Below are 56,685 nucleotides of genomic sequence, written 5' to 3'. Positions count from 1 at the left end.
CCCGGGCGGTGCTGGTGCTGCCGGCCATGCTCTGGGTGCCGGGGCGGAGCCTGGTGGCCGGCTTCGGACTGGCCCGCAGCGCCGGGCGGTTCACCGCGCCGCTCTGCGTGCTGCTCAGCATCGTCGCGCTGATCGCCGGCGGGCTGCTGAGCAACCTGGCGCTCGGGCGGGTGCCGCTGGCCGTGCTGCCGATCGCGGTGAGCACCGTGCTGCTGCCGCTCACGCTGCTGGAGCGAGGCGCCGACGCACCGGCCCTGTCCGAGCTGCTGACGGCCGGGCGGCGCGGCGCGGTGTACGGCGCGAGCGTGCTGGCGGCGGCGGGGCTGCTCTGGGCGGTCACCGCCCAGCTGCCGACCACCCCGCAGCAGCCGTTCCTCTCGTTCTCGCTCGGCGGGCAGTACACCCAGCTCCAGGGCGTCCAGCCGGCCACCCCGGGGCAGCGGTTGAGCATCCCGGTGGTCGCCGACGCGACCCGGCCGACCGACCTGGCCGGGCTCCAGGTGACGGTCTCGGTGAACGGCGCCGCCGCCACCGACCCGGGCCTGCCGCTCACCCCGGGCACCGCGGACACCCAGGCCACCGCGCAGGTCTCGGCGACCGTGCCGACGACCGGCTGCCTGCACCGGGTCACGGTCTGGCTGAACCGCGGCACCCAGCAACTGCGCAGCGTGGACGTCTACCTGCGCACCGGGAAGGGGACGGCCTGTGGCGACGGCTGAGGCACCGCAGCCGACTGCCGCGGTACCTCAGACCGTTGAGGCAGCGCAGCCGACCGCTCAGGCAGCGCAGCCGTCCGGCGCACCGGCCGGCGCCCAGGCCGGCCGCCCCTCGCGCGGCCGGCTGGACGGGGCGATGCGCTCGCTGGCCGTCAACAGCCTGGGCATCATGGCCACCACCGTGGTCAACGCGCTGCTCGGCTACGGCTACTGGACGCTGGCCGCGCGGCTGATGCCCAGCACGCAGGTCGGCCTCGGCTCGGCGGCCACCTCCGCGCTGGTGATCATCTCGCTGATGGTGCACCTGGGCGCGGGCGTCGGCCTGATCGCCCGGCTGCCGCAGCGCGGGACGGCCGAGCAGTGGCGGCTCACCGTGGTCGCCACGCTGGCCGCCACCGTCGGCGGCACGCTGCTGGCCGCCGCGGTCGCCGTCTACCCGCTCGGCCTGCTGGTCGCCCCGCTGAGCGGGCTGACCCACAACCCGTGGTTCGCGCTCTGGTTCGTGCTCGGCGCGGCCGGCTGGACCGGCTCGGGCGTGCTCGACTACCTCTTCATCGCCGAGCGGCGCAGCCAGCTGATGCTGGTCCGCAACGCCGCCACCGCCGTCGCCAAGCTCGGCGGCCTGCTGGTGGTGGCGGTGCTGGACCGCGGCGCCGGTGCGATGGGGCTGGTGGTGACCTGGTCGCTCAGCGGCCTGCTGGGCACCGGCGTCGGGCTGGTGCTCTGCCACCGCCGGGTGCGGCCGCTCGGCCGGGTGCCGGTGCGCGAGGCCGGGCGCGAGCTGGTCACGCTGGCCCGGCCCTCGCTCGGCCACCACGCGGTGAGCGTGGCCGGGCTGGTGCCCACCTACCTGCTGCCGGTCGCGGTGACCGCGCGGCTGGGGGCCAGGGCGAACGCGGCGTTCTTCGTCACCTGGATGATCGGCAGCGCGATCTTCATGATCAGCCCGGCGGTCTCCTCGGCGCTCTTCGCCGAGGGGAGCAACCGCCGCGGCGGCCTGCGCCGGATCGCGCTGCGCTCGGGGCTGGTCACGGTCGGCGCGATCACCGTGCCGGCCGCGGTGCTCTGCGCGATCGGCGAGCCGGTGCTCGGGCTGTTCGGCGCGGGCTACCGGCAGGGGTACGCGCTGCTGGTGGTCCTGGTGCTGTCGGCCTTCCCCGACACGGTGAGCAACGTCGCGGTCGCCACGCTGCGGGTGCGCGGGCTGCTGAACCGGGCGGCGACGCTGAACGCCGTGATCGCGTTCACCGCGGTGGTCGGCACCTGGTTCGCCGCCCCGCGGTTCGGCATCCTGGGCGCCGGGCTGTCCTGGCTGGGCGCCCAACTGCTCGGTGCGCTGGCCGTCCTGCTGCTGCCCGGCCGGCTGCTGCCACCCCCCGACCAGCCCTGACCCGGCAGCCCCGGCCGGCCCTGCCCGAAAGGTCCCACCACCATGCGCATCCTCCAGCTCACCGACTTCTACCGGCCCACCATCGGCGGTCTGGAACGCCACGTCGAGTCGCTCTCCACCGAGTTCGTCCGGCTCGGCCACGACGTCACCGTGCTGACCCTGCAGATCGGCGACAGACCCGCGGTCGAGGAGGTGGACGGCGTGCGGATCGAACGGATCAAGAGCTGGACCGGCCGCCTCTCCGGCTTGTACGCCGACACCTCCCGCCCGTTCCACCCGACCGCCCCCGACCCGGGCGCGCTCGTGGCGCTGCGCGCGGCCGTCCGCCGCAACCGCCCCGACATCGTGCACAGCCACAGCTGGCTGCAGTACTCGTACTTCCCGCTGCACCGCGCCGCCCCCACCGGGCCCGGCCACGTCGTCACCCTGCACGACTACGGCCTGAGCTGCGCCAAGAAGACCAACCGGCACACCTCGGGCCCGTGTTCGGGCCCCTCGCTGGCCAAGTGCCTGCCCTGCGCGACGGCCGACTACGGCACGGTCAAGGGCGCCGCGCTGACCTGCGGCCTGCGCGCCTCGCGGCCGCTGCACAGCCGGGCCGACGCGTACGTCGCGATCAGCAACGCGGTCGCGCGGGCGAGCCGGCCGGCGCTGGCCGCCGACACCGACCTGCGGGTGATCCCGAGCATGGTGCCGCGCGGCATCGCCGACCTGGCCCGGACCACGCCGCGCCCGGACTTCCTGCCCGCGCAGGACGGCTACCTGCTCTTCGTCGGTGCGCTCGGCCCGCACAAGGGCGTGGACGTGCTGCTGGAGGCGCACCGGCGGCTGCGGCACACCGTCCCGCTGGTGCTGATCGGCACGCCGCGCGCCGACACGCCGCCGATCGACGACCCGGCGGTCACCGTGGTCCGGGACGTGCCGTCCGCGCAGGTGATGGCCGCCTGGCAGCGGGCCTCGGTCGCAGTGGTGCCCTCGGTCTGGGAGGAGCCGCTCGGGCAGGTCGCGGTCGAGGCGATGCTGGCCGGCCGGCCGGTGGTCGCCTCCGACGTCGGCGGTCTGCGTGACGTGGTCGAGGAGGGCGTCACCGGCCTGCGGGTGCCGCCGAGCGATCCGGGCGCGCTGGCGGCCGCGATCGACCGGCTGCTCGCCGACCCGCAGTTGCGTGAGCGGATGGGGGAGCAGGGCCGGGCCCGGGCCGGCGCCTACACGGTGGAGACCGTCGGACCGCAGGTGCTGGACCTCTTCGACGAGGTGCTGAAGCGCCGCGCCGACGCCGCCCACCGCCCGAGCAGACCGCGCTGACGCACCCCAGTGCCCCTCCAACCATTCCCCTGAAGAAGCCCCAACCGAAAGGCACCGCAGCAATGAGGATGACCGTCGTCGGAACCGGCTATCTCGGCGCCACCCACGCGGCCTGCATGGCCGAGCTCGGCCACCAGGTGGTCGGCCTGGACACCGACCAGGCGAAGATCGACCGGCTCGCCGCCGGTGAGGTGCCGTTCTACGAACCCGGTCTGGCCGACCTGTTGAAGCGCCAGATAGCCGCGGGGCGGCTGGAGTTCACCACCGACCCGGCCCGCGCCGCAGCCGGCTCGCAGGCCTTCTTCCTCTGCGTCGGCACCCCGCAGCGGCACGGCGAGTACGCCGCCGACCTGGCCCAGCTGGAGAGCGCCGCGGACACCCTGGCGCCGCTGCTCACCGAACCCTGCCTGGTGGTGGGCAAGTCCACCGTCCCGGTCGGCACCGCCGCCGCGCTCGCCGCCCGGATCCAGGCGCTGGCCCCGGCCGGCGACCAGGCCGAGCTGGTCTGGAACCCCGAGTTCCTGCGCGAGGGCCACGCGGTGGACGACACGCTGCGGCCCGACCGGATCGTCATCGGCGCCCGGAGCGCGCAGGCGGAGAAGACCATGCGGGAGATCTACGCCCCGCTGCTGGACGCCGGAGTGCCGCTGCTGGTCACCGACTTCGCCACCGCCGAGCTGGTGAAGACGGCGGCGAACGCCTTCCTCGCCACCAAGATCTCCTTCATCAACGCGATGGCCGAGGTCTGCGAGGCGGCCGGCGCCGACGTCTCCCAGCTGTCCGCCGCGCTCGCCTTCGACCCGCGGATCGGCGGCCGGTTCCTGAACGCCGGGCTCGGCTTCGGCGGTGGCTGCCTGCCCAAGGACATCAGGGCCTTCATGGCCCGGGCCGGTGAGCTCGGCGCCGACCAGGCGCTGACCTTCCTGCGCGAGGTCGACGAGATCAACATGCGCCGCCGGGTGCGCACCGTCGATCTGGCCCGCGAGCAGGCCGGCGGCTCGCTGCTCGGCCGCCGGGTGGCGGTGCTCGGCGCGGCCTTCAAGCCGGAGTCGGACGACGTCCGCGACTCGCCCGCGCTGCACGTGGCCGCCGCCGCCCAACTCGCCGGCGCACACGTGCGGGTGTACGACCCGCAGGCCACCGCGAACGCGCTGCGCACCTTCCCCGGGCTGAGCTACTCCTCCTCCGCGCGCGAGGCGGTCGAGGGCGCGCACGTGGTGCTGCTGCTCACCGAGTGGCAGGAGTTCCTCGACCTCGATCCGGCCGAGCTCGGTGAACTGGTCGCCGAGCGCCGGGTGGTGGACGGCCGCAACTGCCTGGACGTCGAGCGCTGGCGGGCCGCCGGCTGGACGTACCGCGCGCTGGGCCGCCCGCGGGTCTGATGCGGCGTCAGAAAGTGAACGGTCGCAGGCCCGCACTGCTGCTGGTGGCGGTGCTCCTGCTGGTGGCGGCGCTGCTCGTCGCGGTCGCCGTCCATCTGCTCGGCACCGGCGGCGCCGCCGGGCCGGCGAAGGGCGCCGCACCGGCGCCGGCCGCCTGCGTGCCGTGGTCCGTCCCGGCGCCCGGCCAGGGCGCGAACGAACGGCAGAGCGCCGCCCGTTCGCGCCTGGCCGGCCTGCGGCTGCTCAACTACTACCCGGCGAAGGCCCCGTGGACCGCGATGTGGAGCAACTGGCACCCGGCCCAGCTCGACACGGACTTCGCCCGGATCAGCGGCCTGGGCGGGAACGCGGTGCGCGTGACGGTCCAGCCCGACGCGTTCGGCTTCCCCACCCCCGACCCGGCCCGGCTCGACCAGCTCCGTCAGACGGTCCGAATCGCCGCCGAGCACGGCCTGACGGTCCAGCTCACCCTGTTCGACTGGTGGAGCCACTTCGGCGACACCGCCGGCAGCGACCAGTGGGCCAGGGCCGTGCTGGCGCCGTACCGGGACGATCCGCGGATCGCCTTCGTCGAGCTGAAGAACGAGGTCGACCCCGCCAACCAGACGGTGGTCCACTGGCTGCGCCATGAACTGCCGGTGCTGCGGCAGGCGGTCGGCTCCGTCCCGCTGACCGCCTCGGTGACCGGAAACGATCCGGTGGCCCAGCTGACGACCCTGAAGACCGCCCTGGCCGCCGATCCACCCGACTTCTACGACCTGCACTACTACGGGGACGCCGGCCTGGCACGGCCCACCTTCGAGGCGGCTCAGCTCGCGGTCGCGCCGGCGGCCGTGTACGTCGGCGAGACCGGCACCGCGACCGTTCCCGGCGGCGGCCCGGACCAGGACGAGGCGGCCCAGGACCTCTACCTGCGCACCGTCGAGCAGGCCGCCGCCTCGGCCGGCCTGCCCCCGGCCGCCCCGTGGATCCTCCAGGACATCGCCGCCCGCGACGTCCCCTCCGGCGCCCCCCGCGCGCCCTCCGACCTCGCCTTCGGCCTGCTGCGCGCCGACGGCAGCGAGAAGCCGGCCGCCGCCTCGATCCGCGCCGCCTTCCTCGGCCACGGCATCAGCCCCGACTTCAACGGCGACCTCACCAACGGCACCGACGGCACCGACGCCGCCCCCGAGGACTGGACCGCGCACAACGCCTCGCCCACCCAGGCCTTCTGGGACCCCGAGGACGGCCACCACGCCCCGGGCGCCGCCGTCCTCAGCGCCACCCCCGACCGCGCCAAGGACACCCCCGACTTCACCGTGGACCCGGTCCAGCAGCCCACCGCCGCCGGCCAGCAGGCCCACCTCGCCGCCTGGGTCCGCGGCGTCAACGCCACCGGGCACAACACCATCGCCATCACCTGGTTCGACCGCACCGGCCACTACCTCGGCGAGGACGACTCCGCGCAGCTCCCCCCCGGCAACACCCCCTGGCACCACCTCACCGTCGACTCCACCGCCCCACCCTGCGCCGCCGCCGCGGTCCTCGCCCTCAAGTCCCGCGGAAACACCGGCCAGGCCCGCTTCGACGACGTCACCTTCACCCTCTCCCCACCCCCGACCACCACCACGCCCACGCCGGCCGGCCCGACCGAGCTGGGCTGAGCATCGCCGGGGTGCCTCGCCCGGGTGCCCTCAGCGGAAGCAGTACGAGTCCGAGGAGGCGTCGCCGCCGGACAGGTGGGTCTGGTGCACCCGCAGGCCGTGGAACTCGGCGCCGTGCGGGAAGAAGCGGGGGTCGACGGTGAGGCCGCCGGTGGTGGTGTCGGCGTCGAGCTTGATGATCCAGGGGTCGATGCCGGCGGGGTAGAACTGGTCGTCCCAGGAGCCGTAGAGGGAGTTGGTGAGGTAGAGGCGCTTGCCGTCGCGGCTCAGCTCGACCATCTGCGGGCCGCCGGTGAGCGGGGTGTCCGGGGCCGTCGGGTGCGGGGCGCGGCCGGTGATGCCGCCGAGGCGGATCGAGGAGGCCAGGCGGGGGTGGAAGGGGTCGGCGACGTCGTACTGGAAGAGCTCGCCGGTGCCCCAGGCGGAGACGTAGAGCCAGCGGTCGTCGACCGAGAGGTTGATGTCGGTGACCAGCGGCGGTACCGCGCCGAAGGGTTGCAGGGCCGGCGGCAGGTCCTCGGTCTTCGCGGGTTCGGCCGGGATCTCGATCACCTTGCGGACGGCGAAGCGGTCGCCGTCGCGGTACCAGAGCCAGACCGAGGCGGCGAGGTCCAGCACGTTGGTCACCACGCCGACGAAGCCCCACTGCTGCTCGGGGTCGTGCGCCGGGCGCAGCTCCAGCACCATCTGCTGCTCGTCGCCGAGATCGACCCGCTGCAGGTGGCGGCCGGAGTCGAGCTCCCAGAAGTGCAGCGCGTGTCCGTAGCGGCGCCCGAGCAGCAGGTCCGGCACGACGCCGTCCTCGACCATCGAGGGCGTGCCCCACTCGCTGGTGATGCCGACGTTGGCGCCGAGGTGCCACCAGACGTCGTAGGCGAGGTGCTGCGGCCCCCGGTCGGTCTCCCAGGCGCGCAGCACCTCGAAGGTGGTGTGGTCGAGGAGTGCGACGCCGCCTGGGCCGTCGGCGCCGTTCGCGCCGCCGAGGCAGGAGAGGAAGACGCCGTCGGGGCCGCAGTGCAGCGTGTGCGGGCGCGAGTAGCCGGCCTTCGTGGCGAGCTCCTCGGCGCTGACGGTCTTGATCAGCCGGGGACGGACGGGGTCGGGTCGGGTGTCCATCACGTGCAGCCGGGAGGAGCGCAGGCCGGGCAGCAGCAGGTAGCGCCGCTCGGGGTTCTCGTGGCAGGCGTGGGCCAGCGCGCTGGAGCAGGCGTTCCAGCCGAAGTGGTGCAGCTCGTCGCCGAGGCCCGGGAGTTCGGCGAGGTTGAGGACGCGGCCGTAGCTCGGCGACTCGGGGTCGGTGTCGATGGTGATCAGCGCGTCCGGGCGGCGGGCGGTGCGGTCGAAGCCGGCGACGTAGGCGAGCTTCTCCGGCGGCGCGGCGATCGCGTCCGCGGGCGTGCGGTAGAGGGACGGGTCGGTGTGGGCCTCGGGCAACGGGACTCCTCCACAACGGGGCTCGACTGCAACACCGGGCTGGGCCGGCGACGGAGACGCAGCCTCGCACGGCTGCCCCGGCGCACAGCAGGCGTACGGATCGGCGCGCAAGGTGCGCGGCGCCGGCGCCGGCGCCCGAGCCGGACGCGGAGCCGGAAACGCCCGAATGTGACGCGTACCACGCCGCATTGGTCACCCGGTGCGTCTTGACGCCTCCGTAGCGCATCCCTGGCAGGTATCTGACGCCGCCCTAACGCCCCTTTAACGCGTTGCCGTGCCCCCGTCCACCTTCACCCCGGCCACCGCGCGTTAGTCTCTGGCACGCTCGCTCATCACTTCGCGGTGGAGGGTGCGCCGCTGACTCGCCCACCAGGTTGGGGGCGGGTCGTCCCGATGTAGACGAACCGCTAGGAGTTCACGGTGGTCCCCTCCGCCAGCCCAGGCACTGCGCCCGCAGTGTCGGACCGTCTTCGAGACTGGTTGCTCGAAGACATAGACCGGGCCAAACAGACGCCCGACACCGCGCCTGCCCACCCGGAGGAGGAGAGGCAGGTCTGGTGGCGGACCATGTGCCTGACCGGCCTCGACTACTTCTCCACGCTGGGCTACCAGCCGGGCATCGCGGCGCTCGCGGCCGGTCTGCTGTCGCCGATCGCCACCATCGTGCTGGTGATCGTCACGCTGCTCGGCGCGCTGCCCGTCTACCGCCGGGTGGCGGAGGAGAGCTCGCAGGGCGCCGGCTCGATCGCGATGCTGGAGCGACTGCTGCCGTCCTGGAAGGGCAAGCTCTTCGTGCTGGCCCTGCTGGGCTTCGCGGCCACCGACTTCCTGATCACGATCACGCTCTCGGCCGCCGACGGTGCCGCGCACCTGGCGGAGAACCCGATCTTCAGTGGGTTCCTCGGCGGCCACCAGATGATCATCACGCTGTTCCTGATAGCCCTGCTCGGGGCGATCTTCCTGAAGGGCTTCTCCGAGGCCATCGGCCTCGCGGTCGTCCTGGTCGGCGTCTACCTCGCGCTGAACGTGGTCGTCGTGGCCGTCGGTCTGTGGAAGCTGATCGAGGCCCCGCACCTGACGGTGGACTGGACGCACGCGCTGACCCAGCAGCACGGCAACCCGATCGTGATGGTCGGCGTCGCGCTGATCGTCTTCCCGAAGCTCGCGCTCGGCATGTCCGGCTTCGAGACCGGCGTGGCCGTCATGCCGCACATCAAGGGCGACCCGGGCGACGACCCGGCCAAGCCCGCCGGCACGATCCGCGGCACCAAGAAGCTGCTGACCACGGCCGCCGTGATCATGAGCGGCTTCCTGATCACCACCAGCCTGATCACCACCGTGCTGATCCCGCAGTCGGCGTTCAAGGACGGCGGCCCGGCCAACGGCCGCGCGCTCGCCTACCTGGCGCACCAGGACCTGGGCTCGGTCTTCGGCACCGCCTACGACTTCTCCACCATCGCGATCCTCTGGTTCGCCGGCGCCTCGGCGATGGCCGGCCTGCTGAACCTGATGCCCAAGTACCTGCCGCGCTACGGCATGGCGCCGCACTGGGCCCGCGCGATGCGGCCGATGGTGATCGTCTTCATCCTGCTCTCCTTCCTGGTCACCTGGATCTTCGACGCCAACGTGGACGCGCAGTCCGGCGCGTACGCCACCGGCGTCCTGGTGCTGATGACCTCCGCCGCGATCGCGGTCACCATCTCCTCGCGGCGCAAGGGCCAGCGCAACTGGTCGGTGATCTTCGGCGTCATCTCGGTGGTCTTCATCTACACCACCGTGGCCAACATGCTGGAGCGGCCCGACGGTCTGAAGATCGGCGCCTGCTTCATCGCCGGCATCATCCTGGTCTCGATCCTGTCCCGGGTGGTCCGCGCCTTCGAGCTGCGCGTCACCAGCGTGGTGCTGGACGACGTCGCCGCCGGCTTCGTGCGTGAGCTGGCCCGCCGCAAGGTGCAGTTCATCGCGATGAAGCCGCAGCACAACGACATCGCGTCGTACCGCGACAAGCTGCAGATGATCCGCTCCGACCACGGCCTGCCGACTGCGGACGACTTCGTCTTCGTCGAGGTCAGCGTCGGCGACCCGTCCGACTTCGAGTCCGAGCTGACCGTGCGCGGCGAGGTCCGGCACGGCCGCTACCGGGTGCTGACGCTGCAGAGCTCGACCATCCCGAACGCGCTGGCCGCCCTGCTGCTGCACGTGCGCGACGAGACCGGCGGGCGTCCGCACATCTACTTCGACTGGACCGAGGGCAACCCGATCTCCCAGCTGCTGCGCTTCCTGCTGCTCGGCCAGGGCGAGGTCGCCCCGCTGACCCGCGAGGTGCTGCGCGAGGCGGAGCCGGACCGCAACTGCCGGCCCAAGGTGCACGTGGGCTGACGCTCGCAGAGCGGTGAACGAGGAGGGGAGGGCCGCGGCCCTCCCCTCCTCGTCGTCATACCGGCAGCACCCGGGCCACGATCTCGCCGAGCTGCCGGGCGTTGCGGCAGGCGTGCATCTCGACCAGCTCCGCGTAGCGCAGCGCCGCCGAGTCCCCGGTGCCCCAGAGCTCCGCCCGCTCCGGGTTGAGCCAGTACACCCGCCGGGCCCGCCGGCCGATCTGCCGCAGCGCGGCCAGGTTCGGATCCCACCCGTTCGTCCGGGCGTCCCCGAGCACCAGCACGCAGCTGCGCGGCCCGACCGCGTCCAGATGCCGTTCGACGAACTCGCCGAGCGCCGCGCCGTAGTCACTGCTGCCGTGGTAGCCGGCCACCTTGGCCTGCGTCATGATCCGCTGCCCGAGCGCCTCCGGAGCGGACGAGCCGCCCGAGCCGGCCGTGATCAGCCCGGTCACCTCGGCCGTGCGGTTGACGAACGCGAACACCCGGACCTTGCTGAACTGGTCGCGCAGCGCCTGCACCAGCAGCATGGTGAAGCTCGCGAAGCCCGCCACCGAACCCGAGACGTCGCAGAGCAGTACCAGCTCCGGGCGCCCGGGCCGGCGCCGCCGGTAGGCCGGGCGCAGCGGCACCCCGCCGGTGGAGAGCGAGCGCCTCAGCGTGCGGCGCAGGTCGATCCGGCCGTGCGCGGCCTGCCGGCGGCGCGCGGCCAGCCGGGTGGCGAGCTTGCGGGCCAGCGGCTGGACGGTGCGCCGCAGCTCGATCAGCTGCTCGCGGCCCGCGAGCAGGAAGTCGATCCGGTCGGCGCTGGGCGCGATCGCGCGCTGCGCGATCTCCTCGGTGCCGCGCAGCTCCGCGACCCGCCGCCGGGCCTCGGTCGCGACCAGGCCGCGGAACAGCTCGATCCGGCGGCGGATCTCGTCCGCGGTCAGCCGGTCGGTGAACGCCGGGTCGCCGGCGTCCGGCCCGGCGCCGGCCCGCAGGCCGGCCAGCACCCGGGCGAGCAGCGTCTGCGGCCGCAGCCGGTCCAGCGTCTGGTGCGCGGACCAGCCGTCCGAGCCGGGCGTCGCGCCGTAGCCACCGAGCGCCTGGACGGCCTCGGCGGCCAGCCGGGCGAGCATCGCCCGGTCGTCGGCCGCGAGCGCCTGGGCCAGCCGCTCGCGCAGGTCCTCGTCCGACACCTCCGGGGCCCCGACCGAGAGCGGGAAGAAGAGGTCGAAGGTCGCGTCGAAGACCGCCCGATGCCCGTCGGTCCGCAGCAGCGCCGCGGCCAGCCCGGCCCGGACCTGCTCCCGGTCGGCCAGCCCGAGCACGGCGAGCACCTGCGCGGCGTCCACCGTCTCGCTCGGGCCGATCCGCAGGCCGTGCCCGCGCAGCGCGTGCACGAAGCCGGTCAGCCGCTCGGGCAGCGCGCGCGGCGCCGCCGCGGTCACGACAGCGCCAGCTTCTCGACGGCCGTGAGCACGTCTTCCTGGTGCTTGAGGATCACGCCGAGGCTCTCGCGGATCACGCTCTCGTGCAGCGAGTCGGCGCCGAGCGCGAGCAGCGTGCGGGCCCAGTCGATGCTCTCGGCGACCGACGGCGCCTTGCGCAGCTCCATCGCCCGCAGCGCGCCGACCACCTGCACCAGCGAGTCGGCCAGCACCTCGTCCAGCCCCGGCACCTTCAGCCGGACGATCCGCCGCTCCAGCTCGGCTTCGGGGAAGTCCAGGTGCAGGAACAGGCAGCGGCGGCGCAGCGCCTCGGAGAGCTCCCGGGTCGCGTTCGAGGTGAGCACCACGAACGGCCGCCGGGTCGCGGCGATGGTGCCGAGCTCGGGCACGGTCACCTGGAAGTCGCTCAGCACCTCCAGCAGCAGGCCCTCCACCTCGACGTCGGCCTTGTCGGTCTCGTCGATCAGCAGCACCGTCGGCTGGTCGCCGCGGATCGCGGTGAGCAGCGGGCGGGGGAGCAGGAACTCCTCGCTGAAGATGTCGGTGCGGGCGTCGTCCCAGCTCTCGCCCTGCCCGGCGGTGATCCGCAGCAGCTGCTTGGCGTGGTTCCACTCGTAGAGCGCGCGGGCCTCGTCCAGGCCCTCGTAGCACTGGAGGCGGACCAGCCGGGCGCCGGCCACCGCGGCGACGGCCTTGGCCAGCTCGGTCTTGCCGACCCCGGCCGGCCCCTCGATCAGCAGCGGCTTGCCGAGCCGGTCGGCCAGGAAGACGGTGGTGGCCACCGCCGTGGAGGCCAGGTAGCCCGCCTCGGCGAGCCGTTGGGCCACCTCGTCCACCGAGCTGAAGAACCCCGTTGTGACCTGCTCGCCCATCCGGTCAACTCCCCGTCCCGTGCCTGCGATTACCTCTGGGTAACGTACCGCACCACGCGCCGGGGGAGTCAGGGCCGCCCGTTCACGGCGTCCGTTCACGGCGTCCGCTTGCGCCGCCCGCTCACGGCGTCCGTTCGAGCGTGCTCTCGCGGGCCACCCGGCCGTCCGCGAACTCGATCAGCCGGCTGGCGCACCGGGTGGCGAGCGTGCGGTCGTGCGTCACCATCAGCAGCGTCTGGCCGATCTGGTTGAGGTCCAGCAGCAGGTCCATCACCTGCTCGCCCGAGCGGCTGTCCAGCGCGCCGGTCGGCTCGTCCGCCAGCAGCAGCGCCGGGCGGTTCATCAGCGCCCGGGCCACCGCGACCCGCTGGCGCTCGCCGCCGCTCAGCGCGGCCGGGTAGACGTTGCGCCGGTCCGCGATGCCCAGCTCGTCCAGCAGCTCCAGCGCCCGCTTGCGGGCCTGCGAGGCGGACGCGCCGGTCAGCTGCGCGGCCAGGGCCACGTTGTCCAGCGCCGGCAGGTCGTCGATCAGGTTGAAGAACTGGAAGACCATCCCGATCCGGCGGCGCCGGAACAGCGCCAGCCCGGTCTCGTTCAGCGTGCCGAGGTCGTCCCCGTCCACCACGACCGACCCGGCGGTCGGGCGGTCCAGCCCGGCGACCATGTTCAGCAGCGTGGACTTGCCGCAGCCCGAGGGACCCATCACCGCGACCGCCTCGCCGGCCCGGATCTCCAGTGACACACCGTCCAGTGCCACCGAGTCGCCGTACTCCTTGCGCACGCCGTCCAGCCGGACGACGACGCGACCCGTGTTCTCGTCAGTACTCATGACACCAGAAGGTATCCGCGCCGCCCGGGCCGGGAATCAGCCCGCGGGCCTATCCCGGCGCCCGGGTCATCCTGGGGATGTACCGGCCCGGCTCCGATCTCTGGACCCGGGGGTGGATGCGCGCCACCCGGCCGACCTGGGAAGCTGTGCGGGTGGGGAGTACTGGGACGGGGTTGTTGATCGCCGCGCTGGCCGCGGCCTGCGCGCTCGCCGGCTGGCTGGCGGTGGCGATGGTCCGCGCTCGGCGCCGGCACCGGCAGAGCGTGGAGGAGCGCGGCTGGCTGCTGGAGCGCGAGCGGGAGAGCGCCGCGCGCACCGCGGTGGGCGCCGAACGGGCGCGGATCGCGCGCGAGTTGCACGACATCGTGAGTCACAACGTGAGCGTCATGGTGGTCCAGGCAGGCGCCGCCCGCGAGGTGCTGGCCAGCGTGCCGGACGCGGCCGCGGCGGCCCTGCTGGCGGTTGAGGGCGCCGGGCGGGACGCGATGAAGGAGCTTCGGCACCTGCTCGGCCTGCTCGCGCCCTCGCCGGACGGGGACGAGAGCGAGGAGCCCGATCTCGCGCCGCAGCCGAGCCTGAGCAGGCTCAGCGCGCTGGTCGACCGCTTCGCCTTCGCCGGCCTGCCGGTCGAGGTGCGGATCTCCGGCGAGCACCGGGAGCTGCCGGTCGGTGTCGATGTGACGGCATATCGGATCGTGCAGGAGGCGCTGACCAATGCGCTGCGGCACGGCGACGGGGGGAAGGCCGAAGTGACGGTGCGTTACGCGGATCTCTATCTGCGGGTGGAGGTGCTGAACAGCGGGCCGAGCGTGCTGGCGGGCGGCGGTGCGTCGCGTGCCGACCGGCAGTCGCCGCGCTCGGCCGACGGCGCCGGGCGCGGACTGCTCGGACTGCGCGAGCGGGTCGCGGTCTACGGCGGGGACCTGGACGCGCGCCGCCGGCTCGGCGGCGGCTACCGGGTGCGCGCGCGGATACCGCTGGACCGGGCATGAGCGACACCGCCGGCGGCATCGCCGGAAACACCGCAGGTGACGTCACCGCTGTCGAGGCCGTGCCGCGGGTGCTGATCGTCGATGACCAGGCACTCGTCCGGACCGGTTTCCGGATGATCCTGACCGCCCGCGGCCTCGACGTGGTCGGCGAGGCGGCCGACGGCGTCGAGGCGGTCGCGGCCGCCCGCACGCTGCGGCCGGACGTGGTGCTGATGGACATCCGGATGCCGAACATGGACGGCCTGGAGGCGGCCCGCCGGATCCTCGCCCAGGACCCGGCCTGCAAGGTGATCATGCTGACCACCTTCGACCTGGACCGCTTCGTCTACTCCGCGCTGGCGGTCGGCGCGAGCGGGTTCCTGCTCAAGGACGTCACCGCCGAGCACCTGGCGGCGGCCGTCCGCCTGGTCGGCACCGGGGACGCGCTGCTCGCGCCGTCGATCACCCGGCGGCTGGTGGAGCGGTTCGCGGGGGAGGGGACCGGGGCGCCGGGGCCGGCGGCCGGGACCGGAGCCGGGAGTGACACTGCGGCTCCCGCGCCGGCCGTTCCCGCCGTGCACCGCAACCTGGCGGTGCTGACGCCCCGTGAGCTGGAGGTGCTGACGCTGATGGGGCGCGGCCTCTCCAACGCCGAACTGGCGGCCCGGCTCGTGCTCAGCGAGGCGACGGTGAAGACCCACGTGGCCCGGATCTTCGCCAAGCTGACGCTGCGCGACCGGGCGCAGGCGGTGGTCCTCGCGTACGAGACCGGACTGGTCGCGCCGGGGGAGACCGACTAGATCTGCCGTCCGGCGGATCTCGCCGGGCGGCCCCGATCGCGTCAACCCCGTTCGCCGCACTACTCGTTCGGAGGAGATCGATCCCTTCGGCGCACAGTGCGGCCGCTGCCGGGCATGCTGACAGCACGTGGGCGGCACGGCGTGCAGGGAGGCAGCGGTCTGATGAACGAGGCGGATACGGTTCCCGGATACCGGACCATCCGGGTCACCGCGCCGCTGGATCCGGCTGCGGAGCAGGCCGATCTGGAGGCGTGGCAGGCGCGCGAGAAGTACCCCACCATGGCGGGCGCCGGCCCGGCGCTCTTCGGGATCGGCCGGGAGCGGGACGAGGGCGGCTGGCTGGTGGTGTCCTCGTTCACCACCTCGGATCCGCAGAGCGCCCGGGACGACATGTCCTCCGTCTTCCGGAGGCTGGCCCAGGAGGCCGAGCAGGCGGGCGACGAGGCGGGGCGGGCCGAGGCACAGGCAGCAGCCGAGCGGATGGACTGGGAGGCGATCGACGAGCTGACGGTGCTCGGCTCCCGCTACCGGGTGCTGCGCGCCGAGCCGTTCATCCGCACCGGGCCGAGCGGACCGGAGCCACCGCGCCCCGGCGACCCGGATCCGGCCGAGGTCGGCGAGGGGCTGCGGGCGGACGATCCGACCAAGGGCTTCGTGATCGACCCGATCACGAAGACCGGCATGTCCGAGGGGATCCTGAAACTCGAACTGATCGGGCTGGCCCACAAGGAGGGCACGGTCCCGCCGGACGTCCACCGGGACAGCGTGCGGGCGCTGCGGCGCCACCCCGGCGGGGCGCTGCTGCCGGCCGCGTTCCTGGTGGCGGAGCAGGAGAACGGGCGCTGGAAACCGATCTCCCCCAGCATCATGACCACCCCGCAGGCCGCGCGGGACTGGATCGCCGCGGAACTGCGCGTGATGGCACCCGTGATGCTCGGGCTCAGCCCGGCGAAGCGCGCGGTGTACGCGCGCGCCGCCGATCGGCTGGACCGGACCCGCGCGGACGAGCTGACCGTGGCCGGCCGTCGCCTCCGGGTGGTCCGGGCCGACCGCCTGATCCGGATCGGCCCGGACGGCCCGGAGGGCCCGCGGCGCTCGGACCGCAGCGACCAACTGCCGGTGATGGTCCAGGAACAGCAGCTGATCGCCGCCGGCAACTACCCGCCGGACGAGAACGAGCCGCTGGAACTGAGCGAGGGCACCCGTGAGTTGATGGCGCTCTGGGAGAAGGAACGGGAACGCCGCCGAGCCGACCGGGCCGAGCGGGATGCGCGGGCCGAGCACGGGCAGCAGCCGGAACAGGAGGAGCGTGAGGGGAACTAACCGCCCTGGAGTTCGGCAGGCACTCCCACCGTCCTGACGGGACCGGTCGGAAGCGGGTCGGAAGCGGTGGCGCCTGGCTGCGGAAGCGGACGGGGTGCTGGAGTGGGTCACGGCGGGGTCGGGACGACCGCGGGCCCGGCGCGACCGACGGCGCACCGCAAGGGGGCGTGGCGATGCTGGGGAGGCTGTCGATCGGCCGGTGGGCCGCGGGTCCCGGCCTTGCCGGCGGCGGGCCGCGGCGGCCCGTGCCGTCACTGCTGCAGCAGGTCCAACTCCTGCAGGACCTTCTCGAGTGGCGACAGGTCGGTCCTGACCAGGTCCTCGGGGCGGATCACGATCCGCAACTCCGGTGCGACGGGCAGGCGGGTCAGGCAGCTGCGGACGAAGGTCTCGGCGATCAGCGCCGCCAGCCGGCCCCGGTCCAGCTCGATGACCCGGGCCAGGCCCGAGCCGAGCAACGGCACCGCGATCGGCTGGTACTGCCCCTGGCGTGCCACGGCCACCCAGAGCTTGTCCAGGCTCAGCCGCAGATCCGCCGGGTCCGAGCGGGCGATCAGGTCGTTGCCCAGCTGAGAGTAGGCCGTCGCGAAGACCCGACGGCCGTCGACCGGGACGGCCACCGTCGTGCCGATCGGATAGCGGATGCGCCGGCCGCGTGGCTTGTCCTGCGCGCTCTCCCGGCCGACCGCGGGGACCGACCGCAGACCCTGGCGCAGCCGCTCGTCCAGCAGCTTGCGATGCCCGTCGAAGAGCCGGTCGACCAGCTGACCCTGGACGCTCCTGCGGCTGATCACGAGGTCATGGTCGGTGGAGGTGTCGAACGTGTCGGTGAACCCGACCACGAGGTTTGCGTCCGCCTGGTCGAACAGGTCGCCGCGCACCACGACGACCTCGACCGATCGGCCCGGCACCCGGTGGCGCAGCAGCTCCCCGTGCAGCCGCTCGCGCATCCGGGCCCGCAGCAGGTCGAGCGTGGACGCCCACGCGGGATCGTCCGGCCGCTCCCGCGCCATCGCCTCGGCGACCGGCAGGGCCAGTTCGAAGCGGCCCAGTTCGATCTGGCAGCGGACCAGTTCGCTCCGGGCGCTGTCCTGGAGTTTGGTCAGCCGGCGGACCAGCGGCTCGGCGAAGCGCTCGCCGTTCACCTCGGCGAGCAACTGGCCCCGGACCGTCAGCAGCGCCTCCCGGAGCCGGTGCGCGGCTGTCGCCGGCGGGGCGTGGAAGGCACTGTTGATCAGCTCGGTGAAGTGCGCGCTGTCCAGCTCCTGCGGGCCCAGCACCAGTCGGTAGGCCGTCTGCGCCCCGCGTGCGGTCGGCAGTTGCTCGGTGCGCAGGGTGCGGGCGGCCGCGCCGTCCGACCCGGGGTCCAGCGCACGCCGAAGCTCCAGGACCCGCTTCTGCACCTCGTTGCGGCTTCGCTGTGCCTGGTGTGGCAGGTCGGCGTCCAGACCCCATACGTCGCGGCGCAGTTGCTGAACCGGCACCGCCTCGCCTTCAGCCGCCACCAGCCGCGCCAGCAGTCGGGTCGTCAGCGGCGTCAGTCGTTTGGGCACGCCGTCGGCCTCGAGTCTGACCGGCCCCAGAACGCTCACTCGGATGCGCGCCATCGGATCCCCACCCACCTCAACTCGCCACGCCGGATCGCCCCGGGAGCGTGCTGCGAGACTACCAACGCGTTGTGGAGGAGTAGTGCTGGTAAGGGATTTCGGTCGGCACGGATCGGTCCGCCTGCGCCGGCGCTTCGACCGCTCTCAGCGCGCACGGCAGGCGTTCGTCGCCAGCACCATGACGGCGTTCGGGGGCGTGACCGCGGTGGACCAGCTCGCCGGGCAGCTCTTCCCGCACGGCCTGCCCGCGTCGGGCGCGGTGACGGCGGTTTCGGTGGGACTCTGCCTGGCCTGGGGCGCGGCGCGGGCGCGTCCCACGTCACGGGTGCGCCAGGAGTTCCGCAGCCCGGACATGGTGGTCGTCGTCGAGGAGGGTGACCTCTTCGATCAGCGGGCGCACCTGGTGGTCGGCTTCTGCGACACCTTCGACACCGCGTCGGCCGACGGCTCCCTGATCAACGGCTCAAGCGTGCAGGGGCAGTTGCTGCGGCGGCGGTACGCGGGCGATGTGCAGCGACTGGACGCGGAACTGCGTGCCGCCCTGGCCCGGCAGGTGCCCGTCCTGCGGGAGGCGCGGGCGGACAAGGCGCTCGGCAAGCTCGATCGCTACCCGATCGGGACCGTCGCGGTACTGGGCGACCGCAGGCAACTGGTCTTCGCGTCGGCCTACAGTCACATCGGCAACGACTACGTGGCCGCGTCGAGCGTGCAGGAACTCTGGCACAGCCTCAACCGGCTGTGGGACGCCGTCCGCCGGCGGGCGCAGCTGGAGTGCGTGGCGATGCCGCTGGTCGGCTCGGGGCTCTCCCGGATGGACTACCTCGATCAGGAGAGCCTGCTGCGGCTGATACTGCTCTCCTTCGTCGCCCGATCCCGGGAGGGCGTGATCTGCCGGGAGTTGCGCGTCGTGGTCCGGCCCGCCGACCTGCGCAGGATCAACATGCCCGAGGTGGCGGCGTTCCTGCGGACGCTGGCGGCCGGTTTCGACCACCGCTGAGGGGCGGACGGCAGCGTCCGCCCCTCAGGTGCTCAGGCCAGACGCCGGTAGGCGGCGAGGTGCCGGAACGGCTCGGTCTCCCGGCCCTCGGGGCTGTTGTCGTTGACCGGGCAGCCCGCCTGCTTCAGGCGCACGACGATCTTCCCGAGCGCGCCCGCCGAGCCGTCGAAGCGGATGACGTTGAGTCCGGCGATGTCGGAGGCGTGCCGCAGCCTGCCGACCTCCACGATGATGGTTCGCTCGGGGTAGGCCATCAGCACCATCCCGAGCTCGATCAGCACGTTCTGTCGCGGCTGGCCGGTCAGTTGGGTCTCGTCGTCGGTCTCGTAGTCGCCGAGCAGGTGCGGGTGCAGCTTGGCGACATCGTCGGGGGTGAGCAGGATCATCGCCGCCTGTGCCTGCGAGGGGGCGTTGGCGACCACCTCGCCGAGGTACGGCAGGGTCTTTCCGGTCGCCCTGACGAGGTCCTCCCACTCCAGCGGGTGCAGGTCGAGCGCGCGCAGCAGGGAGAACATCGCGCGCCGCACCTCTTCGTCCCGCCCGTGCACGACGAAGACGTTGCGGGAGCGGTCCGGTCCTTGCACCTGTCCGTGCACCTGACCCTGCCCCTGTCCCTGCTGCTCGGTCCGCCGTTCCCAAGCCGGCGTGCCGATGGGCGAGTTGGGCCCGGTGGTCTTGTTCATGGTGCCGTGGTTGATGTCCCCGCCACCGGAGTCGTTGTTGTCGCCGATCTGCCAGTGATTGGCCATATCCCTCATGTCTCCTAATTGATGGGCGAGTTGGGCCCGGTGGTCTTGTTCATGGTGCCGTGGTTGATGTCCCCGCCACCGGAGTGGTTGTTGTCGCCGATGTGCTGCTGGAGGATGTTCGTCTGCTGCTGCTGGTGGTCGGCGAGGTCGACGTGGTGCTCCGCCAGGAAGGTGCCGATGATGTGCAGCAGTCGCCTCTCGACCAGGCGTGTGTACTTGGCGGCGTCCGACTGCTGGAAGTACAGGTGGTAGGTGTCGCTCGCCGCCGTCTCCCGGATGCTGACGATCGCACCGCAGTTCACGGCGTCCGTCGTGTAGCGGGCCAGGCCGAACTCGCTGGTGTCGGCCGCCGCCACCGTCTGCGCCCGGAGCCTTCGCCGCCAGGCGCGGACCGCAAGCAGCCACAGCGGGTTGAGCAGGAGCAGCGCACGCCACAGCAGCCGCATGAGCATCCGGGGTGCGGACTTGACCATGTCCCAGGCCACCCGCAGCATCAGGCGGCTGTCGAGCCGTCCGGGGAGCCGGTCGACCAGGTGGAAGCCCGTGACGATCGGCCCGAGCACGTAGCCGTGGAACTCCGTGTGAAGGGTGTTGCCCTTGATGTCGAAGCCGACGAAGAGGGAGGTGACGAGTTCCTCGTCCCACGATCCGATCCGCGCGCACAGGTACTCGCGCGCCGAGTTGTAGTCCTCCCGCCAGTGGCCGTCCGGTTGGTCGTCCAGCTGCTGGAGCCGGGACCAACCCCCGCCGGTCGTACGGTCGTTCGTGCGGGTCGCGGTGGCGAATCGGCGGCGTTCCACGGTCAGTGTCGGGATCCGTTCGGCCTCCCGCGCGTCGTCGCGCAGATCCGAGGCCAGCTGTCGGGTGACGTACTCGGTCAACTCGGCGGTGCTGAAAGGGATGACGGCCTTGCGGCGCACGACGCCCGGTTCGGACTGCCCGGGCTCCTCCTCGACCGCCGCCTCGTCCGCCTCCCGCTCGGCGCCGATGCCCTGCGCCGGCACTCCGTGCTTGGCCCAGGCCGCGGCGGCCTCGAACCCGCCGACGGGGGCGCCGAGCAGGAGCTGCGCGTTCGACCAGTCGTGGACCGGCACCCCGGCGCCGACGAACGGCCGGTAGCCGCCGTAGAAGACGATTCCGTTGTCGGAGGACTGTTCCCGGCTGATCTTCCGGACCAGTTGCTCGGTGAGCTTGCCGGTCACCGGATAGCTGCCGTCGAACTCGCCCTCCCGCGTGCCCTCCCGCGTGCCCTCCCGTGTGCCCTTCAGGCTGGTCATCAGGGTGTTCAGAGTGGCGATCCGGCGCAGGTAGTTGGCCGCCCACAGCAGCCAGACGAACAGCAGATCGCCGAAGACGGGGTTCAGTGCACCGCTGACCGACAGGACCAGGATGGCAGCGGTGCCGACCAGGATCAGCCACAGACGCTGGCGCCGCAGTCGCTCGGCGGCGAGGGCGTGCGCGAGAACCGGGACGGCGTCGTAGCCGAACGACGGTGCCACCACCCGGTGGCGGTCCGTCAGCAGCTCCTTGATCACCGTCTTGCGGAAGAAAGGATCGAGATAGGCGCCCGCGGCCAGCAGCCGGGTCGCCTTGCTCGTCGCGTGCCGCGACGGCCTATGCGTAGGTGAGGTGTGCGGGGGTGAGGTGTGCAGGGGTGGCGGGGAACTCTGGGTGTCCGGGTGGAACGCTTCACTGGTCATGATCTGTCGGAGCTCCGCTCATGGGTCGGCCGGCCTCGCAATGCCCGGAGGTGACGGATCGTCAGCTGGTCTGTTGCACGTCGGCGTGGGTGATGACGGCGTCGATGACCGTGTACGTGCCGCGGTACGTGCGCTGGGTGCCGTCGCGCTCCACGGCGTCGAGGTTCGCCGCGACGAAGTCGCCCTGGACGGACACGATGGTGACCGTGACCTGTGAGGTGTTGCTGTAGCCCGCCACGTAGGCGTCGTAGCTCTCGCCGAGGTTCTCGCCGCCCAGGTTCCACGCGGTCGCGTAGTCGCGGCTGTTGATCGCGGCGAAGTAGTTGCGGACCACGTCGTCCGGTTGCGTGGAGCCGGTGGCCGTCGGGCTCGTGGACGGCTGGGACGTCGTCGGCTGGGACGTCACCGTCGCCGCAGGCGTGCCGGTCTGGTCGAGCCCGCCCGCTGTTCCGTCGCCGGTCGCTGTTCCGCCGCCGGTCGCGCCGGTCGCGCCGGACGACGGGATCGCCGGCTGGGTGTACACCGGTGCCAGCGCGGTGTAGGGCGGCGCACCGGCGCCCGCGCCGCCGGAGAGGCCGTTCGGCTCCCCGGTCGGCGCCTTCGTACTGGACCCCCCGCCGATCACGGCCGCCAGCAGGCCCAGAAGCAGCACCGGCACGCCGATGATCAGCAGCGCCCGGACCCGCACGGGCCCGGCCGGTGGGAGCAGGTCGGGCGGGCGACGGGATGGCAGGGAATCGCGCGAAGCCCAGCTGGGCGGCCTGGCCGACTGCGGGGGCACGGATGACGGGCTCGGGTCGTTCATGGGGCTCTCCAGCGTTCACGGAACGGTCGCCGGCTCGTTGATCCCGCCTTGCTGCACGCTGGTCCTGGCGCCGGCGCAACCGTCGGCGGATGCGCCATCACATGGCAGCAGTACCGGAGTTGGCCGAATCACGGCCCTCCGGCCGGTGCCCCTTGGTGCAGTCGCGGGTGGAGCGGCATGCTCACGAGGTGATCTGACCAGTTCCGCCGCTTCTGCGGCTAGCTGCCTCCGCTTCCGACCCGCTTCCGATCCGCTGGGACTGACGGCACACGTCGGTTTCTCGACAAGTTGCCCATGGTGTCGGCCGTCCGCTCGGCAGGCAGAGGCGCGGTCGGTGCCCCGGGTCCGGGTTCGGGGGCCCATACCTCCGTGCCGGACCCAGGGGCCGCTTTCGACCGTGCAGTGCCTGCTGCTCCCTCTCCGCTGGTCGGCCGCGCGGGAACGAGGCCGGTGGGCGGGCGGCTGAACTCATCCCCCGGGGGCGGCGGATGAGCACTCTCAACCGGTGCGCGGTGCGCGTTCGTAGCCAGAGGAGCCTTGCACGGCGCGACGGCCAAATCAACCAACGCTCATGTGATCGACTGTGTCATTCATGTGAGTACACGCGGGAGTTGCCGGGCACCGCCGTGCCCGGGCCCTCGCGCGGTCACGGGCGCGCTCAGCGCCTGTCCAGGACGGGGCGCGGACACCGCTAGCGTTGTCGGTACCGCCGCGGCCACGGCCGTGGAACGCCGAGTACCGAGGAGCCGTCGCCGATGTCGCTGGGACTGGACCCCAAGCGCCTTGCCCAGTCCGTCTGGCGCTACATCAGCAGCGCGCCGGGCACCTTCATCTGGCTCGCCATCCTCTTCATCACCACGATGATCATCCGGCACGTCTCGCCGCACTTCGCGCACCACATCCTGGAGCGGCAGTCGACCAACATCGAGTACCTGCACAAGTCACCCGTTCGGGTGCTGATCACCAGCGCGTTGTGGATCTCGGGCAGCGGCTGGTTCGGCTACTTCCTGCTCTACAACATCTTCCACGTCCCGGCCGAACGCTGGCTCGGTACCGGCCGCTGGCTCGGCGTGGTGCTGATCTCCCACATCGGCGCCACCTACCTCAGCGAGGGCGTGCTGCTCTGGGCGATCAACCACGGCCGTGCCCCGGAGCACGCCCGCCACACGCTCGACTACGGCGTCAGCTACGCGCTGGCCGGCGTGCAGGCCGTCCTCACCTACCTGATCGCCCCGCCGTGGCGGTACCTCTACGTGGTGATCCTGCTCGGCTTCTACGGCTCGGCGCTGATCGAGGGGCGCACCTTCACCGACGTCGGCCACTTCACAGCGGTGCTCTTCGGCCTGGCCTGCTACCCCATCACGGTCACCCGCCCGGTGAGCGCGGTCGGCGGCCTGTTCGACCCGGTCGCGACCGTCCGCAAGCTGTGGCAACGCCGACCGGGCCGACGGCCGGGCAGCCGCCCGGCCTGAGACCCACCACCCCGCTCCCGCCACCCCGGCCGTTCCCGCCACGGCGGCAGCTCCAGCAGCCAGCAGCCCGCCGACGCCTGCGGCGAAGAACGTGCCGCGCGCCCCGGCCTCGCGCAGCAGCACACCCCCGAGCAGGTACGAGAGCCCTGCCGCCAGCCCCAGCGAACCGTAGAAGTTCGCGAACACCCGCCCCTGCAACTCCTCCGGCACGGCTCGTTGGATCAGCGTGGCGGCGGCCGTGTCCTGCGCCGCCAGCCCGGCGCCCCGCACCGCCTGCATCACCAGCACCGCCGTCACCGACCAGGCGGCGCCGGTCAGCAGGTTGCCGAGACTGCTCACCGCGTAGCCGAGGAGCAACAGCGCGAGCGGTGCCACCCGCCGCCCCCAGCGGCCGACCGCCGCGAACCCGATGAGCAGCCCGGCGGCCGCCCCCGCGAAGAGCAGGCCGACCGCGCTGTCGCGGGCGTGCAGCGGGCCCCGGCCGAGGAAGAGCAGCGCCAGATCGTCCATCCCGTTGCACGCGACCACGGCGAAGAAGCTGACGAAGACCAGCCGGACACCCCTGGTCCGCCACAGGAAGCGCAGGCCCGTGGCGGCATGGCGCAGGAACGATTCCTCGGACCCGAGCCCCGCCCCCGCCCCTGCCCCCGCGTCGGCGCCGGTGCCGCTCGCGCCGCGCGCGAGCCCCGACCGCCGCAGCAGCCGGAGCCGCAACGGCAGCCGGAGCCGCAACAGCAGAGCGCCCGAGCAGAGGAACGACAGCGCGTCCGCCACCAGCAGCCCCCGGGCGCCCGCGACCGTCACCAGCGCGGCGGCCAGCACCGGCCCGACTACCGGCAGGCCGTACTCCCCGAAGCCGAGTGCCGCGTTCGCCGCCGGCAGCTCGGCGTCCGCGACCACGCCGGGCAGCGCGGCCCGGGAGGCGGACTGGAAGAGCAGGCCGAACACCGCCCGGAGCAGGAACACCCCCAGCAGCAGCGGCAGTCCGCCGGGCCGCAGCAGCGCAGGCAGCCAGCCGGCGAGCGCAGCGGTCGCGGCGGCCTGGCCGAGCTCCAGCAGGACCATCAGCCGCCCGCGCTCGACCCGGTCGGCCAGTACGCCGGTCAGCGGTGCGAGCAGGCCGGGCAGCAGGTCGCCGACCAGCATCAGCAGCATCGCCGCAAGCAGTGCCCCGGCCGAGTGCGCCACCGCCAGCAGCAGCCCCACCTGGCCGACCGCGCTCCCGGTGAGTGAGATCGTCCGGGCCGTCCAGAGCACGCGGAAGGCGGCGTTGCGGCGCAGCAGCCCGTCACCGGGCAGTCGGGATCCCATTGGGGCCACGCTGCCATGGCAGCTGATCAATACTCACCTGCTTTTCCCGCCACCCGCGTGCCAGGATGCCGCCATGACCGCCACACCTGCCAAGCCAGCCGGAACCCTCGTGACCGTCAGCCTCGGGGACGGGTACGAGCTCTCCACCGACACCGAGCGCCTCGATCTCGACCGGGTGCAGCACTGGCTCTCCACCGACTCGTACTGGGCTGTCGGCCGCAGCCGGCAGGCCGTCGAGCTCTCGATCGCCGGCTCGATCCCGTTCGGCGTCTTCGCCCCCGACGGCACCCAGGTCGCGTTCGCCCGGGTGATCACCGATCTGGTCAGCTTCGGCTGGCTCGGCGACGTCTACGTGGACCGCGCCCACCGCGGCAAGGGCATCGGCACCCGGATGGTCGCCGCGATCCGCGACCACCTCGCGCCGTACCGGTTGAAGAGGCTGCTGCTCAGCACGGCCGACGCCCACGGGGTCTACGCGAAGGTCGGGTTCACCCCGTTCCCGGATCCGCAGAACCTGATGTCCCTGGTGCCGGCCGCCGACCCGATGGGAGACTGACCGCACGGGGGGATGATGCGAACGACTCGGCCGCCAGCGCCAGCACAGCAGCCTGCTCGGCAACCGGTGCTACCGGCACCACCGGCACCACCGGCGCGCAAGCCGAAGGCCGTGCTGCGGGTGGCCGAGCAGCTCGACACCGCCGCTCGCGCGCTGCTGACCGAGCACCGGCGCGCTGCCGGCCAGGTCCGCGAGGCGCTCGACGTACTGCGCCGCGAGCTGACGCACCGCCAGCTCGACGAGATCCCGATCGACCGGCTCGCCGAGGTCAGCCACGGCGCGCTGCGCACCGAGGCGCTGGCCGCCGCCGGCTACCGCTCGGTGCGCCAGGTGCTGGATGCCGACCCGTATCTGCTCCGGCTGCTGCCGGGCATCTCCGAGCAGACCGCCGGCCAACTGCGCGCGGCGGCCGGTCAGCTCGCCGAGGCGGCCGGGCAGACCGTCGCGGTGATGATCGACATCGAGCGGCAGGACGCCGAGACCACCGCGCTGCTGCTCGCGTTGCACCCACTGGTGAACGCCGGCCCGGACCCGGGCTCTGTCGGCCGCGCCCTGGACGCCGCGCAGCGGATCGCGGCCGAACTCGCCGAGCTCCTCCCGGCCGCCCGCCCGGCCGCGAGCCCGCTGCGCTTCGCCGCCGGTCGCGCGCGCCGGGCCGAGGCCCGCGCCGCGCTCGGCCGCCTCGACGCCGCGCTCGCCGCCCACGAGCAGCCAGGGCCTCTCTTATCGATCTCGCCGGGCGCGCGACGCCGGGCATCCCGCCTGGACGCACCGGCGAATCATCCAAGTACGACCCAGTACGAGGACGATCCGCCGGCACGCCCAGCCGGGCGCCACCCGGCCGGAGGCTGGGTGTTGGGGGCACCTCCCGGCCGAAGGCTGGGGGAGCCGCGCGCTGATCCGGCAAGATCCATAAGAGAGGCCCTTGGCACCCCGCTGCTGCTCGCCCAGGCCACGGCCGACCTGCTGCGACCGGCCGGCAGCCCGGCCGAGGTGTGGATCGACTTCGAGCTGCGCTCGGCCGAGTTCTACGCCGTGCTCGGCTCGCTCGCCGAGTCCACCGCGCTGGAGCGCACCGCCGCGCAGGGCTTCCTGCCGCAGAGCCTCGCCGACAAGGTCCGCGCCGAACCGCTGGACGACGCCCACAGCCGGGTCTCGCTGCGCGGCTACCAGTCCTTCGGCGCCCGCTTCGCGCTCGCCCAGCGCCGGGTGGTCCTCGGCGACGAGATGGGCCTGGGCAAGACGGTGCAGGCCATCGCCGTCCTCGCCCACCTGCGGGCGGCCGGTGCCACGCACTTCCTGGTGGTCTGCCCGGCCGGCGTCCTGGTCAACTGGCTGCGCGAGATCGAGACCCGCAGCACGCTGCGCGCCTGCCGCCTGCACGGCCCCGACCGCGTCGCCGCCCGGCGCGACTGGCTGGCCACCGGCGGCGTCGCCGTCCTCACCTACGACGGCCTGCGGCACCTGGAGCTGCCGCCCGGCTTCACGCCCGAGCAGCTGGTGGTGGACGAGGCGCACTTCGTCAAGAACCCGGCCGCCCAGCGCTCGCAGGCCGTCGCGGCGCTCGCCGCCCGCACCGACCGGGTCCTCTTCCTCACCGGCACCCCGATGGAGAACCGGGTCGAGGAGTTCCGCACGCTGATCGGCTACCTGCGGCCCGACCTGCTGCCCCCGCTCGACGCCGCCACCACGGCCAGTGCGTTCCGGCACGCCGTCGCCCCCGCCTACCTGCGCCGCAACCAGCGCGACGTGCTCACCGAACTCCCCGCCGTCGTCCACACGGACGAGTGGGAGGAGTTCACTCCGGCCGACCTCGCCGCCTACCGAGCCGCCGTCGCGGCCGGCAACTTCGCCGCCATGCGCCGCGCTGCCTACGCCGACCCGGCCCGCTCCGCGAAGCTGGCCCGGCTGCGCGAACTCGTCGCCGAGGCCGCCGCCGAGGGGCTGAAGGTGGTCGTCTTCTCCGCCTTCCACGAAGTCCTCGCCGCCGTCGCGGCCGCTCTCCCCGCTCCGCCGTTCGGCCCGCTCGACGGCCGCACCGACCCGACCGCGCGCCAGCAGCTGATCGACACCTTCACCGCCGCCCCGGGTCACGCCGTCCTGCTCAGTCAGATCCAGTCGGGCGGCACCGGTCTCAACATCCAGGCCGCCTCCGTCGTCATCCTCTGCGAACCGCAGGTCAAACCGACCCTGGAGACCCAGGCCGTGGCTCGCACCCACCGGATGGGCCAGGTCCGCCGCGTCCGGGTGCACCGGCTGCTCACCCCGCACAGCGTCGACCAGCGCCTGCTCGACCTGCTCGCCACCAAGACCGGTCTCTTCGACGCCTACGCCCGCCGCAGCACCCTCGCCGAGTCCACCCCGGAGGCCCGGGACGTCGCCGAGCCCGCCCTGGCCCTGCGCATCGTCGAGGACGAGCAACTGCGCCTGGCTGAGCGGACGGCGGCTCCGGTGGACAGGCTCGGCGGCTGAGTGGTGACCGCAGCAGTGACCGGAGCGGTGACCGGCGGCTGACATCATGGTCCCTTCGGGTCTGGGGAGGGCTGATGACCGAGGTGCGACGCGCACTGCTGATCGGGGTGGGGCGTGCGGACGACGCGGTCCAGGAGTTCGAGCCGATCGAGGCAGCGGTCCAGGCGGACCTGACCGCGATGCGGGCGGTGCTCGAAGAGTCCGGCTACGAGGTGGCGGTGCTCTCCGGAGCGATCGGCACGAAGATCCGCAAGCGCATCCAGGAGGAGTCGCGCGCGGTGCCGGCCGGCGGCACCTTCCTGCTGTACTTCACCGGTCACGGCATCCGCCTCGACGGCGTCGACCACCTGGTGCCCGCCGACGCCTGCGCCCCGACGGACGGCCGGTGGAGCCAGGCGGACCTGGAGTCGCTGCTGCCGGCCGACATCAGTCCCTACCTGGGCGACTGCCGGGCCGGCACGGTCCTGTGGCTGATCGACGCCTGCCGCAACAGCGTGCCCGGCGACGAGGCGGGCTTCGGCACCCGGATCGTGCGCGGCCAGCCCCAGGGGCAGTTCGTCCTGATGGTGGGCTGCCGCCCGGGCGAGCAGTGTGGGTACTCCGAGGAGGGCAGCTTCTTCACCCAGGGCCTGGTCGGCGCGCTCTCGCCGGCCACTGCGTCGAAGACCGTCCAGGACGTCCACGCGGCCGCCTCCGCGCACACCACCCGGCTGGCCCGGCAGGCAGGCCTCACCCAGCAGCCGGAGGTCCGCTACGGCAGTGACCGCGAGGAGGCCACCCGCACGACCGAGATCTGCCGTGGCCGGCACCTGCGGGAGGACTGGCGCGGCGCGGTCACGGACCCGCGCCTGTGGAAGCGGGCCGGCGCCGAGCAGGAGGTGTCCCGCCTCCAGGACTGCCTGCTGAAGCTGGCGGACGACTGCGCGCTCCGGGTCCAGCGAGCCCAGGAGGGCCGGCCGGACCCCTGGACGGACGACAGCTTCGTGCCACGGTTGCTCACCCGTGAGCTGCCCCAGCTGCTGCCCGTGGACGCGGAGTTGACCCCGATCGAGGTGACGGCGCTGATCGCGGCGGTGTTCCTGCGCGAGGCCGCCTGGGCGCAGCGGTGGAGCCAGGCGATGCTGGCCCGGCAGGACGCGGAGTCGAGCGAGCACCGGCGCCACCTGGAGCAGGTCCACGAGCAGCACGCGCACATCGCCCGCAGGTTGGTCGAGCACGCGGGCGGCGGCGCCGAGCAGGCGGAGCAGCGGCGCGCGGTCGAACTCTGGCTGGTGCACCGCTGGATCGCCGAGCGGACCGAGACGGACGACGCCCCCGTGTCGGCCGAGCTCGCCACCGGCTTCGCGGCCGACGTGCTCGGTGAGGCGACGGGCGCGGGCGCCTCGGGCCGAGCCGAGGAGCTCGCGAGCGCGCTGACCGTCCTGGCCGCCGCGATCGGGCGCGACGGTCCCCTGGAGCACGCCGCCGAGGAGGCGCCGCGCAAGGTCCTCCTCCCCGAGGGCTACCAACTGCTGCGCCCCCGCCCGCTGGCCACCCTGCTCCGTCTCGCGGCGGTGCTCGCGGTCGACGTCCGCACCCTCCCGGAGGTGATCGCCGAGCACCTCGCCGTCTCGGACGCCGTGCGCCCGTCCCAGGTCGTCCACATGGTCGCCACCGGCCTGCACTGGGAGCCCGACGAGGCACTGCTGCACCTGGACGTCTCCTGCCCGCACCAGGCGGTCCACGCGGCCCTGGCCGAGGTGGTGGACCGGGCCGACCGTCTCAGCGCACAGGCCCGGCGGCAGGCCGGTGAGTTGCCGTCGCGCGAGGCGGAGCTGCTGGCCGCACTGCCCGAGCGGGTCACCGACCGTAAGCTGCGGCCCCAGCAGAGCAGCGGCCGCGCGGCGTACGAAGTCCCGCTGCTGCAGTTCAGCTTGGCGCAGACCGAGGTCCGTCATCTGCTGATGGGCCGTCAGATGTACGGCGACAATCCGGCACTGGCGATCCGCGAGCTCTACCAGAACGCGATGGACGCCTGCCGGTACCGCGCGATGCGCTGGCAGTACCTGGAGCAGACCGACCGGCGACCGGCCGAGTGGACCGGGCAGATCACCATGGTCCAGGGCGAGGACGAGCGCGGCCGGTACCTCGAATGCCGGGACAACGGCGTCGGCATGGGGATGGAGCAGCTCACCAACACCTTCACCCGGGCGGGCAGCCGGTTCGAGCGCTCCCGGACCTTCCGGCAGGAACAGGCGAAGTGGCTGCGCCACGACCAGTCGCTCCGGCTCTACCCCAACAGCCGCTTCGGCATCGGCGTCTTCAGCTACTTCATGCTGGCCGAGGAGATGACGGTCACCACCCGCCAGGTCGGCCAGGACGGCATCCCGGCCCAGGAGTTGCTGCGGGTCGAGATCCCCAGCAGCGGCAGCCTGTTCCGGATCCAGCGGCACGACGGATCGGGTGACGCGCTGACCAACGGCGGCACGATCGTGCGGCTGTACTTGCGGGACGATGCGGAGTTGGCGGAGCTGTCGTGTGTCGCGACACTGCGGTCGCTGGTGGGGGTGAGTGAGTTCCAGCTGACCGCGCAGGATGCCACTGGGGCTGCCGACTGGCCGCCGGGGGAGTTGTATCCGGGGCGGCTGTGGCGCGGGGTCGCTTCCGTGGAGGCGGTTCCTGGGGTGCTGTGGTGGGTCGATGGGGAGGGCGCGATCCTCTGTGACGGCATCGCGACGGATCAGACGCCGTTCGGGTACGTGCTGAACCTGACCGGTGCTCGGGCGGGCACGCTCAGCGTCAATCGGAACGAGCTCCAGTCCTATGACGAGAAGTGGGAGTTGAAGAACTGGCGGCTGGGCCTGCCCGCACTGCGGGAGTGGCCGGGGCTGACGATGCAGTGGCTCTGGAAGATGGAGGAGAAGAGCCTGCGGGTGGCGAAGGGACTCGGGGGAGAGCTGCGGGGGAGTGGCACCAGCATTTCGCTGCACGGTGGCGGTGCCACCCGCGATATCGATGCCATCGGGTGGTGGCACCGTGACAAGGGACTGCTGGAGCAACGGGGTAGCAGCTATTCCCATGTCGAGCAGCTACGAGACACCGAACCGTGGCGGACAGCCGTCCTTGGGCAGACAGGCCATCGCGCATCCCCATTGGCTCCACAGTCGCTTGTTGGTTATCCGATCGCTGAGCCGGGGGAGGCGGATCTCTGCGCGAGTCTGGCGCGGAAGTGGGTGGGAGCTGTGATGGCGGCCCAGGCCCAGGGCATGACGGTGGCGAGCGTCGTTCGAACGCTGCGAAGAATGCGCATTATGTCTCCTGGATGGGCGGCGCCGCCGACCCGGGACGGTGATCTCGACTGGTACCCCGGGCCGCTGGAAAAGGAGATCGCCGGGGAAGTGGCCGGCAACGGTCTTCAAGGACTGGTCAAGATCTCACAGCGGACGGGCACTCGCCTCGGTCGGCTGGTCGAGCTCAGCGCTCGCCTTGAGCCACTGGGGATGACTCCGGTGCCCGAGGTCCCGGCGCGTCACCAGGACTACCGGTGCACGGCAGACGATGTCGACCGGCTCTTCGTCGAGGAGGGTGACGGGCCCACTGCACGGCGCAGGCCTGTCACGTCGCCGGGGGACGTGCGGCGTGCGGCGGAGGATGAGGGAGTGGACACCGGCGAGGTGCTGGAATGGCTCAGCCGGTTCACGTGGTTGGGCTGGTCAGCGCCACCGGCCGACGAGGTGCGACTGTGGTGTGAGCCGCCCCCCGCCGTCTTCTCGGTTCTGCACCGGTTCGTGGGTGCCGAGCCGGTACTGGATTGGGCTGCGACAGTCGTCCTCGCCGCCGAGGATGGCATCAGCCTGCTGGAAGCGGAGGGAGAACTGGCGCGGTGGGCAGCCCGCATCGGCGTGGACTTCGCCTGTCGCATCGACGAGCAGGGCTATGACGGTGACTTCGTTCCCTCCGGGGAGGTTGCCGAACTGGTCGAGAACGCCCATGCGTTCGGGTTCTCGATCTGGCGTGGTCTGAGCCTCGAAGAGCTGATGCGCAGTTTCGTTCACGGGATGGGCGGGGCCGTCGAAATCATCGATGAACTCCGGTGCATTGGAGTCGATCTGCCACCCGGCGTTGACATCATCGGCGAATGGGAGGGACTGCCGCTCCGTGACCGTTACGTTTTCGCGGGAGACGATCCCAACAACGAGGAGGTGAGCTTCCCTGGTGACTTGACCAGCAGCTTGCTCTTCTCGGCTGCTGCGAATCTCATGGAGCCGCTGTCGAACGTCTGGGCGCTGGCTCAGGAAGCGGCTCAACGTTTCGGGATGGACGTTCCAGAGCTACCGGATTTCCTTGCAAGCCATCGGCCGACGCTCCAGGAGTGCTGGGCTGTACAGGATACGGACGGTGACTTCCGATACGGGAGCTACCGCAAGCCGTTCTGGGTTCCGCCGACCCCCAAGGCGCTGGCTCGGTATGCCCATCACAGGCACACCAATGCCGCAGCCGCGTACGAAGAACTCGCGGCCCTGCGTTCGCTCGGAGCGCTGGTTCCCGAACTCGACGCCACGGCCCTCGACGCGCTGCGGGAGGCGGTGCCGGATAAATACGACCTGATCGCCCTGGGGACCCTGCACCGCGTCACCGAGGAGGAAGAGCCCCTGGTGGCCATCGATCTGGTCAGCCTCGCCGGCCGGATCGGCGAGGAGATCAGCCGTACCTGGGAGCGGATCCGCCCCTACCTCCCGCTCGGGCCCGCGCCGGCGGTGGCGCACTTCCCGGAGGTCATCCCCCGCTGGCAGGACTTCGCGATCCTGACGGAATACCTGAACGGCAAGCTTCCCGCCCTCACCGGCCGCGTCGAACCTCGGCATGTCGCCTTCGTGGCGCGGGAGATCGGTGAATCCGAGGCCTGGGTCTGGGGTCGCCTGCGGCTCTATGCCGAGATGTTCGCGCTGGATCTCACTGACATGCCCGATGAAGGAGGCACCGCATGACGCCCCGGCGACGCCCCGCCGCACCCGCAGGCCACGACTTCGCCGTGCGGTACGTCGATCGTGACCTCGGCGAGCTGCCGGTCCCGTTCACCCAGCACGCCGAAGCCGACGGCCGCTCCGTCGTCGTGGCGGGAGAGTGCCCGGGGTGCCACGGGCAGACCAGCACTCGCTACTCGCGTGGCATACCCGGCGGCGGCACCAAGGGGCTACGTTCGCTGCTGACCCGCACCAGCACCAGTACCGCCGCCGCCGAACAGCCGGACGTGCTCGGCACCGAGACCCTCTACTGCGAGTGCGGTTACGTGCACGAGAACCAGCCGGCGAACACCGTCTTCGTGGGCTGCGGGGCAAGCTGGCGGGTCGCCGCGCAGCCGCAGCCGCCGGGTTCCCCGTGAGCGCGGCTTCCGACCGCCGCTGGGCGGAGCTGGCGCGGGAGTTGGAGTTCGGCCAGCTCGCCGAGCTGCGTCGGCACGCCGAAGGCTGGCGCAACGGACTCACGGGGCTCACCGGGCTGCTGGCGGTGCTGGCCGTGCTCAAGGGCCGGGACAGCCTCGCCGATCTGCCCTCCTCGGCGCGCGACCTCGCCGCCGGGCTGACGGCGCTGGCGTTCCTCCTCCTGGTCACGGGCTCGATGCTGGCCGTCCGCGCTTGCTACGGCCGGCCGGGCGCGGAGATCACGCTGGCCGGGCAGGCGCTGCGGCGCTGGACCGAGCAGGAGGTCGTCCGGGTCAGCCGCTCGCTCCGCCGGGCCGCCTGCTGCTGCCTGGCGGGCATCGTGCTGGTCGCCGGCGCGGTGGGCGTCGCCTGGCTGACGACCAGTGACCCACCCGCGAACCTGGTGCAGGTGCGGACCCCGGCGGCGACGGTCTGCGGTGAACTGGTCAGCGCCGGCCCGGGCGGCGTCACGCTGTGGACGGGGACGGGGGATCACCGGGTGCTCCGCACCGTCCCCGCCGACCAGGCCGGGACGGTGACCCCGACCGCGAGCTGCCCGAAGTAACGAACGGCAGCGTCGGGGCGGGTGCGCCTACGAAGGGACACCCGGCGCACCCGCCCCGCCCAGCCTCACCCTGCCCCAGCCTCACCCCGGCGCGATGATCCGCAGCGCCCCCGCCAACAGCGCGATGTCCGCCGGAAGTTGCGCTATCTCGTCGCCGTCGGCGCAGACCGGCACCGCCCGGTCGGCGTCCACCACCACCCGGGTGCCGGTGGCCAGACTGACCTCCGGGCGGCGGATGTGCGTGCCGCGCTTCGCCTCGTTCATGAAGCTCACGATCGCCCGCCGCGGCCCGTCGCCGACCACCATCACGTCGAGCAGGCCGTCGTCCAGCACCGCCGGCGGCACGATCCGCAGGCCGTGCCCGTACGCGCCGGAGTTGGCCACCACCACGGTGTGCGCGCGCAGTCGGCGCGGTTCGGCGCCGTCCATGGTGACCGTGTAGCCGGCCGCCCGCCAGGCCATGATCGCCCGTACCGGTGCGAGCCGGTAGACGAGCAGCGCGGGCAGCCGTCGGCCCGCGTTGATGATCCGGGTGGCGAGGGCGTCGATGCCGATGTAGACGTTGCCCGGCGCGATCACGCCGTTGACCTCCAGCACGTCCACCGCCCGCTCCGGGCCGTCCAGCAGCAGACGGGCCAGCGCGGCCGGGTCGTCCGGCAGGCCGAGCAGGTGGGCCAGGTCGTTGCCCCGCCCGGCCGGCACGATGCCGAGCAGCCCGCCGCCGCGGACGGCGCCGCCCGCCGCGTCCCGCACCATGCCGTCGCCGCCGACGGCGACCACCACCTCGCCGCGCTCGGCGGCGCGGGTCGCGCTCTCGATGGCGTGCTCGCGGCTGCGGGTCGGCTCGGCCCGCACGGTGGCGCCCGCCGCGCGCAGGTGCGCGGCGACCGCCTCCCAGCGGGCGGCGGCGTCGCCGCCGCCCGAGATCGGATTGACGATCGCGGTGAAGGCGCGCATGTCAGCGGCCGGTTGACGCGTCGTGGTGTGCGGTGGCGATGTGCGAAGTGGCGATCAGCACGCCCGGGTTGAGGATCCCGGCCGGGTCCAGCGCCCGCTTCGCCGCCTGCAGTGCCTCGACGGCCAGCGGCCCGATCTCCTCGGCGTACGTCTCGCGGTGGTCGGTGCCCACCCCGTGGTGGTGGGTGATCGCCGCGCCGCTGCTGCGGATCGCCTTGTTGGCAGCCGACTTGGCGGCCTGCCACTGCGCGAGGGGGTCGGCGGTCTGCGCGCAGGCGACGGTGAAGTAGAGCGATGCGCCGGTCTCGTAGAGGTGCGAGATGTGGCAGAGCACCAGCGGCGGGGTGCCCTGCTCGGTCAGCGCGGCGGTCAGCGCCTCGGTGACGGCCGCCCGCAGCGCGTGCAGGTTCGACCAGAAGGTGACCGTCTCCAGCGTCTCGATCAGCAGGCCGGCGTCCAGCAGCGGATCGCGCAGGTACGGCGCGCGGTAGCGGCCCCTGCGCCAGGCCTCGCCGCCCTCACTGCCGAGCAACTCGCCGCCCGCGGCGGTGAGTACGGCGGTGGCGCCGGCCCGTCGGGCGGCCACGTCGGCGGCCGTGCCCTCGTAGCCGGTGACGGCCAGGCAGCCGCCCGGGCCGCCGCCGAACATCTTGCCCGGGTCGGTCAGGTTGATGCTGGTCTCGGTCTCGTCGGAGAGCCGCAGCACGGTCGGCACCGGGCCGTCCTGCACGAGCCGGCGCAGCGCGTCGGCGCCCGCCTCGAAGGACTCGAACTTCCAGGCCTCGAAGACCCGTTCGGCGGGCGCGGGGCGCACCCGGACGGTGACCGAGGTGATCACGCCCAGCGTGCCCTCGGAGCCGAGCACGAGCTGGCGCAGGTCGGGGCCGGCCGCCGACTTGGGCGCGCTGCCCAACTCGACCGTCCCGCGCGGGGTCGCCAGCACCAGGCCGACCACCATGTCGTCGAAGCGGCCGTACCCGGCGGACGACTGCCCGGCCGAACGGGCCGCCGCGTAGCCGCCGATGCTCGCGCCCTCGAAGGACTGCGGGAAGTGGCCGAGCGTCAGCCCATGCTCGCGCAGCAGCCGTTCGGCCTCGACGCCGCGCAGGCCCGCCTGCAGCGTCGCGGTGCGCGAGACCTCGTCGACCGCGAGCAGTGCGTCGAGCCGCTTGAGGTCCAGGGCGACCACGCCGGCGAAGCCCTCGCGGGCGGGGGCCAGGCCGCCGACCACCGAGGTGCCGCCGGAGTACGGGACCACCGCGATGTTCAGCTCGGCGCAGCGCTCGAGCAGCGCCACCACGTCCTGGTGCGAGCCGGGGTACACCACGGCGTCGGGCGCGTCGGAGGCGTCGCCGGCGCGCAGCCGCAGCAGGTCGGGGGTGGACCAGCCACGGGTGTGGGCGATCCGGGCCTCGTGCGCGGAGCTGACGTGCTCGGCGCCGACGACCGCCGTGAGCGCGGCGAGTGCCGTGCCGTCCAGCGCGGGGGCCGGCAGCGCGATCGCGGCCGGCTCGACCGGTCCGGTGGCGGGCTCCGTCACCCCGAACGCGGCCAGCGTCTCGCGGGCGGCGGCCGGCAGTTCGGTCCGGTGGGCGGGGTCGCCCCAGCGGTAGGGGTGGAAGTCCACGACGGGCAGGTCTGACTCGGTCATCGTTGAGGGTCCTCGTGGTTTCGGGAGCGGCCGGCTCGGTGAGCCCGCTGATACACTTCTACATGTGGTGTCGCAGCGAATCAACACTGAGAACAATACTGACGGTGGCGGGCCCAGGGCCGCCAACGCCATCCCCGAGGAGCTGATCCTCGACGCGGCGTTCCGGCTGCTGATGACCATCGGCATGCAGCGGATGACGATGGCGGACCTGGCCCGCCAGGCCGGCGTCTCGCGCGCGACGCTGTACCGGCGCTGGGGCAGCGTGCGCGAGGTGATCGGCGCGCTGACCACCCGGGTCTGGATGGAGCTGGTGGAGAGCTCGTTCCCGGACGGGACCTCGGCGACCCGCGAGTTCCTGGTCGACGGCGTGGTCCGGCTCGCGCGCGGGATCCGGGTCCACCCGCTGCTGCGCAAGATCATCGAGCTGGACCCGGACTTCCTCACGCCGTACCTGCTGACCCGGCGCGGCGCGAACACCAACCACCAGCTCGACCTGCTGGAGAGCGCGATCCGGGCGGGCATCGCCGACGGCTCGGTCCGCCCGGGTGATCCCGCGCTGCTGGCCCGCGCGGTGCTGCTCACCGCGTGGTCGTTCACGCTCACCGGCCCGGTGTTCGTGGACGCGCCGGAGGGCACCGGGCCCGAGGTGGACCGGCTCGACGCCGAACTGCGCCTGCTGCTGGACCGCTACCTCGCCCCGCCCGCCCCCGGCCACTAGCCACCCCCAGTCACTAGCCACCCCCCAGCCCGCTCCTCGCCCCGCCCCCTCGCCCCGGAAGACAGGATTGAAGCGTGCGCCCCTCCCCAGGTGACTCCGTCCGCCGCGACTCCTCCCTCAACGCCGCCCGCCGGGCCCGGGAGCTCGCCGCCCTGGAGCAGGAAGTCGGCCCGGTTGACGTCCTGGTCATCGGCGGCGGCGTCACCGGCGCCGGAGTCGCGCTGGACGCCGCCTCCCGAGGCCTCTCCGTCGTGCTCGCCGAGAAGCACGACCTCGGCTTCGGCACCAGCCGCTGGAGCTCGAAGCTGGTGCACGGCGGTCTGCGCTACCTCGCCTCCGGCAGTGTCGGCATCGCGCACGAGAGCGCGGTCGAGCGCGGCATCCTGCTGGAGCGCACCGCCCCGCACCTGGTCCGGGCGCTGCCGCAGGTCGTCCCGCTGCTGCCCGGCACCGGCGCCGCGGCGACCGCGCTGGTCCGCACCGGCTTCCTGGCCGGCGACCTGCTGCGGATCGCCGCCGGCACCTCCTCCGCCACCCTGCCCCGCTCCCGCCGCCTCTCCCGCGCCGAGGTGCTGCGCTTCGCGCCCACCGTCCAGGACGCCGGCCTGCGCGGCGGCCTGGTCTTCTGGGACGGCCAACTGGCCGACGATGCACGCCTGGTGCTCGCCCTCGCGCGCACCGCCGCCGCCCACGGCGCACGGATCCTGACCCGCTGCTCCGCCGCCCGGGCGACCGGCAGCGGCGCGGTGCTGCGCGACGAGCTGACCGGCAGGAGCTTCCCGGTGCGGGCCCGGATCGTCATCAACGCGGCCGGCGTCTGGGCCGGCGAGATCGCCCCAGGGCTCTCGCTGCGCCCCAGCCGCGGCACCCACCTGGTCTTCTCCCAGGAGTCGTTCGGCGGCCTGAGCGCGGGTCTGACCGTGCCGATCCCCGGCGAGACGAACCGTTTCGTCTTCGCGCTGCCCGCCCCGGACAACCGGGTCTACGTCGGCCTCACCGACGAGGCCGCGCCCGGACCGGTGCCGGACGTGCCGCAGGCATCGGACGGCGAGATCGACTTCCTACTGCGGACCATCAACACCGCGCTGCGCACCCCGCTCACCCGCGCCGACCTGCTCGGCACGTTCGCCGGGCTGCGCCCGCTGCTCGACGACGGCACCGGCCGCACCGCCGACGTCTCCCGCAAGCACGCGGTGCTGACGGGCGCCGACGGGCTGGTCACGGTGGTCGGCGGCAAGCTCACCACCTACCGCCGGATGGCCCAGGACGCGCTGGACGCCGCACTGGCCCGCACCCCGCTGCCCGCCGCCCGCCCGTGCCGCACCCGCGCGCTGCCGCTGGTCGGCGCCGCCGACCGGGGCACCCTCGCGCGGGTCGCGGCCCCGCTGCGCCTGCTCCAGCGCTACGGCACCGAGGCCGCGGCCGTCCTCGCCGAGGCGGACGGCGACCCGGCGCTGCTCACCCCGATCGCCCCCGGCACGGCCACCACCCGCGCCGAACTCCGCTACGCCGTCCGCCACGAGGGCGCCCTGGACGCCGCCGACCTGCTCGACCGCCGCACCCGCATCGGCCTCGCCGCGGCCGATCGCGAACGCGCGTTGGCAGCGGCGGAGGAAGCCCTGGCCACGGCCTGAGGGGCTGACGGCCTGACGGCCTGGCACGGCTCCTACCGCCACGCGTCCAGCGCGACAGCGGCGCCGAACGCGAGGAAGCCCGCGCTCAGGCCCAGCATCCCCCAGGCGTAGCGCAGGTCTTCGGCCAGCCGGAAGCGCTCGGGGTGTCCGGGAAGGTGGCGCACCCGGACCTCGCGGCCGGTCCAGCCCATGCGGTGCGTGCTGGCCACCACACTCAATCCGCGCACCGTCAGGCCGTCGGCGGTGGTGAACTCGATGATCGGCGCGTAGCCGTCGCGATTGTTCGTGAGCGTCAGAGCGACCAGGTCGACCCCGATCACCCGCCCGGTCACCGGTACCCCGGCGAGTATCCGCCGGGTGCTCCGCAGCGCGTGCACCTTCGCGGCGAAGAACAGCGCGGAGGGCCAGCCGATCAGCAGCCCGATGATCAGCTGGTCGGGGTGGACGCGAGGCTGCCCGGCCCGCAGCGCGACCGCCGTGCCCACCAGCAGCGTCACCGCCGGCATCACGATGCCGAGCAGCGGCATCCGCGGCCCCAGGATCCGCAGCCGCGCATCGGACTCCTTACCCGTGCGGTGCCACAGCTGGACGGGCCGACCCGGCCAGACCCCGCCGAGGGCCCCGGTGACGGGGACTTGGCGTTGGATCGCCCTGCCGGTTGCCGTCGGGAGGAACAGGCCGGCCTCCAGCTCGGTCACGTCCCCCGCATCATCCGTGACCTGGCGCATGGTGGTGACCGTCGCCTGCATGGACACGTATCGCCGACCGCCCGGCCTGGTCCGCACCATTTGGTGCACACCGAGCACGATCACCACCAGCAGCAGGGCGGACCAGGCGCTGAGCAGCGGACCCCCGAAAACAATCATGATCGGCAGCATGCCGCACCGCCTCGCTGCTCCGATCAGGTGGTCCCCCCACGAACGAGTGATGATCCGGCACCGCGCCCCACGCCCGGCCAGTACGGTGCGGCCATGACGATCAGGACCTGGGCCCTCGTGGTGGCCGGCGCCGCACTGCTGACCACCGGCGCGAACCTGGCCCCGGCCGCCGTGGCCGGCGATGCGAGCACCCCGCGCAGCCCGTACGTCCGGACCGAGCTCTTCTTCGGCACCGCCCGGCCGAACGGCGGCCCGGCCGTGACGGAGCAGGAGTTCCAGGGCTTCCTGAACGACGAGATCACGCCGCGGTTCCCCGACGGCCTGACCGTCGAGCAGGCCGACGGCCAGTGGCGCGACAGCCACGGAGTGCTCGAACACGAGCACTCCTACGAGGTGATCCTGCTCGTTCCGGCGAACCAGGCGAAGCAGGCCGGGGCGCGGATCGAGCAGATCCGCGCCCGTTACGACAGCGCCTTCCAGCAGGACGCGGTGGGCCGGGTGGACGACTCGGTGCGCGCCTCGTTCTGACCGATGGTCCCCGCAGCCCTATGACTTCGGGTGCCCGAAGAGCTGGTCCAGCGTCCGGCGGTCGCGCTTCGTCGGCCGGCCCGCGCCGGGTTCGCGGATGGCGACCGGCGCGTTGAGCGGATCGCGGGCGGGCGGCGGTGGGCTGTTGTCGACGTAGCACTCGGTGGCGACCGAGGCGCCGACCCGCTTGCTGATCACCCGGGAGACCACGACCACCCGGTCCCAGTTCTCCTGGCGCAGGCGCACCTCGTCGCCCGGTCGCAGTGCCTGCGCGGGCTTGACCCGCTCCCCGTTGACCCGCACGTGGCCCGCCCGGCAGGCGGTGGCGGCCAGTGCGCGGGTCTTGGTCAGGCGGACCGACCAGATCCACGCATCGACCCGCACGGTCCCTTCGTCTACGGCCATGCCCCGACTCTAACCCGCCGCCCGCCCCGGGCCCGCCCCGATTTTCCGCCTGGGCGCAACCGCCGCCGCTGCCGCCGCCACGCCGCTGCCGTGGCCGCTGGGACCGCCGCTGGGATCCCCGCCGCCCGAGCCCGACCCACCTGACGATTACTCAGATGGCTGAGTTCATGTCAGCTCTGTTAAATCCTGCGCCAACTCTTGTTGGCCTGCGCATGACTGATCTATGTTCATCGCCAGTTGCCCGACCGAACGAAGATTCGGGCAGCTCGCGCCCTGCGCGCATGCTCGCCCCCGGTCCCCCACCACAGGAGGCAGTTCATGTTCCGCACCCCCACCACCGCCCGGGCCCGCCGGATAGCCCTCTCGCTCACCGGTGCCGCCCTTCTTGCCAGCGCCACCCTCGCCACCGCCGGTACGGCCAGCGCGGGTACGGCCTCTGCGGCCGGCGTCTTCAGCAAGGGCGGTACGTCCTGGGTGCACTCCTGCGCGACCCTCGCGGCGGGCGACACGATGTCCTGTAACGCGCTCAAGGTCACCAGCGTCACGCAGCACATCAGCCCGCTCGGCGTCAGCGCCAACGCGACGCCGGCCGGTTACGGCCCGAGCGACCTGCGCAGCGCGTACAACCTGCCCGCGAACGGCGGCGCCGGCCAGACCGTGGCCATCGTGGACGCGTACAACGACCCGAACGCCGAGTCGGACCTGGCCGTCTACCGCGCGCAGTACGGCCTGCCGGCCTGCACCACCGCGAACGGCTGCTTCAAGAAGGTCAGCCAGACCGGCACCAGCACCTACCCGGCGAACAACTCCGGCTGGGCGGGCGAGATTTCGCTCGACCTCGACATGGTCTCGGCGATCGCCCCCAACGCGCACATCATCCTGGTCGAGGCGAAGACCGCGAGCACCGCCAACCTCGGCCTCTCGGTGAACGAGGCGGTCAAGCTGGGCGCGAAGTTCGTCTCCAACAGCTACGGCGGCAGCGAGTCCTCCTCGGACCCGACCTACGACACCAAGTACTACTACCACCCCGGCGTGGCGATCACCGCCTCCTCCGGTGACAGTGGCTACGGCGTCGAGTACCCGGCGGCCTCGCAGTACGTGACGGCGGTCGGCGGCACCTCGCTCAGCAAGGCGTCCAACAGCCGCGGCTGGAGCGAGTCGGTCTGGAACACCTCCAGCACCGAGGGCGCCGGTTCCGGCTGCTCCACCTACGACGCCAAGCCGAGCTGGCAGAAGGACAGCGGCTGCTCGAAGCGCACGGTCGCGGACGTCTCGGCGGTCGCCGACCCGGCCACCGGTGTCGCGGTCTACCAGACCTACGGCGGCTCGGGCTGGAACGTGTACGGCGGCACCAGCGTCGCCTCGCCGCTGATCGCGGGCGTCTACGCGGACGCCGGCGCCCCCAGCGCCGCCATCCCGGCCGCCGACGCCTACGCGCACCCCTCCGCGCTGAACGACGTGACCAGCGGCGCCACCGCCACCTGCAGCCCGTCCTACCTCTGCACGGCGGGCCCGGGCTACGACGGCCCGACCGGCCTCGGCACGCCGAACGGCCTGGCGGCCTTCACCGGCTGACGCCGCCCGGCAGACCGGCCTGCCGGGTCCCCACACCCGGCAGGCCCGGGGCCCCTTTCGGCCCCGACATCCAGCGCTCCCCGGCGCCGCACCTGAGCCCGCCGACCCCATCGGGTCGGCGGGCTCAGGGCTGCGGAAAAGTAGGGGTTGACCTGCGGAAAAATAGGGGCAAACTGGTCAGTACACCGGAACACCGGAGAGAGCCGCACCGCCGACGGAGACGTTCGCCGGCCGTCCGAGTGACCCCCATCCAGGCTCTGGCCAGACCCCCGGCCGGGGTCCGATCGGTACCGGAGCGCTCAGGCGACGACCGAGACTCACGGAACGAGACGGATCCGCCGGGGGCCGCCGTATGCCCCCGCGCCGATGTTTCAACTGGCAAGCGGCACGCCAGGCATAAGGAATGACCAACGCGCTGCCCACCACCGCTCTTCGTTTCTCCGACCAGGTCCGGGACGCCCTGGAACAAGGCCGCCCGGTCGTCGCGCTCGAATCGACGATCATCGCGCACGGCCTGCCCCGCCCCCGCAACCTCGCCGTGGCCCGCGAGTTGGAGGATCTCGTCCGCGCCGGCGGCGCCGTCCCGGCCACCGTCGCCGTGCTGGACGGCGTCCCGCACATCGGGCTCGACAAGGACGGCCTGGAGCGGATCGCGCAGGACGCCTCGCTGCGCAAGCTCGGTGCCCGCGACCTCGGCCCGGCCCTCGCCGCCGGCGCCAGCGGCGCCACCACCGTCTCGGGCACCGCCTTCCTCGCCGCCCGCGCCGGGATCCGGATCTTCGCGACCGGCGGTCTCGGTGGCGTGCACCGCGACTTCGCGGTCAGCCAGGACGAGTCCGCCGACCTCACGCTGCTCTCCCGGACCAGGATCACCGTGGTCTGCGCGGGAGTGAAGTCGATCCTGGACGTGCCGGCGACGCTGGAACGCCTGGAGACGCTCGGCATCGGCGTCCTCGGCTACCGCACGGCCGAGTTCCCCGGCTTCTACCTCCGCAGCTCCGGGCGCCCGGTGGACTGGACGGTCGAGGAGCCGGCCGCAGTGGCAGCCGTGATGCGCGCCCAGGACGCGCTGGGCGGCGTGGACTCCGCGCTGATCGTGGCCAACCCGGTGCCGCAGGCCGAGCAGCTCGACCCGCAGCTGCACGACCAGGTGCTCGCCGAGGCCCTGCTCGCGGCCGAACGCGCGGGCGCCACCGGGCAGGCGGCCACGCCGTTCCTGCTTGCCTACCTCAACGAGCACACCGAGGGTGCCTCGCTCGAAGCCAACCTCGCGGCGGTGCGCGGCAACGTCCGGCTCGCCACCGAGATCGCCGCCCAGTGGGCGCAGCCGCACGCATGACGCCCGCCCCGGCCCCAGGCGCACAGGGCAGCCCCGCCGGAAGCCCCGCCGGAGCGCTGCTCGTCATCGGCGACGTCGCGACCGACATCGTCGCCCTGCTCGGCGAACCGCTCGCCGCGCACACCGACACCGCCGCCCGGATATCGCACCGCGCGGGCGGCTCGGCGGCCAACACCGCCGCCTGGGCGGCGCACGCGGGCGCCGAGGTGCGGCTGCTCTCCCGGGTCGGCGCCGACTCCGCCGACTGGCACCGCACCGAGCTGCGCGGCGCGGGGGTCCGCCCGCACCTGGTCGTCGATCCCGAGCAGCCGACGGCCGTGGTGATCGCGCTGGTCGACGCGCAGGCCGAGCGCTCCTTCGTCACCGACAGCGGCGCGGCCGTCCGGCTCGGTCCGGACGACTGGGATCCGGCGCTGCTCGACGGCGTCGCCCGGCTGCACCTCTCCGGCTACCTGCTCTTCCCCGAGCCGGGCCGCCGCCTCGCCGCCCGCGCGATCGCGGCCGCCCGCGCGGCGGGGGTGCCGGTCAGCGTGGACCCGGCTTCCACCGGCTTCATCGAGCGGCTCGGCGTCGGCACGTTCCTGGCCGCCCTCGACGGCGTCGAGCTGCTGCTGCCCAACCTCGCCGAGGCCCGGCTGCTGACCGGCGCGACCGACCCGCAGACCTGCGCCGAGCGGCTCAGCGCGGCCTTCGGCACCGCCGTCGTCAAGCTTGGCCCGCGCGGCGCGCTCGCCGCCCGGGACGGCGCGGTGCTCGCCCGGGTGGACGGCGTGCCGGCGACGGCGGTGGACAGCACCGGCGCGGGCGACGCGTTCAGCGGCGGTTTCCTCGCCGCCTGCCTGCGCGGCGGGCGCCTCGCCGAGGCGACGGCGGCGGGGTGCCGGCTGGGCGCCCGCGCCGTGACCGTCGTCGGCGGCCGCCCGGTGCTCCTGCCGCCCGCCGAATAACGCCGACTGTCCCATGAGATGACTTCTTGCACCGTCCGAGCGACAGGGCGCATCGCAGTCTGGGCGCGAGGGGAACGGTTGGAGGACGAACCGTCCCGGCAGGTAACCGTCCCGGCAGCTAAGAGGTCGACATGAAAAGGCTCCGCACCCTCACTCTCACAATCGCCCTGATCCTCGGCGTCGGCATGCCCGCGGCTGCCGCACAGGACCACGGTGGATCAGCGCCGATGGCCGGCGCGCCGCGTGTCAGCGCGGCCCTGGAGGAGCATGACGGCCCGCCCGTGGACGTTCTCGGGGGAGAGACGGGCATCGCCACGGTTCACTGCCCGGCGGGTGAAGTCCCGACCGGTGGGGGAGCAGTAGGGACTGGACCGGGGACCGGAATCACCAGGTTCATCAGTGCCTTCGCCATCACCAACTCCTTTCCGCAGGGCGATACCTGGGTGGTGTCGGGCCTGAACACCTCGGCATCGACACAGAGTCTGTGGGCATTCGTGGTGTGCAGTACGGCAACGCACACCGTGGTCGAGGCCGCAGCCGGGTTGCTGAATCCGGGCAACGCCGGATCCTCGACGGCAACCTGCCCGGTGGGCCAGGCTCCCACCGGAGGTGGGATGGAGTCGAGCGGGACCGAAGTGACCCTTGCTTCTTCGGCGGCCACGAGCACCGGCTGGTCGCTGCGATTCACCAACAACAGCGGGGCCGTGCAGTCCCCTCGGGCCGTGGTGATCTGCTCGACGACGCCCCACTCCGTCAACACCAGTGCCGGCAGGGACGTCGCTCCGGGAGCCGGAGCTATTGACAGCATCACCTGTCCGTCAGGGCAGGCTCTTACCGGCGGGGGAGTCGTGACCAACAACGCCGGCGTGTTCGTCTCCGAGATGGCGGGCGGCACTGCCTTTTCGAGCGTGCAGGTCATCAACCGCACCAAGTCCACCGTGCACATCGCCGACCAGGCGATCTGCACCGCTGTGTAGGTCTACGGCTGGAGCGTCGGCCCGGCCCTGGCCCCTGCCCCAGGTGCTAGCTCAGGGCGGGACCGGCACCGCGGGTGGCGCCGAAGCCGGTCTCGTGATCCCAGACGTGCGTGCAGCCCGGGCACTGGAGGTGCAGCAGGCTGCCGGTGTTCGCGATCAGGTAGCGCCAGTGCTCGCCGCAGCTGCGCTGCTCGCTGCACGCGGTGCAGCCCCGGGCGTCGTCGCAGCCGGGGCAGGCCACCCAGGCGCGGCGGCCGATGTCGGCCTGCGGATCAATCGGCAGCACGACGCGGCTCCCCTCCGGGCGTCCCGGGGCGTGCGGGCAGCACACCGGCGGCCACGAGCTCGTCGTGGACGCGCTGCTGCTCGGCGTCGAGGCCGGAGTAGAGCAGGGCGTACGCCGCCTCCTCGTCCTGGAGCGCCGCCAGCGGGTCCCAGTCCGGTCCGAGCGCGGCGACGACCTCGGCCCGGCGGCGCATCTCGCCGGCGGTCAGGTCGATGTCGAACGCTGTGAGCTGGGGTTTCGGGTCGCTCGAAGCGGCGGTGTTCGAAGACATGCCGCCATGGTTAGGCAAGGCTTACCTGCAAGTCAACGTGTTCCCGGCCACCCTGCAGCGCGCTCGGCGGCCCTGTCGTTGTTCGTTCACCCAGGACTCGGGTACTCCCGCTGCCTCCGCAGGCGGCTCTAAGCTGCCCGCCGTGCTACTCATCCGTTCATCGCATCCATCGCACTCGTCACGTCGGACGCATCCGACGCATTCACTGAAGCGGGTCGCCCATGGCTGACTGGGTGACCATCTCCGCGCTCGCCACCGCGGGCGGAACGCTGGTGCTTGCGGGCGCCTCGTTCGCCTCGATCCGCTCGGCGGACCGGGCCGCCGTCTCCGCCGAGCGCGCGCTGCTCGCCTCGCTGCGCCCGCTGCTGATCTCCTCCCGGCTCGAAGCGCCGCAGCAGAAGCTGATCTGGCACGACGGGCACTGGGCGCACCTCGGCGGCAGCGCGGGCTACCTGCGGCTTGCGGACGAGAGCGTCTACCTGGCCGCCTCCATCCGCAACGTCGGCCCGGGGCTGGGCGTGATCCACGGCTGGCGCCTCGCGGACGGCTCCGGGTACGGGGACCCGGGTCACCCGGACCCGTCCTCGTTCCGGCGCCAGTCCCGCGACCTCTACGTGGCCCCGGGCGACACCAGCTTCTGGCACGCGGCCATCCGCGATCCGCAGGACCCGGACTACGCGGCGCTGATCGATCCGATCAAGAACCGTGAGCGCGTCAACATCGACCTCCTGTACGGCGATTACGAGGGCGGCCAGCGGACGATCAGCCGCTTCGCGCTGATTCCGGCGAAGAAGGACGAGGACCGCTGGATCTGCCAGGTGCTCCGGCACTGGAGCCTCGACCGCCCCGGTCCGCGCTGACGGCAGGGGTAGGGCGGGGGTGGGGCAGGTGGCTCAGTTGGCGGACCGGCGGTGGCGGCGCCAGTCGATGCCGGTGGCGGGTGGGGACGGGGGCGGTCCGCAGCGCGGGCAGTGGCAGACGGGCCAGTCGAGGGTGCTGCGCAGTTCCCAGAAGGGGTGGGGGTCGACTTCGCAGGTCGGGAGCAGCTCGATCTGCCGGCCGGTGGGGGTGATCCGGTAGACCCGGATCGTCATGCGGCTCATGTGCTCAGTTCCTTTCGCATACCGGGCAGTTGGGCCAGCCGAGCGGGCATGGCCGTGGGGCGGCAGTGGCGGGTGGGCGGGGCGGCGTCGGTGAGGATGAGGATGGGGATGTTGTCGCGATGCCGCCCAGCCGCCCCAACAAGCCGTTGAGCAAGCCGAGTTCGATGATCACGTGCTCGGCTGGCCCTTGGGGACGTACCAGACCGCACCGCCCTCCGTCTCGATCCGCTGGGCGCCGAGCGCAGAGAGCAGCGGGTGACCGTCATCGGCCCGGGGGCTGGCGAGGAGGCGGCGCAGGGCGGCGTACTCGTTGAGCACCTTGGCGAGGGACTGCGCCGTCCGGCCGGTACAGGTGCCGAGGTTGACCTGCGGACCCGATTCGAGCAGCTCCGCGCGGTGGACTGGGCGGAGGTCGGGCCAGGGTGTGATGCCGGCGTCTTCGAGCGCGTCGGAGAGCATCTCGAAGACGACGCGCGACTGGGCCCGGTGCTGTCTGGTGATGTCGTCGATGGCGTCTTCGCGGTCTTCGGCGGGCATCGGGGGCTCCTTGTTTATATGACGATTCCGATGGTTGGCTTTTCGAGGCAGAACACGGCATTTCTGGCCGAAGCCGCGAAAATCCTGCCCGCTGTCTGCACACTTAGTCTCAGTGCGTGAAGGGCCCGGTACCTACCGTTTTGGCATGACAGATCGTCAGTCATAGGACAGTTGGCCCGTCATAGGACAGACGCCTTGTCATAAAGGGGGTTTGCTGCTGATGTCGCCGCGCAAGCGAGAGACGCCGATGGTGCCGGATGAGGATGAGCGCCAGCTGAGCAACCATCAGAGATTGGGGCAAGGAACTGCGTGTCTGGCGCGAGCTCCGCCAGAAGACCCAGGGGCAGCTGGCTGCGGCCGCACACTGTGATCAGTCGTGGATCTCGGCCTTGGAGCACGCGCGGCGGGTGCCAACTGAGGAGTTCGCCAAGTCGGCGGATGACTTCCTTCAGACGCACGGAGTCTTGTCCCGGTTGCTGCCGGGCGTGCTGCAGGAGACCGGAGAGCATCATCGGGACTGGGTTCGGCACTGGCAGGAGTTGGAGGCGAAGGCTTCGACTGTCCGACACCTGGAAACCGGCTTCCTGGCTGGGGTGCTGCAGACAGAGGAGTACATGCGAACCATCTACAAGGAGTACGACGTTGCTGTTCCTCCAGAGCTTCTGGAGGAGCGGGTCGCCACGCGGCTGGCTCGACAGCGCCGACTCCGCGAACCCGGAGCGCCGTTGTGGAGTCTGCTGCTGTGTGAGCAGACCTTGCGCCTGCGAGTCGGCGGACCGGCACTTATGGCCCGGCAGCTTCAGGCGGTGCTGGATGCGAGCATGCTTCCCAATGTCACCATCCAGGTGCTGCCCTTCGAAGTCGGCGAGCATGGCGGCCCGGGATTCTCAATGCTGCTGATGGAGCTGCCTGGTGAGGCAAACGTGCTCTACTCGGAGAGCGTGACACGTGGGCACTTTGTCACCGATGAGGTTGAGTACTTCAGGTACTCACAACGTTTCGACCGGGCCCGGGCCCATGCGCTGAACATAGCTGACTCGGCGGGACTGATTCGCCAGATCAGATCAGAGATGATCAACCTGCTGCCATCACGCGATCTGTCTTCCGTCCCATGGCGTAAAGCGGCCTACGCTGGGGGATGCACCAGCCAGGCCGATCGCCGCGACGCCTCGCAGCCTACCCACGCCTGTGACGGCTGCGGTGGCTCACGTGCCTCGCTTCCATCAGCTCGGTGGTCCACCAGTCTCGTGGGACTTCAGCCGGGCGAGTTCGGTGAGGTCTGAGAGATCCTGGAAGGGATGATCAACATGTCATCAGTCCGCGAGCTGCCGGGCGCTTCCTGGCGCAAGTCCACTTATTCGGAGGGCAACGGCGGGGCCTGCATCGAGGTGGCTGACGGCTTCGAACTCGTGCAGCCCGTCCGTGACAGCAAGGACCCGCATGGCCCGGTGCTCTCCTTCCCAGCCCCCGCCTGGTCCGCCTTCGTCACGGGCATCCGCACCGGCGAGTTCGGCGAGGTCTGAGCAGTCCGGGAAGACCGCACACCTGACGGGGCGTTCCCTCGCGCTTCCTGAGCCGGAGGCGCAGGAAGCCCCATCAGTGTCCCCGCCGGCGGCGAATCCACCGGCCTCGGCCCGGTCACCTGCGAAAATCGCTGTCCCATCACCGGAGAGCGGTGATAGAAATCCGGCGTGCAAAACACTCTTGAGTTCTCCGACCTGCTGCGACTGATCGACGAGCGGTCGACCGCCTTCCGCGCCGCGGTTGCCGCCGCGCCCAGCCTCGACGTGCAGGTGCCGACCTGCCCCGGGTGGACGCTGTTCGATCTGCTGAAGCACCTGGGCGGGGGAGACCGTTTCTGGGCCGCCATCGTCGGCGCCGGGCCCGCCGACGGTCCGCCGGCCGAGGCCGTCGCCGCGCGCGCCGCCCTGGAGCTGCCGAACGAGCGCGAGGCCCTGCTGGACTGGCTGGCCGCATCGACGGAGCTGCTGCTGGGCGCCCTGCGCAAGGCGGGCCCGGAGAGCGGTTGCTGGGCGTGGTGGAGTCCGTTGCAGTCGCCGCTCAGCGCCGGCGGGGTGGCCCGGCACCGGGTCCAGGAGACCGCTGTGCACACCTACGACGCCCAGCTCAGCATCGGCGCCCCGGAGCCGCTGCCGACCGAGCTCGCGCTCGACGGCGTCGAGGAGTTCCTGTTCAGCTGCTGTGCGACGTCGAGCGCCTGGCCGCACGAGCCCACCGCCTTCGACTTCCACGCCACCGAGGGCCGCTCCTGGCGCCTCACGGTCGACGCCGACGGCGCACGCACCACCAGCATCCCCGTGCCCGGCAGCGCCGCCGGCGAGGACTTCGACCCGGCCCCCACTGCCGTCCACGGCACGGCCGCCGACCTGGTCCTCTTCAACTACGACCGCATCCCGGTCAGCTCCCTGGGCGTCGACGGGGACGTCGAGCTGTGGGGCCTGCTCCGCGCCTGGGAGCCGGAGGACTAGGACGCAACGGAACCGGCCGCCCCGCCGCCGCGGTCACTTCGCCGCGGCGGCACCCCGGGGTTGATCAATTGCCCAACACCGTCTCAGGCGTCAAGCCGATTCGCGGCAACCCTCGCGGCAATGCCGCCGCGCACCGCCGCAGCCGCCGAGCTGTCGGGCTTGCGCTCCGCCTGGCTGCGGAAGCACGTCACGAACTCATCGGCGAGGCCAAGGCGGGGATAGCGGCCCAGCACCTCGGCCCTGAACTCGGCCGAGAAGTCGTCCACGTTCCGGCCGGAGATGTCCAGGCTGGTCGAGCGCTCCAGCAGGTGGCCCTCGGGGTCCATGCCGACATCGACCTCGTCCCACATGTGCCTGACGATCACCTCCGACACCCGTGTGCGCCGTGCCGCCGGCCAGCCGGCACCGGCCGCGAAGACCCAGCCCACGTGCCCGCCCGCTTCGTCGAACGACACGGTGTGGTTGTCGAACTCCTTCACCAGACCGATGTCGTGGAGCATCGAGGCCACGTACAGCAGCTCCGGGTCGAACGCGATCTCACGTGACGTGCCGTAGGCCGCCGCCCACAGGTAGGCACGCACGGAGTGGTTCAGGAGCGCGGGTGAACAGTAGGCGGACGCCACTTCGAGGGCAGCGGTGCACGCACGCGTGTCAGGGATCTTCAGATCATCGAGGTTCACGACGGCGAGTATCCCGTGAAGGCCCGAGCCTGGTTCCGCCGGGTGGTCCAGGCGTGATCGCCAGGTGGCAAGGCGGGGTGTGCCGGTCAGCGCAGCCCCGCCGGCCAGACCGGCGGGGCTGCGCTGACCGGCTCGGGCCGCCTACTGGGGCTGGTCGATCACCATGGTGAAGCTGAGGACCATGATCTGCTCGTACTTCGGGGGGAAGCTGCTGGCGATCCTGAGGAGGGACTTTGGGTCGATGTCGATGTCGTTCTGCTCGATGGTGATCGTCTTGCCCTTGCCGTCCTTGTGGCTGTCGCCGACCTTGACGATCGCCTCCTTGTCCGGGCTGGAGACGGTCAGGGAGGACGTGATGTTGTCGAAGTCGTCGCCGACGTCACCCGTCGCAGTGAGGGTCTTGCTGCGGCCGGCGAACTTCGAGTCCTCGTACAGCGTCACCGTCCACCCCTTCGGGATGGTCACCGAGCTGATGAAGTCGTCGTCATCCAGCGCGCTGGTGTCATAGGCGCCGGGCTGCAAGGTCTGGCTCTTGCCCTTGCAGCCGCGCTCACCGTGAACGATCACGTGTTCGGTAGCCATGATCCCCTCAAATTCCGTCAGTTGGGACAAGACGGTGGCGACTTTAGGGGGCATGGGCTGCCGATGGCGGTGGACTCGCCTGACCATCACTCGTTCGGGTATTGCCGGGGTCCGTCAGGCGTCGCTCGGGGGCCGGTGGCGCTGGTAGTGGCGGGCCGCGCGGGCGCGGTTGCTGCAGGAGGGCTTGCAGAACTCCTGCCGGCCGTGCCCCTTGAGGAAGTAGCGCACGCAGCGCGGGGCCGTGCAGGCACGCAGCTGCTCGCGCCGAGGGCCGGCCAGGAAGTCGATGGCGGAGCGGGCCAGGGCTGCGGTCAGCGCGACGAGCGGGTCCACAGCGGGACCGGCGACAATCGTCTGCCGGAGCGGCGGTTCGCCTGCCGGCCAGGTCAGTTGCGGACTTGTCGCGACTCGCCGGGCGGCTGCGTTGAGCCGCTCGACCGCGTCATCGACGGAGATCAGCCGATGGGCGTCCGCACTGCTCGGCGGCGCCGGGCTGACCGCGCGTGCGAACAGGGCGCGCACCGCCTCGCGCAGTGACACGACGGCCGACCGGGCCTCCTCGTCGATGGTGAGCCCGTGTACGTCGACGACCCCGTCGAGCAACTCGGCGACGCCGCCGCCCAGCCAGGCCGCCAGGCCCGCCGGATCCGACAGGTCGTCCGCCACGCCGCCATCGCCGTCATGGCGGATGGTGCCCGCCAGCTCGAGCGCCAGGCACCGCTCCACCGTCTCCGTGCCGTCCATGGGCTCCATTCGATCACGCTCACGGTCTGCCGCGCCGCTTGCCTACTTGATCAAGGGGCGACGCATACTCTACCGTCCCTAACGCATAGGAACGAGTTTAGCGTTAGACGCACAGGTTCCTCGATCCAGACCCCTCGATCCCGAAAGGGCGACCCATGGTCCTCCTGGCACACATCAGCGATCTCCACCTCGACGGCACGGCCCGCGCCGCCGAACGGGCCACCCGCGTCATGGACCACCTCCGGGCGCTACCGCAGCGCCCCGACGCGCTCATCGTCACGGGGGACATCGCCGACCACGGCGATCCGGCCGAGTACCGGCAGGCCGCCCGGATCCTCGCCGCGCCCTTTCCCGTGCTGACCTGCCCCGGCAACCACGACAAACGGGCGGTCTACCGCACGGCCTTCCTGGGCCAGCCGGCCGCCGACGGGCCGATCAACAGCGTCCATCACGTCGCGGGCACGGCGATCCTCATGGTCGACTCGACCATCCCCGACCGTCATGACGGCCTGCTCGCGCCGGAGACGCTCGCCTGGATCACCACGACCCTCGACGGTCTGGATCCCGCCACCCCGGCCCTGCTCGCCTTCCACCACCCGCCGGTGCTCCTGCACCACCCGGTGCCCGACTCGCTCCGGCTCGGAGAGCCCGACCAGCTGGCCGCGTTGCTGGCCGCGTACCCGCAGGTCCTGGCCGTCTTCACCGGCCACGCCCACACCAGTGCCGCCGTCGAGTTCGCCGGCCGGCCCCTGCTGGTGGCCCCTGCCACGATCTGGACGCTGGGACTGCCTTGGCAGGGCACGCAGCTCGCCGACCTGGAGGCGCCGCCTGGGCTGGCCTTCCACGTCATCGAGGACCGGCAGGTCGTCACCCACTTCCGCGTCGTGGGCTGACCGGCCACCGCCGTGAACCCCTACGCCGTAGTCGGATTCCTGGGCGCGGTCCTGCCGCTGGTCGCGACGCCGGGGGCGAGCCTTACGCTGCTCGTCCAGCGGGTCACGACCGGCGGCAGGCGCGCGGGGCTGCCGGTCGCGCTCGGTACGGCCACCGGTCTGTACGTCCATGCCACGCTGGCGGCGCTGGGCCTGTCCGCGCTGGTCATGCGGTCGAGCCAGGCGTTCGCCGCCGTCCGGCTCGCCGGGGCGGCCTATCTACTGGTCCTGGGCATCTCGATCTGGCGCTCCGCCACGCCCCGGCCCACCAAGCGACGCAGCGCCCTCGCCCGGCCGCCGTGGGCCCGGAGCTCGACGTACACGCAGGCGCTGCTGGGCAACGTGCTCAACCCCAAGGCGGCGTCCATCTACCTCACGCTGGCGCCGCAGTTCATCGACCCCCACCGGTCCCTGCCGCAACAGATCCTGATCCTCGCCACCGCCCAGGCCGCCCTCGTCACCCTCTGGCTGCTGATCTGGACGCTCATCCTCGGCAGTGCCCGCCGAGTCGCAGTCGCAGCCTCCCCACGCTTCAAGGTGATCCTCAACAGGATCACCGCCACCGTCCTCGTGGGACAGGCCGTGCGCACGGCAGTCACCTGACCGCTGCGCCAGAAGTCGGCCCGGCCGACCTCTGCCGACGGCAGGAAGCCAGGTGAACTTGTGGGCCGGCTCACCATCGCCCAGGTGCTGCACAACGAGTGACCCCGCCACCCCTGGGCCGGGGTGGCGGGGTCGCTGGGAGGCCTAGCGGCGCCTCAGTCGATGCAGAACTCGTTGCCCTCGATGTCCAGCATCGGGATGCACGAATCGTTGCCGTCATACAGCGTTTGCACGTGTACCGCGCCGAGCGGGACCAGCCGTGCGCACTCGGCCTCAAGGGCGGCGAGGCGCTCTTCGCCCACGAGTCCGGTGCCGACGCGTACGTCGAGATGCAGCCGGTTCTTGGCGGCCTTCCCTTCGGGGACGCGCTGGAAGTACAGGCGCGGGCCCACGCCCGAGGGATCGATGCAGGCGAACCATGAATCCTGCTTCTCGGCTGGCTGCGAGCTCTTGTACTCGTCCCACGTGGCAAACCCCGCCGGTGGCGGCGGCACGACGTACCCCAACACCTCGCACCAGAAACGAGCGAGGCGCTCAGGTTCTGCGCAGTCGAAGGTGACCTGGAACTGTTTGATCGGCGATCCCATCGCGCCACCATAGCGGCGCGTGCTGTTTCGCTGCACGCAAATATGATCAACAAACGCCACGGCCGCGGCCGCGGCGTGCGGCGGACGGTAGTCCACCCAAGGGCGTTGTCGGGGGCGATAGTTCAGGTACGGCCTGATCTCGGCTGCCAGGCAAGCATCTGTTCGAACACATAGGCGTGTATCGAACGACAGTGCCCATCCAGGGCTCTCGCCTGTCCCTCCATCCCCACGGGTATCGCCCCTGCGTGGTACGGGCGGCGATGCTGTCCCGTTTTGGCCAAAGATCGCGATGTCGGGGATTCGGGCGTGTGCGAGCGCCGCAAGGCGGAAGGATTGCCGTGACGCGCTTCGGGTCGGGGGGTTGCCGTTCCAGCTTGTGACCGGGTCCTTCCCGTTCGATGACTTGTTGCGTCCATGACATGACATTCCTGATGTCCGCCACCCGTTGTGCCCGGACATCACCACGCCTTGAGGAGACAGCAGGATGACCGTGAACTCTGAGCCCGTCGAGCCGAGCGCGTACGTGACGCAGCAGAACCAGGCCGCCGCCAAGAACCTCCCCACTGACTCCAACGACTTCGAGTTCGCCCAGCGGGGTCTGCTTGCGGTGTCCGAGGTCCCCGTCGTCCTGTCCCGGGACGGCAAGAACGCTGTCTGGGACTTCACGGCCTTGGAGTTCGTGGAAGGCGGGGACGCGCCGGGCCCGGTGGCCCCGGCGGTGTGGCGCCAGGGGCAACTGGACAACCCCAGCGGGCTGTTCCAGGTCACCTCGGGTGCGAGCGGCACCCTCTACCAGGTGCGGGGACACGACCTCGCCAACCTGACCATCGTCACCGGCACCACCGGCCTGGTGGTGATCGACCCGCTCGGCTCGTACGAGACGGCCCGCGCGGCGCTCAAGCTCTACCGCGACACGACCGAGGACGCCCGACCGGTGCGTGCCGTGATCTACACCCAGAGCGGGGTGGACCACTTCGGCGGCGTCCGCGGGCTGTTCGCCGACGCCGGTGACACCGTGCCCGCGGACCTGAAGATCTATGCGCCCGACGGCTTCCTCGCCGACGCGACGCTGCGCCACGTCACCAACGGCGCGCACACCGCACAGCTGGTCGACTACGCCTACGGCACCCGACTCGCTGCGGGCCCGGACGGCCTGGTCGACTCCGACCTCGGCCGTACCGTCTCGATCGGATCGCAGACGTTCCTGGCCCCCACCGACACCGTCGGCGGTCTGCTCCCGGCCGCGACCTCGCAGGCGAGCTGGCCCGCCTCCACCGGCATCCCCTGGCAGGACGGCCTGTACGTCGTCACGGTGGACGGGGTGCAGCTGGTCCTCCAGCCCGCAGGTGGTCACGCCTCCCCGGCCGAGATGAACGTCTACCTGCCCGCGTTCCAGACCGTCTACCTCGCCGGCCCCGGCCTGCTCGGGAGCCCCAGCCAGACCCGCGCCGCCTTCCTGGACGCAGCGAACACCGCCTTCGGCACCACCGCCGTGGCGGGCGCAGCCGCCTACGGGTGGCCGGTCTGGAGGACGGAGACGGATGCGACGACCGTCTCCACCTGGATCGCCGCCCGCCGCACGGCCGCCACCAGCGTCCCCGACGCCGGTGCGCCGGCGGCCGTGTTCGCCACGCCCGGCTATTTGGGCACCCCGACCCGTACCGTCCGCGAGGTGTGGTCCGCGCTGACCGGTGCCGCCCTGGGTGCAGCCCAGCTCAGCGTCACCGCGAAGGCGGCCCTGATCACCCAGGGAGGCGCGGCCAAGGCAGTGGCCGCCGCCCAGAGCGCCTACGACGCGGCTGTGCCCGACTACGCGCAGGCCGTGCTGCTCCTCGACCCGGTGATCTCCGCCGCCTCGATCCCGCTGGCCGTGCCCGCCGCGACCGCGCAGCAGGCCCGGACCCTCCAAGCCCAGGCCCTCACCCAGCTCGGCTACCTCGCTGCCCAGGGCAGGATCCGCAACGCCTGCCTGACCGCCGCGCAGGACGTGATCGACCCGGGGTCGATCGTGACCTCGTTCCCGCAGACCATCGGTGACCTGGCCGCCGCCGCCAACCCGCTCGGCGCCTGAGAACGCCGGTGCGGGGGGGGGGGGGGGGGGGGGGTCCCCTCGTCGCACCCCCCCCCCAACAGGCTTTGTTCCCTCTCTT

50 protein-coding genes and 1 pseudogene (1 of these 51 only partly in view) are annotated in these 56,685 nt (G+C 72.3%); 30 read left to right on the top strand and 21 right to left on the bottom strand.

Features of this window, described 5'->3' with window-relative positions; genetic code table 11:
* From AC060L_RS09810 to AC060L_RS09790, 5 genes are all read left to right on the top strand, one after another.
* Window positions 1–719, top strand: the 3' portion of a protein-coding gene (locus AC060L_RS09810; RefSeq protein ID WP_483798215.1) for a hypothetical protein. It extends 85 nt beyond the left edge of the window; 719 of the gene's 804 nt are visible here — the last part of the coding sequence; its start codon lies off the left edge, out of view; its stop codon occupies window positions 717–719.
* Window positions 706–2,106 carry a lipopolysaccharide biosynthesis protein gene (locus AC060L_RS09805; RefSeq protein WP_483798214.1) on the top strand — a complete coding sequence of 467 codons (1,401 nt, stop codon included), beginning with the start codon at window positions 706–708 and terminating at the stop codon, window positions 2,104–2,106. Before AC060L_RS09810 ends, AC060L_RS09805 begins: the two co-directional genes overlap by 14 nt.
* A gap of 42 nt (window positions 2,107–2,148) precedes the next feature.
* Complete coding sequence (locus tag AC060L_RS09800) at window positions 2,149–3,411, top strand: glycosyltransferase family 4 protein (protein WP_483798213.1); 1,263 nt, start codon at window positions 2,149–2,151, stop codon at window positions 3,409–3,411.
* Between the two features lie 62 nt (window positions 3,412–3,473).
* Window positions 3,474–4,793 (top strand): UDP-glucose dehydrogenase family protein, encoded by a 1,320-nt coding sequence (locus tag AC060L_RS09795; RefSeq protein ID WP_483798212.1) that lies wholly within the window; start codon window positions 3,474–3,476, stop codon window positions 4,791–4,793.
* A 14-nt stretch (window positions 4,794–4,807) separates the two neighbouring features.
* On the top strand, window positions 4,808–6,436 hold the full coding sequence (locus tag AC060L_RS09790; RefSeq protein ID WP_483798211.1) for a glycoside hydrolase 5 family protein: 1,629 nt from the start codon (window positions 4,808–4,810) through the stop codon (window positions 6,434–6,436).
* A gap of 30 nt (window positions 6,437–6,466) precedes the next feature.
* Here the strand turns inward: AC060L_RS09790 and AC060L_RS09785 are convergent, their stop codons facing one another.
* A complete protein-coding gene (locus tag AC060L_RS09785; protein ID WP_483798210.1) occupies window positions 6,467–7,870 on the bottom strand; it encodes a selenium-binding protein SBP56-related protein in 1,404 nt (467 codons plus the stop codon).
* 480 nt (window positions 7,871–8,350) lie between these two features.
* Here AC060L_RS09785 and AC060L_RS09780 point away from each other — a divergent pair, with 480 nt between their 5' ends.
* Window positions 8,351–10,249 carry an APC family permease gene (locus AC060L_RS09780; protein ID WP_483798209.1) on the top strand — a complete coding sequence of 633 codons (1,899 nt, stop codon included), beginning with the start codon at window positions 8,351–8,353 and terminating at the stop codon, window positions 10,247–10,249.
* Between the two features lie 55 nt (window positions 10,250–10,304).
* Here the strand turns inward: AC060L_RS09780 and AC060L_RS09775 are convergent, their stop codons facing one another.
* The 3 genes from AC060L_RS09775 to AC060L_RS09765 all read right to left on the bottom strand — a co-directional run bounded on the left by AC060L_RS09775 (window position 10,305) and on the right by AC060L_RS09765 (window position 13,382).
* On the bottom strand, window positions 10,305–11,681 hold the full coding sequence (locus tag AC060L_RS09775) for a vWA domain-containing protein (RefSeq protein WP_483798208.1): 1,377 nt from the start codon (window positions 11,679–11,681) through the stop codon (window positions 10,305–10,307).
* Window positions 11,678–12,553: an AAA family ATPase gene (locus AC060L_RS09770; RefSeq protein ID WP_483798207.1), complete on the bottom strand. Its 876-nt coding sequence runs from the start codon at window positions 12,551–12,553 to the stop codon at window positions 11,678–11,680. The genes AC060L_RS09775 and AC060L_RS09770 overlap by 4 nt, the downstream gene beginning before the upstream one ends.
* 121 nt (window positions 12,554–12,674) lie before the next feature.
* The gene (locus AC060L_RS09765) at window positions 12,675–13,382 is read right to left on the bottom strand and encodes an ABC transporter ATP-binding protein (RefSeq protein ID WP_483798206.1); all 708 of its coding nucleotides are present in this window, start codon (window positions 13,380–13,382) and stop codon (window positions 12,675–12,677) included.
* A 152-nt stretch (window positions 13,383–13,534) separates the two neighbouring features.
* On the opposite strand from AC060L_RS09765, the gene AC060L_RS09760 reads away from it, so the two are divergent.
* From AC060L_RS09760 to AC060L_RS09750, 3 genes are all read left to right on the top strand, one after another.
* Window positions 13,535–14,374 carry a sensor histidine kinase gene (locus AC060L_RS09760; RefSeq protein ID WP_483798205.1) on the top strand — a complete coding sequence of 280 codons (840 nt, stop codon included), beginning with the start codon at window positions 13,535–13,537 and terminating at the stop codon, window positions 14,372–14,374.
* Window positions 14,371–15,153, top strand: a complete 783-nt coding sequence (locus tag AC060L_RS09755; RefSeq protein WP_483798204.1) for a response regulator — start codon at window positions 14,371–14,373, stop codon at window positions 15,151–15,153. The genes AC060L_RS09760 and AC060L_RS09755 overlap by 4 nt, the downstream gene beginning before the upstream one ends.
* Before the next feature lie 162 nt (window positions 15,154–15,315).
* Window positions 15,316–16,476, top strand: a complete 1,161-nt coding sequence (locus AC060L_RS09750; protein ID WP_483798203.1) for a DUF5954 family protein — start codon at window positions 15,316–15,318, stop codon at window positions 16,474–16,476.
* A gap of 251 nt (window positions 16,477–16,727) precedes the next feature.
* Here AC060L_RS09750 and AC060L_RS09745 read toward each other — a convergent pair whose 3' ends face one another.
* Window positions 16,728–18,029 (bottom strand): AfsR/SARP family transcriptional regulator, encoded by a 1,302-nt coding sequence (locus AC060L_RS09745; protein ID WP_483798202.1) that lies wholly within the window; start codon window positions 18,027–18,029, stop codon window positions 16,728–16,730.
* A gap of 136 nt (window positions 18,030–18,165) precedes the next feature.
* On the opposite strand from AC060L_RS09745, the gene AC060L_RS09740 reads away from it, so the two are divergent.
* The gene (locus AC060L_RS09740; protein WP_483798201.1) at window positions 18,166–19,080 is read left to right on the top strand and encodes a macro domain-containing protein; all 915 of its coding nucleotides are present in this window, start codon (window positions 18,166–18,168) and stop codon (window positions 19,078–19,080) included.
* 32 nt (window positions 19,081–19,112) lie between these two features.
* Here AC060L_RS09740 and AC060L_RS09735 read toward each other — a convergent pair whose 3' ends face one another.
* From AC060L_RS09735 to AC060L_RS09725, 3 genes are all read right to left on the bottom strand, one after another.
* Window positions 19,113–19,829 (bottom strand): TIR domain-containing protein, encoded by a 717-nt coding sequence (locus tag AC060L_RS09735; protein WP_483798200.1) that lies wholly within the window; start codon window positions 19,827–19,829, stop codon window positions 19,113–19,115.
* Between the two features lie 14 nt (window positions 19,830–19,843).
* Window positions 19,844–21,529: a hypothetical protein gene (locus AC060L_RS09730; RefSeq protein ID WP_483798199.1), complete on the bottom strand. Its 1,686-nt coding sequence runs from the start codon at window positions 21,527–21,529 to the stop codon at window positions 19,844–19,846.
* Window positions 21,530–21,590: 61 nt separating this feature from the next.
* Complete coding sequence (locus tag AC060L_RS09725; RefSeq protein ID WP_483798198.1) at window positions 21,591–22,334, bottom strand: hypothetical protein; 744 nt, start codon at window positions 22,332–22,334, stop codon at window positions 21,591–21,593.
* 755 nt (window positions 22,335–23,089) lie between these two features.
* Here AC060L_RS09725 and AC060L_RS09720 point away from each other — a divergent pair.
* Window positions 23,090–23,806 (top strand): rhomboid-like protein, encoded by a 717-nt coding sequence (locus tag AC060L_RS09720; RefSeq protein WP_483798197.1) that lies wholly within the window; start codon window positions 23,090–23,092, stop codon window positions 23,804–23,806.
* A 57-nt stretch (window positions 23,807–23,863) separates the two neighbouring features.
* On the opposite strand, the pseudogene AC060L_RS09715 reads toward AC060L_RS09720, so the two are convergent.
* Window positions 23,864–25,117 (bottom strand): annotated as a pseudogene (locus AC060L_RS09715) (MFS transporter); the annotation flags it as partial.
* A gap of 73 nt (window positions 25,118–25,190) precedes the next feature.
* On the opposite strand from AC060L_RS09715, the gene AC060L_RS09710 reads away from it, so the two are divergent.
* The 5 genes from AC060L_RS09710 to AC060L_RS09690 all read left to right on the top strand — a co-directional run bounded on the left by AC060L_RS09710 (window position 25,191) and on the right by AC060L_RS09690 (window position 34,112).
* Window positions 25,191–25,673: a GNAT family N-acetyltransferase gene (locus AC060L_RS09710; protein ID WP_483798196.1), complete on the top strand. Its 483-nt coding sequence runs from the start codon at window positions 25,191–25,193 to the stop codon at window positions 25,671–25,673.
* Window positions 25,674–25,739: 66 nt separating this feature from the next.
* Window positions 25,740–28,145 carry a DEAD/DEAH box helicase gene (locus AC060L_RS09705; protein ID WP_483798195.1) on the top strand — a complete coding sequence of 802 codons (2,406 nt, stop codon included), beginning with the start codon at window positions 25,740–25,742 and terminating at the stop codon, window positions 28,143–28,145.
* A gap of 74 nt (window positions 28,146–28,219) precedes the next feature.
* Window positions 28,220–33,112 carry an HD domain-containing protein gene (locus AC060L_RS09700; protein WP_483798194.1) on the top strand — a complete coding sequence of 1,631 codons (4,893 nt, stop codon included), beginning with the start codon at window positions 28,220–28,222 and terminating at the stop codon, window positions 33,110–33,112.
* A complete protein-coding gene (locus AC060L_RS09695; protein WP_483798193.1) occupies window positions 33,109–33,507 on the top strand; it encodes a hypothetical protein in 399 nt (132 codons plus the stop codon). Before AC060L_RS09700 ends, AC060L_RS09695 begins: the two co-directional genes overlap by 4 nt.
* A complete protein-coding gene (locus AC060L_RS09690; protein WP_483798192.1) occupies window positions 33,504–34,112 on the top strand; it encodes a hypothetical protein in 609 nt (202 codons plus the stop codon). Before AC060L_RS09695 ends, AC060L_RS09690 begins: the two co-directional genes overlap by 4 nt.
* 81 nt (window positions 34,113–34,193) lie before the next feature.
* On the opposite strand, the gene AC060L_RS09685 is transcribed toward AC060L_RS09690, so the two are convergent.
* Together AC060L_RS09685 and AC060L_RS09680 are read right to left on the bottom strand one after the other, a co-directional pair.
* A complete protein-coding gene (locus AC060L_RS09685; protein WP_483798191.1) occupies window positions 34,194–35,069 on the bottom strand; it encodes a diacylglycerol/lipid kinase family protein in 876 nt (291 codons plus the stop codon).
* 1 nt (window position 35,070) lies between these two features.
* Entirely contained in the window at window positions 35,071–36,720 is a 1,650-nt protein-coding gene (locus AC060L_RS09680; protein ID WP_483798190.1) for an FAD-binding oxidoreductase, read from the bottom strand.
* A gap of 64 nt (window positions 36,721–36,784) precedes the next feature.
* Here AC060L_RS09680 and AC060L_RS09675 point away from each other — a divergent pair, with 64 nt between their 5' ends.
* Together AC060L_RS09675 and AC060L_RS09670 are read left to right on the top strand one after the other, a co-directional pair.
* Window positions 36,785–37,438, top strand: a complete 654-nt coding sequence (locus AC060L_RS09675) for a TetR/AcrR family transcriptional regulator (protein WP_483798189.1) — start codon at window positions 36,785–36,787, stop codon at window positions 37,436–37,438.
* A gap of 74 nt (window positions 37,439–37,512) precedes the next feature.
* Window positions 37,513–39,072 carry a glycerol-3-phosphate dehydrogenase/oxidase gene (locus AC060L_RS09670; RefSeq protein WP_483798188.1) on the top strand — a complete coding sequence of 520 codons (1,560 nt, stop codon included), beginning with the start codon at window positions 37,513–37,515 and terminating at the stop codon, window positions 39,070–39,072.
* Window positions 39,073–39,104: 32 nt separating this feature from the next.
* Here AC060L_RS09670 and AC060L_RS09665 read toward each other — a convergent pair whose 3' ends face one another.
* Complete coding sequence (locus AC060L_RS09665; protein ID WP_483798187.1) at window positions 39,105–39,938, bottom strand: DUF3592 domain-containing protein; 834 nt, start codon at window positions 39,936–39,938, stop codon at window positions 39,105–39,107.
* Between the two features lie 105 nt (window positions 39,939–40,043).
* On the opposite strand from AC060L_RS09665, the gene AC060L_RS09660 reads away from it, so the two are divergent.
* Entirely contained in the window at window positions 40,044–40,478 is a 435-nt protein-coding gene (locus AC060L_RS09660) for a DUF3574 domain-containing protein (RefSeq protein WP_483798186.1), read from the top strand.
* A gap of 18 nt (window positions 40,479–40,496) precedes the next feature.
* On the opposite strand, the gene AC060L_RS09655 is transcribed toward AC060L_RS09660, so the two are convergent.
* On the bottom strand, window positions 40,497–40,883 hold the full coding sequence (locus tag AC060L_RS09655; protein WP_483798185.1) for an RNA-binding S4 domain-containing protein: 387 nt from the start codon (window positions 40,881–40,883) through the stop codon (window positions 40,497–40,499).
* A 318-nt stretch (window positions 40,884–41,201) separates the two neighbouring features.
* Here AC060L_RS09655 and AC060L_RS09650 point away from each other — a divergent pair, with 318 nt between their 5' ends.
* The 4 genes from AC060L_RS09650 (at window position 41,202) to AC060L_RS09635 (ending at window position 45,721) form a co-directional block, all read left to right on the top strand.
* On the top strand, window positions 41,202–42,458 hold the full coding sequence (locus AC060L_RS09650) for a S53 family peptidase (protein ID WP_483798184.1): 1,257 nt from the start codon (window positions 41,202–41,204) through the stop codon (window positions 42,456–42,458).
* Between the two features lie 403 nt (window positions 42,459–42,861).
* Window positions 42,862–43,797, top strand: a complete 936-nt coding sequence (locus AC060L_RS09645) for a pseudouridine-5'-phosphate glycosidase (RefSeq protein ID WP_483798183.1) — start codon at window positions 42,862–42,864, stop codon at window positions 43,795–43,797.
* The gene (locus AC060L_RS09640; RefSeq protein WP_483798182.1) at window positions 43,794–44,744 is read left to right on the top strand and encodes a carbohydrate kinase family protein; all 951 of its coding nucleotides are present in this window, start codon (window positions 43,794–43,796) and stop codon (window positions 44,742–44,744) included. The genes AC060L_RS09645 and AC060L_RS09640 overlap by 4 nt, the downstream gene beginning before the upstream one ends.
* A 131-nt stretch (window positions 44,745–44,875) precedes the next feature.
* The gene (locus tag AC060L_RS09635; RefSeq protein WP_483798181.1) at window positions 44,876–45,721 is read left to right on the top strand and encodes a hypothetical protein; all 846 of its coding nucleotides are present in this window, start codon (window positions 44,876–44,878) and stop codon (window positions 45,719–45,721) included.
* A gap of 46 nt (window positions 45,722–45,767) precedes the next feature.
* On the opposite strand, the gene AC060L_RS09630 is transcribed toward AC060L_RS09635, so the two are convergent.
* Window positions 45,768–46,007: a hypothetical protein gene (locus AC060L_RS09630; RefSeq protein WP_483798180.1), complete on the bottom strand. Its 240-nt coding sequence runs from the start codon at window positions 46,005–46,007 to the stop codon at window positions 45,768–45,770.
* Window positions 45,994–46,278, bottom strand: a complete 285-nt coding sequence (locus tag AC060L_RS09625) for a DUF6400 family protein (protein WP_483798179.1) — start codon at window positions 46,276–46,278, stop codon at window positions 45,994–45,996. Before AC060L_RS09625 ends, AC060L_RS09630 begins: the two co-directional genes overlap by 14 nt.
* Window positions 46,279–46,499: 221 nt before the next feature.
* On the opposite strand from AC060L_RS09625, the gene AC060L_RS09620 reads away from it, so the two are divergent.
* Window positions 46,500–47,138, top strand: coding sequence for a hypothetical protein (locus AC060L_RS09620; protein WP_483798178.1), 639 nt, complete (start codon window positions 46,500–46,502; stop codon window positions 47,136–47,138).
* Window positions 47,139–47,171: 33 nt separating this feature from the next.
* Here the strand turns inward: AC060L_RS09620 and AC060L_RS09615 are convergent, their stop codons facing one another.
* Together AC060L_RS09615 and AC060L_RS09610 are read right to left on the bottom strand one after the other, a co-directional pair.
* Window positions 47,172–47,381, bottom strand: coding sequence for a hypothetical protein (locus AC060L_RS09615; protein WP_483798177.1), 210 nt, complete (start codon window positions 47,379–47,381; stop codon window positions 47,172–47,174).
* A 168-nt stretch (window positions 47,382–47,549) separates the two neighbouring features.
* Complete coding sequence (locus AC060L_RS09610) at window positions 47,550–47,918, bottom strand: hypothetical protein (RefSeq protein ID WP_483798176.1); 369 nt, start codon at window positions 47,916–47,918, stop codon at window positions 47,550–47,552.
* A 284-nt stretch (window positions 47,919–48,202) separates the two neighbouring features.
* On the opposite strand from AC060L_RS09610, the gene AC060L_RS09605 reads away from it, so the two are divergent.
* The 3 genes from AC060L_RS09605 (at window position 48,203) to AC060L_RS09595 (ending at window position 50,407) form a co-directional block, all read left to right on the top strand.
* A complete protein-coding gene (locus AC060L_RS09605; RefSeq protein WP_483798262.1) occupies window positions 48,203–49,201 on the top strand; it encodes a helix-turn-helix domain-containing protein in 999 nt (332 codons plus the stop codon).
* Between the two features lie 24 nt (window positions 49,202–49,225).
* Complete coding sequence (locus tag AC060L_RS09600) at window positions 49,226–49,441, top strand: DUF397 domain-containing protein (protein ID WP_483798175.1); 216 nt, start codon at window positions 49,226–49,228, stop codon at window positions 49,439–49,441.
* 168 nt (window positions 49,442–49,609) lie between these two features.
* Window positions 49,610–50,407 carry a maleylpyruvate isomerase family mycothiol-dependent enzyme gene (locus tag AC060L_RS09595; protein WP_483798174.1) on the top strand — a complete coding sequence of 266 codons (798 nt, stop codon included), beginning with the start codon at window positions 49,610–49,612 and terminating at the stop codon, window positions 50,405–50,407.
* 83 nt (window positions 50,408–50,490) lie between these two features.
* Here AC060L_RS09595 and AC060L_RS09590 read toward each other — a convergent pair whose 3' ends face one another.
* From AC060L_RS09590 to AC060L_RS09580, 3 genes are all read right to left on the bottom strand, one after another.
* Window positions 50,491–51,087, bottom strand: a complete 597-nt coding sequence (locus AC060L_RS09590) for an HD domain-containing protein (RefSeq protein ID WP_483798173.1) — start codon at window positions 51,085–51,087, stop codon at window positions 50,491–50,493.
* A 141-nt stretch (window positions 51,088–51,228) separates the two neighbouring features.
* Entirely contained in the window at window positions 51,229–51,669 is a 441-nt protein-coding gene (locus tag AC060L_RS09585) for a hypothetical protein (protein WP_483798172.1), read from the bottom strand.
* Window positions 51,670–51,783: 114 nt separating this feature from the next.
* A complete protein-coding gene (locus AC060L_RS09580; RefSeq protein ID WP_483798171.1) occupies window positions 51,784–52,413 on the bottom strand; it encodes a CGNR zinc finger domain-containing protein in 630 nt (209 codons plus the stop codon).
* Between the two features lie 155 nt (window positions 52,414–52,568).
* Here AC060L_RS09580 and AC060L_RS09575 point away from each other — a divergent pair, with 155 nt between their 5' ends.
* Together AC060L_RS09575 and AC060L_RS09570 are read left to right on the top strand one after the other, a co-directional pair.
* Window positions 52,569–53,306 (top strand): metallophosphoesterase, encoded by a 738-nt coding sequence (locus tag AC060L_RS09575; protein WP_483798170.1) that lies wholly within the window; start codon window positions 52,569–52,571, stop codon window positions 53,304–53,306.
* A 12-nt stretch (window positions 53,307–53,318) separates the two neighbouring features.
* Window positions 53,319–53,948, top strand: a complete 630-nt coding sequence (locus AC060L_RS09570; RefSeq protein ID WP_483798169.1) for a LysE family translocator — start codon at window positions 53,319–53,321, stop codon at window positions 53,946–53,948.
* A gap of 155 nt (window positions 53,949–54,103) precedes the next feature.
* Here the strand turns inward: AC060L_RS09570 and AC060L_RS09565 are convergent, their stop codons facing one another.
* Window positions 54,104–54,535 (bottom strand): VOC family protein, encoded by a 432-nt coding sequence (locus AC060L_RS09565; RefSeq protein WP_483798261.1) that lies wholly within the window; start codon window positions 54,533–54,535, stop codon window positions 54,104–54,106.
* Between the two features lie 484 nt (window positions 54,536–55,019).
* Here AC060L_RS09565 and AC060L_RS09560 point away from each other — a divergent pair, with 484 nt between their 5' ends.
* Window positions 55,020–56,606 (top strand): alkyl sulfatase dimerization domain-containing protein, encoded by a 1,587-nt coding sequence (locus AC060L_RS09560; RefSeq protein WP_483798168.1) that lies wholly within the window; start codon window positions 55,020–55,022, stop codon window positions 56,604–56,606.
* The last annotated feature ends 79 nt before the right edge of the window (window positions 56,607–56,685 follow it).

The sequence above is a fragment of the Kitasatospora sp. NEAU-69 genome (genome assembly GCF_057158765.1).
Note: the sequence above shows the minus strand (reverse complement) of the source record. Positions and strands in the feature narration are given on the sequence as shown.

Bases quoted from the DNA above. Each gene is read 5' to 3' on its own strand.
- AC060L_RS09800 (WP_483798213.1), top strand. From the start codon at position 2,149: ATGCGCATCCTCCAGCTCACCGACTTCTACCGGCCCACCATCGGCGGT.
- AC060L_RS09795 (WP_483798212.1), top strand. From the start codon at position 3,474: ATGAGGATGACCGTCGTCGGAACCGGCTATCTCGGCGCCACCCACGCG.
- AC060L_RS09770 (WP_483798207.1), bottom strand. From the start codon at position 12,553: ATGGGCGAGCAGGTCACAACGGGGTTCTTCAGCTCGGTGGACGAGGTG.
- AC060L_RS09765 (WP_483798206.1), bottom strand. From the start codon at position 13,382: ATGAGTACTGACGAGAACACGGGTCGCGTCGTCGTCCGGCTGGACGGC.
- AC060L_RS09755 (WP_483798204.1), top strand. From the start codon at position 14,371: ATGAGCGACACCGCCGGCGGCATCGCCGGAAACACCGCAGGTGACGTC.
- AC060L_RS09750 (WP_483798203.1), top strand. From the start codon at position 15,316: ATGAACGAGGCGGATACGGTTCCCGGATACCGGACCATCCGGGTCACC.
- AC060L_RS09735 (WP_483798200.1), bottom strand. From the start codon at position 19,829: ATGGCCAATCACTGGCAGATCGGCGACAACAACGACTCCGGTGGCGGG.
- AC060L_RS09730 (WP_483798199.1), bottom strand. From the start codon at position 21,529: ATGACCAGTGAAGCGTTCCACCCGGACACCCAGAGTTCCCCGCCACCC.
- AC060L_RS09725 (WP_483798198.1), bottom strand. From the start codon at position 22,334: ATGAACGACCCGAGCCCGTCATCCGTGCCCCCGCAGTCGGCCAGGCCG.
- AC060L_RS09720 (WP_483798197.1), top strand. From the start codon at position 23,090: ATGTCGCTGGGACTGGACCCCAAGCGCCTTGCCCAGTCCGTCTGGCGC.
- AC060L_RS09710 (WP_483798196.1), top strand. From the start codon at position 25,191: ATGACCGCCACACCTGCCAAGCCAGCCGGAACCCTCGTGACCGTCAGC.
- AC060L_RS09700 (WP_483798194.1), top strand. From the start codon at position 28,220: ATGACCGAGGTGCGACGCGCACTGCTGATCGGGGTGGGGCGTGCGGAC.
- AC060L_RS09695 (WP_483798193.1), top strand. From the start codon at position 33,109: ATGACGCCCCGGCGACGCCCCGCCGCACCCGCAGGCCACGACTTCGCC.
- AC060L_RS09685 (WP_483798191.1), bottom strand. From the start codon at position 35,069: ATGCGCGCCTTCACCGCGATCGTCAATCCGATCTCGGGCGGCGGCGAC.
- AC060L_RS09680 (WP_483798190.1), bottom strand. From the start codon at position 36,720: ATGACCGAGTCAGACCTGCCCGTCGTGGACTTCCACCCCTACCGCTGG.
- AC060L_RS09665 (WP_483798187.1), bottom strand. From the start codon at position 39,938: ATGATTGTTTTCGGGGGTCCGCTGCTCAGCGCCTGGTCCGCCCTGCTG.
- AC060L_RS09660 (WP_483798186.1), top strand. From the start codon at position 40,044: ATGACGATCAGGACCTGGGCCCTCGTGGTGGCCGGCGCCGCACTGCTG.
- AC060L_RS09655 (WP_483798185.1), bottom strand. From the start codon at position 40,883: ATGGCCGTAGACGAAGGGACCGTGCGGGTCGATGCGTGGATCTGGTCG.
- AC060L_RS09650 (WP_483798184.1), top strand. From the start codon at position 41,202: ATGTTCCGCACCCCCACCACCGCCCGGGCCCGCCGGATAGCCCTCTCG.
- AC060L_RS09645 (WP_483798183.1), top strand. From the start codon at position 42,862: ATGACCAACGCGCTGCCCACCACCGCTCTTCGTTTCTCCGACCAGGTC.
- AC060L_RS09640 (WP_483798182.1), top strand. From the start codon at position 43,794: ATGACGCCCGCCCCGGCCCCAGGCGCACAGGGCAGCCCCGCCGGAAGC.
- AC060L_RS09635 (WP_483798181.1), top strand. From the start codon at position 44,876: ATGAAAAGGCTCCGCACCCTCACTCTCACAATCGCCCTGATCCTCGGC.
- AC060L_RS09625 (WP_483798179.1), bottom strand. From the start codon at position 46,278: ATGTCTTCGAACACCGCCGCTTCGAGCGACCCGAAACCCCAGCTCACA.
- AC060L_RS09620 (WP_483798178.1), top strand. From the start codon at position 46,500: ATGGCTGACTGGGTGACCATCTCCGCGCTCGCCACCGCGGGCGGAACG.
- AC060L_RS09615 (WP_483798177.1), bottom strand. From the start codon at position 47,381: ATGAGCCGCATGACGATCCGGGTCTACCGGATCACCCCCACCGGCCGG.
- AC060L_RS09610 (WP_483798176.1), bottom strand. From the start codon at position 47,918: ATGCCCGCCGAAGACCGCGAAGACGCCATCGACGACATCACCAGACAG.
- AC060L_RS09600 (WP_483798175.1), top strand. From the start codon at position 49,226: ATGTCATCAGTCCGCGAGCTGCCGGGCGCTTCCTGGCGCAAGTCCACT.
- AC060L_RS09585 (WP_483798172.1), bottom strand. From the start codon at position 51,669: ATGGCTACCGAACACGTGATCGTTCACGGTGAGCGCGGCTGCAAGGGC.
- AC060L_RS09580 (WP_483798171.1), bottom strand. From the start codon at position 52,413: ATGGACGGCACGGAGACGGTGGAGCGGTGCCTGGCGCTCGAGCTGGCG.
- AC060L_RS09575 (WP_483798170.1), top strand. From the start codon at position 52,569: ATGGTCCTCCTGGCACACATCAGCGATCTCCACCTCGACGGCACGGCC.
- AC060L_RS09565 (WP_483798261.1), bottom strand. From the start codon at position 54,535: ATGGGATCGCCGATCAAACAGTTCCAGGTCACCTTCGACTGCGCAGAA.
- AC060L_RS09560 (WP_483798168.1), top strand. From the start codon at position 55,020: ATGACCGTGAACTCTGAGCCCGTCGAGCCGAGCGCGTACGTGACGCAG.